This is a genomic window from Verrucosispora sp. WMMD703 (assembly GCF_049178935.1).
In the GTDB taxonomy this organism is placed as follows: Bacteria; Actinomycetota; Actinomycetes; order Mycobacteriales; family Micromonosporaceae; genus Micromonospora; species Micromonospora sediminimaris.
The window spans coordinates 1,704,408-1,761,432 of the sequence record NZ_JBMHMM010000004.1 but is presented as its reverse complement, the minus strand read 5'-3'; the positions used below and the strand labels follow the sequence as shown (position 1 = coordinate 1,761,432).

Sequence of the window (57,025 nt, the reverse complement as noted above, 5' to 3'; positions counted from 1 at the left end):
CGCCCGTTGCGGCCTTCCTGGGCCGGCCGGTCGCCGACGTACCGGCCGCGGCCCCACGGACCGGGTTCCACGTCCGGGTCCGGCCAAGGCAGCGCGGTGGGTCGGTCCGGGCGATCCCAGTCACGGGCGTCGGCGCCGCCGTAGGGGTCGAGGTGGGACATCACGCACCAGGGGGAAGCGGTACGAGATCCACCACTTGACGCACAGCCACTACCATCCCCTACCCGCGCGAGGCGCTCCGTCTGATGTGCCGGCCTGTCGGCTGGCCGATCCCCACCGTTCACCGTCGGGTCACCGGGAATCGTGCCGAGCCTACTGCACCCGTCCGCCCGGCAGGACGTACCGGTATCCGCTCCCACCTCCTTGATCATGAAGTTGTCACCACGCCACGCCGGTGGCGGGGACGACAACTTCATGATCAAGCGGGTGGTGACCTCGGCGTCAGACTTCCAGGAGTTCGGACTCCTTGTGCTTGACCAACTCGTCGACGTGCGACACGTAGCGCTGGGTCAGGTCGTCCAGTTCCTTCTCCGCGCGACGGCCCTCGTCCTCGCCGACCTCGCCGTCCTTGACGAGCCGGTCCAGCTCTTCCTTGCCCTTGCGGCGGATGTTGCGGATGGCGACCTTCGCCTCCTCACCCTTGTGGCGGGCCACCTTGATCATGTCGCGACGGCGTTCCTCGGTCATCTGCGGGAGCAGGATGCGCAGTTGGTTGCCCTCGTTGTTCGGGTTGACCCCGAGGTCCGAGTCGCGGATCGCCTTCTCCATCGCGTTGATCTGCGAGTTGTCGTACGGCTTGATGATGGCCATGCGCGGCTCGGGCACGGCCACCGACGCCATCTGCGTCAGCGGGGTCGGGCTGCCGTAGTAGTCGATGATGACCTTGGAGAACATGGCTGGAGTCGCGCGACCGGTGCGGATGGCGCCGAACTCCTCCTTGGCGTGCTCGACCGCACGCTCCATCTTCTCCTCGGCCTCGAGGAGGGTGTCGTCGATCACCGGTCTCCTCGCCTCCTTCTTGTGCTCGTCGTGGGCTTGTCGGGTCACCGGGACCGCCGAGATCGCCGTCGGCGGTCGGCTCAGGTGGTGATCAGCGTGCCGATCTTGTCGCCACCCACGGCCCGGACGATCGTGTCGTCGCCCTGCGCGCCGAAGACCAGCATCGGCAGGCCGTTCTCCATGCAGAGGCTGAAGGCGGCCGCGTCGGCGACCCGGAGGTTGCGACGCAGCACCTCGGAGAAGGTGATCGAGTCGAACTTGCTGGCGGTCGGATCGATCCGGGGATCGGCCGTGTAGACGCCGTCCACGCCGTTCTTGCTCATCAGCACGACGTCCGCGTGGATCTCCAGCGCGCGCTGGGCAGCCACCGTGTCGGTGGAGAAGTACGGCATGCCCGCGCCGGCGCCGAAGATGACCACGCGGCCCTTCTCCAGGTGCCGGATCGCCCGCAGCGGGATGTACGGCTCGGCCACCTGGGCCATCGTGATGGCGCTCTGCACCCGGGTCTCGATGCCCTCCTTCTCCAGGAAGTCCTGGAGGGCCAGGCAGTTCATCACCGTGCCGAGCATGCCCATGTAGTCCGCCCGGGCGCGGTCCATGCCCCGCTTCTGCAACTCCGCGCCACGGAAGAAATTGCCGCCGCCGACCACCACGGAGACCTGCACACCCCGGCGTACCACGGTGGCGATCTGCCGGGCGATGGCCTGCACCACGTCCGGGTCGACGCCGATGGCGCCACCACCGAACACCTCGCCGGACAGCTTCAACACCACCCGCCGGGCCCGGCCGGGCGGTGGTGCCGTCGGATCGTCCGCCGCCAACGTCCGGTCACTCACAACCTGCGTCATCCGCCCGTCCTTCCCCCACTGGCGCGCTCGGGTGCGCGTACCTGCCGCTGCCGACCTTATGGGACGAGGAGGCCGCGGTGTGTGTCGCGTACACCGGCGGCCTCCTCGTCTCGTCGTTGCTCCCAGCCCACGGGCGCGGTGCGCCCCGAGCCGGCTCAGGCCTGGCCGACCTCGAACCGCACGAAGCCGGTGACCTCGATGCCGGCCTCAGCCAGCACCTGCTTCACCGTCTTCTTGTTGTCGGTCACCGAGGACTGCTCCAGCAGGACGAAGTCCTTGAAGAAGGAGTTGACCCGGCCCTCGACGATCTTCGGCAGCGCGGCCTCGGGCTTGTTCTCCTCGCGGGCGGTCTGCTCGGCGATACGCCGCTCGGACTCGACGACCTCGGCCGGCACCTCGTCGCGGGTGAGGTACTGCGGCCGCATCGCGGCGATCTGCATCGCCGCGCCACGCGCGTCGGCATCGCCCGCCTCGTCGGCCTTGCCGGTGTACTGCACCAGCACGCCCACCGCCGGCGGCAGGTCCTGCGCCTTACGGTGCAGGTAGACCGCGACCGTGCCATCGAGCTTGGCGAAGCGGTTGAGCACCAGCTTCTCGCCGATCTTGGCGGACTGCTCCTGGACCAGGTCGGCGACGGTACGGCCGTCGATCTCGCTGGCGAGCAGCTGCTCGGCGTTGCTGACACCGGCGCGCTCGCCGTGCTCGACCAGCTGCTGCGCCAGCGCGATGAAGCTGTCGTTCTTGGCGACGAAGTCGGTCTCGCAGTTGAGTTCGAGCAGCGCCTTGCCGGAGTGCGCGACCAGACCGTTCGCGGCGGTCCGGCCGGCCCGCTTGCCGACGTCCTTGGCGCCCTTGACGCGCAGGATCTCGACGGCCTTGTCGAAGTCGCCCTCGGCCTCGGTCAGGGCCTTCTTGCTGTCCATCATGCCGGCGCCGGTCAGGTCGCGGAGCTTCTTGACGTCCGCGGCGGTGATCTGGGACATGGCTCTCTCTTCGGTGTTGAGACTGCGTGGAATGGTCTGAGGTGACGATTACCCGGTTCCGAGAGGTTCGTGCCCGGCCTACCCGCCGCCGGTCACCGTCGGTGGAACGGACGGTGACCGAACGGCGGTACGGTCACTGGCCGGAGACGGCGGCCGGCTGCTCGGCCGCGGGCTGCTCGGCGGCGGGCTGCTCGGCGGCCGGCTGCTGCTCGTCGGCCTTCTTCGGCTCCTCGAGCAGCTCGCGCTCCCACTCGGCGAGCGGCTCGTCGGTGGCGACACCCGCCTCCGGCTTCTCGTCGCCGCCCCGGCGACGACCGGAGCGGGCGATCAGGCCATCGGCCACGGCGGCGGCGACGACCTTGGTCAGCAGCTCGGCCGAGCGGATCGCGTCGTCGTTACCCGGGATCGGGAAGTCGACCTCGTCCGGGTCGCAGTTGGTGTCGAGCACGGCGATCACCGGGATGCCCAGCTTGCGGGCCTCGTCGACGGCGATGTGCTCCTTCTTGGTGTCGACCACCCAGACCGCGGCCGGGAGCTTCTGCATGTCCCGCAGACCGCCCAGGGTGCGGGTCAGCTTGATCTTCTCGCGGGAGAGCTGCAGGGTCTCCTTCTTGGTGTAGCCGGCGGCGGTGCCGCTGAGGTCGCCGAGGGCCTCCAGCTCCTTCATCCGCTGCAGCCGCTTGTACACCGTCTGGAAGTTGGTCAGCATCCCGCCGAGCCAGCGGTGGTTGACGTACGGCTGGCCGACGCGGGTCGCCTGCTCGGCGATCGCCTCCTGCGCCTGCTTCTTCGTGCCGACGAAGAGGATGCTGCCGCCCTCGGCCACCGTGTTGCGCACGAAGTCGTACGCCTTCTCGATGTAGTCGAGGGTCTGGCGCAGGTCGATGATGTAGATGCCGTTACGCTCGGTGAAGATGAAGCGCTTCATCTTCGGGTTCCAGCGCCGGGTCTGGTGCCCGAAGTGAACACCACTTTCCAGCAGCTGACGCATGGTCACGACGGCCATGATTCGTACTCCTAGCGGTCCCTGGTTGTCTCGCCCGGCCGGCGGCCGGGCGTCCTGGTGCCCGGTCGTCGACCATGGTGGGCCCGACCGGGTCGGGACCAGGGAGGCCGCCGCCGCACGACGATTCGTGAGGAGGGCACGCGAGGTCGACCGCACGAGGCGGTCGCCGGTTGACCAGTGTACGCGCCCTCCCGACCGTGCCACGCCCGGGTGCGGCGAGACTCCGCTCAACCGGCGGCGATCGCGGCAACCAGGAAGAGCGCCAGCCCGACCGTCAGGTACGCGGTCGGCGGTCGCAGCCATCCGCGCGCGCCGTCACTCAGCGACAACCCGGTCGTCCGTAGCCCATACAGACCGGCCGCGAAGATCGGCAGCCCGCAGACCAGGAAGGTGCCCGCCAACACGTCCCCGGCAGCAACCGGGTCGGCGGTCGCGCCGTGCAGCAGTACCCGCAGCGCAGGCAGCTCGAAGATCACGACCAGCACGGCGAAGAGCACCGCGAGCACCGGACGCCGCGTCCGGTATACGCCGTCCCCGGCCGGCACCCCTGGCTGGACGCCGCCCGTCGGGTGGCCGGGGGCCGGGTGGCCCGTCATCGGGTGACCGGGGGCCGGGTGACCGGTCGTCTGGTGACCGGTCACGGCGTCGGCGGAGCCGGGCGGGGCCTCACCCACCGGCGGTTCCGTCCGGGGTGCCACCGACGGCACCGGCCCGGTCGGCTGCTCCAACGGGTTGGTCACCTCGGACCCGCGTTTGGCCTCGACGATCGGGTATCCGGCCAGCGCGGCGCGGGTCGGATCGGTCGACACCGGCGCCCCGCCGCTGGTGGGGCCCACCTCGCGGGCCGCGCGCCAGCCGGAGCGATCGACCGGCAACTCGCCGGAGACGTCCGGTTCGGCCGGTTCCGCCCGGCGGGAACGCGACGCCCGGTAGCGCTCGGTCTCCGCCGCGACATCCCCGAGCGGATCTGTCAGGGCACCGCGTCGCGGAGAGCCGTACCGGTCGTCATCGTCGCCGCGCTGCTCGGGTACCGCACGCGGCTCGTCGCCGGGGTAGTACCCCTCTCCCACCGGACGCCACTGCGGGTCGGCGTAGCCACCCTCACGATCGCCCGGATACCAGCGCGACTCCTGGTCGTCGAAACTGCGTCGTCCGTCCACGCCCGGCACCGTATGCGACCGGCGGTTCGCGCGCCATTCGACCCCGCACCTGACCAGCGAAAAAGGCCGCTATAGCACATCTAGGACATGATCGTCCGTTCGTCCACAACACCCTCGGCTGTCCACAGGCCAGCAGGGCGGGGTCGCCGCGAGCCCCGTACGGGAGCAGGGTCCGCTCATGACCAAGCGGAACCAGGCGATCGGCGAGTACGGGGAACGCTGCGCCGTGCGTCACCTGATCGAAGCGGGACTGCGCCCGGTTGCCCGCAACTGGCGCTGCCGCGCCGGAGAGATCGACATCATCGCCTGGGATGGGCCGGTGCTCGCCTTCTGCGAGGTGAAGACCCGGCGCACCGCGACCTTCGGCAGCCCCGCCGAGGCGGTGGTGCCCCGCAAGGCCCGCCGGCTACGGGGGCTCGCCGCCGCCTGGCTCGCCGCCACCGGCACCACCGCCGACGAGGTCCGTTTCGACGTCATCTCGGTGCTGCTGCCCCGCATCGGCCGGGCACACGTCGAGCACGTCAAGGACGCCTTCCAATGAGCGAGCGAGTCAGTCAGCGCAGTGTGTTGGTGGCTCATCGGGACGCCGAGCGAAGCGAGGTGGCCCCATGAGTGAGCGCAGCGAGCGAATCATTCGGCTCAGCGTGTTGAGACCTCATCGGGACGCCGAGCGAAGCGAGGTGGTCCGGTGAGCTACGCCCGGGTGCTCTGCGTCGGTCTGGTCGGGGTGACCGGGCAGTTGGTGGAGGTGGAGGTGGATCTCGCCGCCGGCCTGCCGGGGGTGGTGATCTCCGGGCTACCCGACACCGCCCTGCACGAGGCGCGCGACCGGGTTCGGGCCGCTGTGGTCAACTCCGGCCAGCGGTGGCCGAACCGCCGGATCACTCTCAACCTGCTGCCGGCCACCCTGCCCAAATTCGGTTCGGCGTTCGACCTGGCGATCGCGGTGGCGCTGCTCGGTGGCTCCGGCGAGCTTCCCCTGTTGCCGCTGGACGGCGTGGCGGTCCTCGGTGAGTTGGGCTTGGACGGCACGGTGCGGCCGGTCCGGGGCGTACTGCCGATGGTCGCCGCGGCGGCGAAGGCCGGCGTACAACGGGTGATCGTCCCGGCTGGCAACACCGCCGAGGCGGCGGTCGTCCCCGGGCTGCTGGTACGCGGCGTGGACACCCTGCACCGGCTGGTCGCCTTCGTCCGCGACGGCACGCCGCTGATCGAGCCGCCGGTCGACGCTCCGCCGCCGTCCGCACCCGGTCCCGACCTGGCCGAGGTCGCCGGGCAGGGTCTGGGCCGCCGCGCTCTGGAGGTCGCCGCCGCAGGTGGCCACCACCTGGCACTGATCGGGCCTCCGGGAGCGGGCAAGACGATGCTCGCCGAGCGGCTGCCGTCGATCCTGCCGGAACTGGACGACGAGGCCGCGCTGGAGGTCACCGCTGTGCATTCGATCGCCGGTCTGTTGCCGGCAGGTGGCAGGTTGATCCGGCGCCCACCGTTCCAGGCACCTCATCACACCGCGACCGTCCCCTCGATCGTCGGGGGCGGGTCAGGGCTCGCCCGGCCCGGTGCGATCTCGCTCGCCCACCGCGGGGTGCTGCTCATGGACGAGGCGCCCGAGTTCAGCAAGGCGGCGCTGGAGGCGCTACGTCAGCCGTTGGAGCACGGCCGGGTGCTGCTGGCCCGCAGCCGGGGCAGCGCCGAATACCCGGCCCGCGCCCAACTGGTCATCGCGGCCAACCCCTGCCCGTGTGCGAACCCGGCCGGCGACGACCGATGCGAATGTCCCCCGCTGGCCCGCCGTCGTTACCTCGGCCGGCTCTCCGGTCCGCTGCTCGACCGGATCGATCTCCAGGTGCGGCTACCACCGATGCGCGCCGCCGAGCTGATGGAGACGACCAGTCACGAGTCATCAGCGGTGGTCGCCCGGCGGGTGGCTGCGGCACGGGCGGCGGCGGCCGAGCGCTGGGCACCGCTGGGTCGACGGCTCAATGCCGAGATACCCGGTCCGGAGCTGCGTCGAGCGCCGTGGCGACTGCCCGGTCGGGTCACCGTCGAGCTGCGGTCCCGGCTCGACTCCGGGTCGCTCTCCGCCCGCGGCTTCGACCGGGTCGTCCGACTCGCCTGGACGATCGCCGACCTGGACGGGCGGGCACGGCCGGACGCGGGGGACGTCGGTGAGGCCATCGCACTCAGGACGGGAGAGGGCATATGAGCACCCAGGAGGAGTTGGCCCTGGCGCGGGTGGCGTTGACCTGGCTGGCCGAGCCGGGTACACGATCGGTGCACGGGCTGGTCGACGAGTTCGGGCCGGTGGGCGCGCTGGATCTGCTGCTGGACGGCGGTGCGCCGCAGCAGGCGCTACGCGAGTCCGTGGCGGCGCGCAGCCGTGCAGGTGATGCCAGGGTGGTCGCCGCCGAGGCGTTGCACCGCGCCGACCGGCTCGGTGTCCGGGTCGTCATCCCCGGCGACGACGAGTGGCCCGGGACGGTGGAGCAGCTGCGCACGCTTTGCCTGACCGACGCCCGTCGCCGGGTGGACGTCGAGACCGCGCCGCCGCTCTGCTTCTGGGTACGCGGCTCGTGGCCGCTGGCCGAGGCGCTGGACCGGTCCGTGGCGGTGGTGGGTTCCCGAGCCGCCACGGCGTACGGCACCCACATCGCCACGGATCTGGGCTACGGCCTGGCCGACCGGGACTGGACCGTCGTTTCCGGCGGCGCGTTCGGCATCGACGCCGCCGCGCACCGTGGGGCGCTGCACGCCGGCGGTCTCACCGTCGCGGTGCTCGCCTGCGGTGTGGACCGCGCCTATCCGATGGGCAACGCAGCGCTGTTCGACCGGATCGCCGATACCGGCCTGCTGGTCAGCGAGTGGCCGCCGGGTGCGGAGCCGCTGCGCCCCCGCTTCCTCATCCGCAACCGGGTGATCGCGGCGGGCACCCGGGGCACCGTGCTGGTCGAGGCGGCGGCCCGCAGTGGCGCGACGCAGACCACCCGGCGGGCCATCGCCCTGGGGCGGCGGGCGATGGTGGTGCCGGGCCCGGTCACCTCGGCGATGTCGGTGGGCGCTCACGAGGTGCTTCGGGAGCATCCGGAGGCACGGCTGGTGACCGGCCTCGCCCACGTGCTGGAGGAGGTGGGTCGGATCGGCGAGCTGGCCCCGGTGCCGCGTGGGCCCGAACGCCCCACCGATCTGCTCGACGACGACGCCCGGTCGATCGTGGAGGCGATGCCACGACGCGGCCGTATCGGTGTGGACGCTCTCGCCGCGCGGGCTGGCCTTGCGGTCCGCACGGTGTTGCGCAAACTGCCGCTGTTGGAGGAGCTGGCCCTGGTGGTGCGCCGGGAAGACGGCTACGCCATGGTCACGCCCAGCCGGCGGTCCACCCGGCCCGGACCGGCCGCGTCATCGGGCGGTCCGATGGGCGGTGACGCCCCACTTCCTGCCTGATCACGTCCGGTCGAGCGCGCCGTCTGTTCGCCGTCGGGGCGTCCCGATCGTAGGGTGGTTCCCGTGGGCAGCATCGGCGGGCAGGGGCGGGCCGCCAGCAGCACCCGGGCGATGCACGACGCGCTGCCGGCACCGCTGCGGGACGCGGTGGACGAGTTCGCTGGGCATCTGGCGTCGGTTCGCAACCGCTCGGCACACACCGTGCGGGCGTACGTCGCCGACCTGGTGTCGCTGTTGGATCATGCTGGGCGGATGGGCTGCACCGAGGTGGCCGAGCTGAGCCTCGACGCGGTACGCAGCTGGCTGGCCCGGCAACGCACGACCGGTGCCGCCCGTACCTCGCTGGCTCGCAGGGCCGCTGCGGCCCGGACCTTCAGCGCCTGGGCTCACCGGCAAGGGCTGCTGGCCACCGACGTCGCCGCCACGCTGGCCAGTCCTCGACCGCGCCAGGCGCTACCCACGGTGCTTCGTCCCGAGCAGGCGGCCCTGCTCGTCGAGAAACCCGCCCGCCAGCCGGCCACACCGCCACCCGGCGGGCCGACATCCGACGGCCCGACACCCGGTGGGCCCGCTCCGGGCACCGGTCCGGCGACCGCCGAAGGCTCACCCGTGACAGGTGCGTCCGACACCACCGGGGCGGCGGTACGACTGCGCGACCGGATGCTGCTCGAACTGCTCTACGGCACCGGGGTACGGGTCAGCGAGGTGTGCGGGATCGACACGGCCGACGTCGACCAGCATCGGCGGGTCGTCCGGGTACACGGTAAGGGCGGCCGGGAGCGGACGGTGCCGTACGGGCTGCCGGCGCAAAGCGCCCTCGACGACTGGCTCCGGTACGGGCGGCCGGCGCTGGCGGTCCCCGATTCCCGTGATGCGCTGTTGCTCGGTGCCCGCGGTGGCCGACTGCATCCGACCACGGCCCGCCGGATCGTCGCCGGCTACGCCGAGGCGGCGGGCCTGCCCCGGACCAGCCCGCACGCGCTGCGCCACTCCGCCGCCACCCACCTGCTCGAAGGCGGGGCGGACCTCCGGGCGGTACAGGAACTGCTGGGACATTCCTCGCTGGCCAGTACCCAGATCTACACCCATGTCTCGGTGGAACGACTCCGGGCCGCCTACCGTCAGGCCCACCCGCGCGCCTGACACCCGCCGCGCACGAAGGACCGCCCGAGCGAGGCGACCCACGTGAGGGCACCAGGCGACTATGATCATCGGGTGAGCGTCCCGCCGCCGCCCGAGCCGATCACGGGCGCCCGTCTGCTCTTCTCGCTCGACCCGGCGGTCAGTCATCTCAACCACGGCTCGTTCGGGGCTGTCCCGATCGTGGCGCAGCGGGCCCAGCAACGGCTGCGTGACGAGATGGAGGCCGACCCGCTGCGCTTCTTCACGCAGGGCCTGGTCGACCGGATCGCGCACACTCGCCGGCATCTGGCCGGGTTCCTCGGCGCCGACCCCGACGGCACCGCCCTGACCACGAACGCCACCACCGGTGCCGCCGTGGTGCTTCAGTCCCTCGGCCTGCGGCCCGGTGACGAGGTGCTCACCACCGACCACGGCTACGGTGCCGTCGACCACTCCATCCGCCGGGAGTGCCGTCGCACCGGGGCGACGCACCGGGTCCTGCGGGTGCCGCTGACCGCCACCGACGAAGAGGTGGTGCAGATCGTGCGGGACGGGTTGCGTCCGGGCCGCACCCGCCTGCTTGTGGTCGACCAGCTCACCTCGGCCACGGCCCGGCTGTTCCCGGTCGCCGCGATCGTCGGGGTCGCCGGGGAGCAGGGCGTGCCGGTGCTTGTCGACGCCGCGCACGCTCCGGGCATGCTGCCGGCATCGGTGAGCAGCATCGGCGCCGACTTCTGGGTGGGCAACCTGCACAAGTGGGGGTACGCCCCACGCGGCACCGCCGTACTCGTGGTGGCAGCCCGTTGGCGGGACCGGATCGAACCGCTGGTGGTCTCCTGGGAGCAGGACTCGGGGTTCCCGGCCCGCCTGGAGTGGCAGGCCACCTCGGACTACACGTCCTGGTTGAGCGCACCGGCGGGCCTCTACACGCTGCGCAGTCTCGGCGTCGACCGGGTACGCGCGCACAACGCCGGACTGGCCGCGTACGGGCAACGGGTGGTGGGGGATGCGCTCGGCGTGCCACCGGCCGACCTGCCCGACCCCGGCGGACCGACGGTGGCCATGCGGCTCATTCCGTTGCCGGCGGGCCTCGCCACGACTCTGGACGCTGCCCGGGCGTTGCAGACCCGGATCGCCGAGCGGCTCGCCACCCAGGTCGCGGTCACGACCTGGAACGGCCGCGGCTGGCTGCGGCTGTGCGGCCAGGTCTACAACGCCCCCGAGGAGTACGAGCGACTGGCGGTCGGGTTGCCCGGTCTGCTCGCCCAGCGGTGAGCGGACGCACCCGGGCGACGACGGGGTCACCGACGGGCAGCAGTCGGACTCGACCGAGGCCGAGCAGAGCCAGCGGGTCGAGGTAGTCGTCTCCCTGGCGCAGTCCCCAGTGCAGGCACGCGGCGGCGGGACAACCGGCGTGGCCGGGCAGCAGCGTGCCCAAAGGCGCCCCGGTCGGCACGACCGTGCCCACCGGGACGGCGGGTTGGACCGGTTCGTAGGTGGTCCGTAGACCGTCGGCGTGGCCGACGGTGACCACCGGTCGGTTGACGACCATGCCGGCGAACAGGATCGTGCCGGCACCGGCCGCCCGGATCGTGGCGGCGGCCGGGGCGAGCAGGTCGACTCCCCGATGACCTGCCAGCCACGGCCGCGGCGGCGGGTCGAACCGGCGAACCGGCCGTGGTACGCCGTCGACCGGCCACCGGAACGGCCTGGTGTCGGGGATGCCCGGTGCGGCAGCCGCCCGGGGCACGGCAGGCGAGAACGATCTCTCGCTCGGCACGGCCGCGCCGCCCGCCGATCCGGATGGTGTCAGCAGCAGAAGCGTCGTGAGGCCACCAAGTATCGGCATCCGTGGTCGCATACCGTCGAGCCTGGCGGGGCCCTTCGACCTTCGCCGCCCCGGACGGTCCACTTGTGGATGACCAGACGACCTGTGGACAGTCCACGCACGAGCTGATGATCTGCTATGAGCGGCTGTCGGACACTGACCACCGGTGGGTGCACAGTGGACGGGGGCACGGGACGATCGCGGCGGGTGGGGGTCCGCCGTCACCGCCCCTCAGGGGGTACGCGGGCTCAGCCGCCGAAGCCGGAGTCGGCGGGCAGGGAGATGTCCGGCTTCTCCAACTCCTCGACGTTCACGTCCTTGAACGTCATCACCCGAACATTCTTCACGAATCGCGCAGGGCGGTACATGTCCCAGACCCAGGCGTCGTGCATCTCGACCTCGAAGTAGACCTCGCCGTCGGAGTTGCGGACGTGCAGGTCCACCTGGTTGGCAAGGTAGAACCGGCGCTCCGTCTCCACCACGTAGGAGAACTGACGGACGATGTCGCGGTACTCCCGGTAGAGCTGGAGCTCCATCTCGGTCTCGTACTTCTCGAGATCTTCCGCGCTCATCGCACTCCGCCTTCCATGACCACATCTTCCCCCACCGGCGCCGGACGCCGAGGCTGCTCGCCCAACGCCACGCCGACGGTACCCCCTGCCGCGCCCGAGTGCTCCATCGGCTCTTCCCGGCTTGCGCCCAACGGTCGCCGGGAGCGGGGTGGCCGGTCGCCGAGCCCGGAGACGGCGGCCACGTTCACGTACGAGAAACGGTGCTCCGGGCACGGCCCGCGCTCGCGCAGCGCGGCGGTGTGCTCGGCGGTGATGTACCCCTTGTGCTCGGCGAACCCGTAGCCGGGATGCTCGGCGTCCAGATCGACCATGATCCTGTCCCGGGTGACCTTCGCCAGCACGCTCGCCGCCGCCACGCACGCGGCCACCCGGTCGCCCTTCCACACCGCGAGCCCGGGCACGCCCAAGCCGTCGACGCCGAACCCGTCGGTCAGCACGTACTCCGGCCGGACCGCCAGCGAGGCCAACGACCGGCGCATCGCGGCCAGATTGCACACGTGCAGCCCCCGGGCGTCGACCTCGTCGGCCGGGATGACCACCACCGCGTACGCCAGGGCGCGCTCGACGACCTCGTCATGGATCCGTTCCCGGCTGGCCGGGGTCAGCAGCTTGGAATCGGCCAGCCCGTCGATCTCGCCACGCCGACCCTCCGGCAACACCACGGCGGCGGCGACCAGCGGCCCCGCGCAGGCACCGCGGCCGGCCTCGTCGGCACCGGCGACGTACCGGAAGCCGCGCCGTTGCAGGGCCCGCTCCAACGCGTAGAGCCCGGCCTCCCGGCGTACCACGGTGCGTGGTGGAGTCAGCATGCTTGTCCCTCGATGCCAGCCGTCGTGCCGGCCAGCGCGCGGCCGAGCACCTCTGCAAGGTCAAGTGGGTAGCAGCGCTCCGCGGTGCAACGCAACTCCTCCGCCGACCACCACCGGTGACCGACGACGCTGCCCCGCTCCACCTCGCTGAACCCCGCCGTGTCGACCTCGTGCGCCGTCACCCGCACCAGGAAGAACTGCTGCTCCTGCCGGTACCAGACGCCACCGAAGGAGAACTCGGTGACGTCGGCGTGCACCGGCTGGCCGACGTCGGTCACGGTCAGCCGCAGCCCGGTCTCCTCGGCCAACTCGCGGACCGCGCCCTCGGCGTACGTCTCCCCCGGATCCAGTCCCCCACCGGGGGTGAACCACCACCGGCCGTGTTCCGGGCGGGCGGGATCGAAACCTCGGAACAGCAGCAACCGACCGTCCGCGTCGACAAGCAGGACGCGAGCGGCACACCTCGGGGTGTAGACGGTCACCGCACCAGACTGCCAGACTCCTGCGACGCCGCCCACGCCCCGGCGCAACCGGCGCTGCCCGTCGTCGACGGCGCAGCGGGCCGGCCCTGGTCAGGACTCCGGAATGGCGTCGAACTCGTCCGGCACGGTCAGGATCCGGGCCCGGTCGAACGGCCAGAAGATGGTGAACGCCCGTCCCACCACGTCGTCCTCGGGGATGGTCGCCGACTGGATGTTCTGCCCCGACTGCTGGTAGTGCTCCAGCGAGTCCCCGGAGGCGGACCGGTGGTCGCCCATGACCCAGAGCCGGCCGTCGGGCACCTGCACGTCGAACTCCTGGTCCGCCGGCTTGTCCCGCTGACCGTCGACCGAGAAGATGTACGGCTCGTCCAGCGGTGTGCCGTTGATCAGCAGGCGGTCCTGGTCGTCGCAACAGACCACCCGGTCGCCGCCGACGCCGATCACCCGCTTGATGAAGTCCTCTCCCGCCGGATTGCCACTCCATTCCAGCGGCGCCTTGAAGACGATCACCTCGCCGCGATGCGGCGAACGGGTGTGGTAGACGAGCTTGTTGACCAGCACCCGATCGTCGATCTGGAGAGTGTTCTCCATGGACGGCGACGGGATGAAGAAGGTCTGCAGTACGAAGGCGCGTACCAGTACCGCGACCAGGATCGCCACCCCGAGGAGGATGGGCAGTTCCTTCCAGAAGGAGTGGCGCGGCTTGTCGGTCTGCTCGTCAATCACGGAAGGAGCCTACGTTGCCCGATCGAGCGCCACCGTCCGGAACGCGCGAGAACGGATAGTGTGGCCGCAATCGGGAGGAGCAGGACGACACCTCCGTCGGGGTCGGGGCGTACCGGGGCCGCACCACCCGCCGTGGGGGGTGGGGCGACGGTGGCGAAGGTTTCGGGGATCGGCAGCGAATTCCACCGGTCGGACGGCCAGACCACCGCGAACGCCCGTCCGACCACGTTGTCGATCGGTACGGTGCCCTGACACCGGGCGTCCAGCGAGACCTGCCGGTGGTCGCCGAGGACGAACATGTGACCGGGCGGGACGACGATCTCCTCGAACCGCCGGGAGCGGCACTCCTGTGGATTCGGCGGGACATCCAGTGGCGAGTCCCGCAGCACGTACGCCGACTCGTCCAGCGGAGTGCCGTTGACCAGCACCCGCCCCTGGTCGTCACAGCAGCTCACCCGGTCCCCGGGCAGCGCGATCACGCGCTTGATGAAGTCCTTCTCGCCCGGACGGCCGACGCCGATCAGATCACCGATGGTGCGGCCGAGCTTGTCGGCGAAGGTGGTGGGCGGCTGCGCGTCCACCTGCGGAACCCACTGGTCGGTGCCCCGGAAGACCACCACCTCGCCCCGCTGCGGGTTCCGGACGTTGTAGACGACCTTGTTGACCACCACCCGGTCACCGACGAGCAGGGTGTCTTCCATCGACCCGGAGGGGATGAAGAACGCCTGGAGGAGGAAGGTACGGATCAGCACCGCCAGGCAGAAGGCGACGATGAGCAGCAGCGGCAACTCCTGCCAGAGCGGCATCTGCCGTTTACTGCGTCGGGTGCGCCGACGCCACGGATCGGCCGCACCGCTGTCGTCAAGCGCCTGTACCACGCTCACTCCCCGGTCCGCAGAAACAACTACCGCCCGGGAACCTCGTCGAGGCTCCCCGGGCGGTAGTGGAGGTCACCCGCCACACAGGAGGCGGGTCACCGCCGCGCTGCGCCCGTACGACCAGGGTAGTGCGACCTGGGCGGTACAGCATATGCGCAGCTCGGGCGGCGTGGCGTAGCGCGACGTCAGCTCGGCTGCTTCTCGCGCAGCTCCTTGATCTTGGCCTTCTTGCCCCGCAGCTCACGCAGGTAGTAGAGCTTGGCCCGGCGGACGTCACCGCGAACCACGACCTCGATCCGGTCGATCGCCGGGCTGTTGATCGGGTACGTCCGCTCGACGCCGACGCCGAAGCTGAGCTTGCGGACGGTGAAGGTCTCGCGCAGCCCAGCGCCCTGGCGACGGATGACGACGCCCTGGAAGATCTGGACCCGGGACCGGGCTCCCTCAACCACCCGGGCGTGCACCTTGACGGTGTCACCGGCACGGAAGTCGGGCAGGTCGGTGCGCTTCGACTGGGCGTCAAGGGCGTCCAGGATGTTCATCGCTGCGTCCTCGTGAGGCTCACGGCGCACCGTCACTCGGCGCGCGGATGGGTGATACTGATCCCCGGGTGGTGGTCGGTGCGGACCGACCCCGGTCGGAGATCCTCGCAGCCGCCCACGGGCGCAGACGACTGCGGCAACCCCCCTACTTTGCCACATCCGGTCCGGGCACCTGAAATCCGGCCCGGTCCAACGCCGCGACGTCCCGTTTGTCCAGGCTCTGCGGATCCAGCCCGGTGAGCATGTCCGGCCGGCGGCGGCCGGTGCGGGCCAGCGCCTCGTCGCGACGCCAACGGGCGATCCGGCCGTGGTCGCCGGAGCGGAGCACCTCCGGCACCGGCAGTCCGCGCCAGGTCGCCGGCTTCGTGTACATCGGCGCCTCCAGCAGCCCGTGCGCGTGGGACTCCTCGGCCAGCGAACCGGCGTTGCCGAGCACCCCCGGCAGCAGCCGGGTCACCGCCTCCAGGATCACCAGCACCGCCACCTCGCCGCCGAAGAGCACGTAGTCACCGAGGCTCACCTCGGTGACCGGCATCCGCGTCGCCGCGTGGTCGAGGACCCGCTGGTCGATGCCCTCGTACCGGCCGCAGGCGAACAGCAGGTGCGGCTCGTCGGCCAGCTCGTGGGCCATCGCCTGGGTGAAGGGCACGCCGGCCGGCGACGGCACCAACAGCCGCGGCGGGGTCAGCTCCGCTGGTGCCAGGGCGTCCAACGCCTCGCCCCACGGCTCCGGCCGCATCACCATGCCGGGCCCGCCGCCGTACGGGGTGTCGTCGACGGTGCGATGCACGTCGTGGGTCCAACCCCGCAGGTCGTGTACGGCCAGCCGCAGGGTGCCGTTGGCCCGCGCCTTGCCGATCAGCGACAGGTCCAGCGGGGCGAAGTACTCCGGGAAGATCGACACGATGTCGACGCGCATCAGGGGCTCCGCCAGCTAGAGATCGAGCAGGCCGCCGGGTGGGTCCACCACGACCCGGCCACCGGCGAGATCGACCTCGGAGACGATCGCCTTGACGAACGGGATCAACGCCGTGTGCCCCTCGGGCCGCCGCAGCACCAGCAGATCGGAGGCGGGGGCGTGGTCGATCCGGGCCACCTCACCCAGTCGCTCGCCGGTCGGCGTGACCACCGCCAGCCCGACCAACTGATGATCGTGGAACTCCTCCGGATCCTCCGGCGGGGCGACGTCGGCGCTGTCCACCGCGAGCAGGGTGCCCCGCAGCGCCTCGGCGACGTCGCGGTCCAGCACCCCTTCGAAGGCGACCAGCAGCCGCTCCTGATGCCGACGCGCGGACTCGACTGTCAACGTGTCGGGCGTCCGGAACAGCACACCGGGAGCGTCCGGTGCGGGTTGGGCGGCTTTCACCCCCGGCACGGTGCTCAACACCATGCCGGGGGCGAAACGCGTCTCGGGCTCGTCGGTACGCACCTCCACGGTGACCTCACCGCGGATCCCGTGCGGCTTACCGATCCTGCCGACGATGAGCAGCATCAGTACGAGTCGACGATGTCGACGCGTACGCCGCGCCCACCGATGGAGCCGATCACCTGGCGCAGCGCCTTGGCGGTCCGGCCGGACCGCCCGATCACGGTGCCCAGGTCCTCGGGATGCACCCGGACCTCCAGCCGCTTCCCTCGACGGGAATCGACCATCCGGACGCGGACGTCGTCGGGGTGGTCGACGATGCCCTTGACCAGGTGCTCCAACGCCGGCCGCAGCGCCATGTCAGGCCTGCTCGCCGGAGTCCGCGGCGGGCTGCTCCTCGGCCTTCGGGGCCTCCTCGGCCTTCGGCGCCTCGGCGGCCTTGGCGGCCTTCTTCGCGGGCTTGGCGGGGGTGTCGGCCACGCCTGCGGCAGCCTTCGCCTCGGCCTCGTAGGCCGCCTTGCGGTCGGCCCGCTCGGCAGCGACCTTCAGCGGCGGCGGGGCGGGCAGGCCCTTGAACTTCTGCCAGTCACCGGTCAGCTCCAGCAGCCGCTGCACCGCCTCGCTGGGCTGGGCGCCGACGGAGAGCCAGTACTGGACCCGCTCCGACTTGACCTCGATGACCGAAGGGTCTTCCTTCGGCTGGTAGATGCCGACGAACTCGATCGCCCGGCCGTCGCGCTTGGTGCGTGAGTCGGCGATGACGATGCGGTACTGCGGGTTGCGGATCTTGCCCATCCGCAGGAGCCGGATCTTTACGGCCACGGTTGTTTCGCTCCTGTTGCGATCTCACCGACCCGGTACGGGTGGTGTGCACGGGTGAGCGCCAACCGGCACAGTGGGGTTGGGCCGGAGACTGCTCGGGTGGACTGACGACGTGCCCGGGTTAGAGGGCGCCGGACACGCGCCGGATACCAGCCAGCCATTCTGCCAGATCCCCACCGGAACGCTCACACCGCACCTGCCAGGGTCACCCGAGGCGGGGCTCACGTGACGAAGAACACATGAATCTGGTCAGCGCGCCGGCGGGCGATTCCAGCCTTCGGGCAGGCGATCGGGGGCCGTCCAGTGCGCCGGCGGGGTGAAGTCGCACCAGGTGCCGTCGAACGGGAAGACGCCCGCCTCGGCCAGCGCGATCACCCGTTTACCCTCGGCCCGCACCGCCGCCTCGTCGGTCACCCAGTAGTGCTCGGGGAAGGCCAGCCGCTCGACGAACTCGTCCTCGTCCTTCCACTCCCAGCTGCGGTCGGGACGGACCCACACGTCGAGGTCCTGGTCGACGATGTCCACACCGGCCAGCCCGCCGTCGTCCCAACGGACGCCCGATTCCTCCAGGTTGACGTACCAGCCGGCGAAGCGGCCCCGCACGTCGCGGAACCACCAGACGGAGTGGGCCGCACCGGTCGGCAGGAACTTCAACAAGGGTGGACCGTTCCAGCGGCCCTGCGCCAGCCGGTAGGTCGGGGTCAACCACTCCCGGAAGGGCACCGCCCGCATGCCCAGCCCGGCCTCGTTGACCTCGCCGGCCACCGGCGTGCCCTCGGCCACCCAGAGCAGCAGCCCCCGCTCGTCGTCACTGACCACCCGCGCCGGCCGGACCCAGCCGATCCGCCCCCGCCGCACGTTGCGGTGCACGACCAACCGCCCCGGCTCCAACCTCACGCCCCCGACCCTACCTTCGCCCTCCCGCCCCCTCCCCACCCCAAACCGTTGATCATGAGTTTGGCGGCAGCTCGCCAACCTCACGATCAACCGAAGCGGGCCGGAGGCGGGGCGGGGCCGCGGGGGCCGGGGGTGGGGTCAGTAGGCGCGGGCGAGGATGGTGATGAGGTCGGGCTCGTCCTCGGTGTCGGGAACGGTGCCGTCGGCACGGACCAGGCAGCGGACGGTGACGCCCTGGGCGTTGGCCTTCGCCTCGCCGTCGACGCCGACCGCCGACCACGGGACACGGGCCCAACCGGTGGTTGCCGCCTCCAGCGCCTCGTCCAGCGTCGCCACATCGACCGTGCGCGACTCACGGAAGGCGAGCGCCTGGTCGTGCAGCGCCCGCTGGTCGGCGTCGAGTGCGGCGAGCACCGCACCGACCACGTCCGCCACCGGCGTGGGTGCCTTCGAGCCGTCGGTACGGCGGACCACCACAGCGTTGCCGGCGGCCAGGTCGCGGGGACCGACCTCGACGCGTACCGGATAGCCGCGCAGCTCGGCGTCGACGGCCCGGCGGCCGAACGGGGTGTCGGTGCGGTCGTCGAGCGCGACCCGGACACCGGCGTCCCGCAGCGCGTCGCGCAGCTTGGCCGCCGCCTCGGTGACTCCGTCACCGTCCTTGACCACCATGACGTACGCCTGGGTCGGCGCCAGCCGCGGCGGCACCCGCAGCCCGTTGTCGTCGCCGTGGCACATGATCAGGCCGCCGAGCATCCGGGTCGAGGTGCCCCAGGAGGTCGTCCAGGCGTGTTCCCGGCCACCTTCGGCCGAGGAGTAGCTGATGTCGAAGGCCTTGGCGAAGTTCTGACCCAGCTCGTGACTGGTGCCGAGTTGGAGCGCCTTGCCGTCGCCCATCATGCCTTCGCAGGTGTAGGTGGCGGTTGCCCCGGCGAAACGCTCGCGGGCGGTCTTGAGCCCGACCACCACGGGGATGCCGAGCACGCTCACCATCAGGTCCTCGTACGCCTCATGCAGGATCTTGCGGGCGTAGGCGCGCGCGTCCTCCCGGGTGGCGTGCGCGGTGTGCCCCTCCTGCCAGAGGAACTCGCTGGTCCGCAGGAACACCCGGGGACGCAGCTCCCAACGGACCACGTTGGCCCACTGGTTGAGCAGCAGCGGCAGGTCACGGTAGGAGTCGATCCACTTGGCCATGAACTCGCCGATGACCGTCTCGCTGGTGGGTCGTACCACGACCGGTTCGGCGAGCTGCTTGCCACCACCGTGGGTGACCACAGCCAGCTCCGGTGAGAAGCCCTCGACGTGCTCGGCCTCGCGCTTGAGGTAGCTCTCCGGGATGAACAGCGGGAAGTAGGCGTTCTCCGCGCCGGCCGCCTTGATCCGGTCGTCCATCTCGGCCTGCATCCGCTCCCAGATGGCATAGCCGGCCGGTCGGATCACCATGGTCCCTCGCACCGGCCCGTTGTCGGCCAGCTTCGCCTTGGCGATCAGATCCTGGTACCAGCGAGGAAAGTCCTCAGCCCGGGGAGTAAGCACGCGCGCCATGACCGCACATCCTATGCGCCCGCCCCCCGCCCCCCGCCACCCACGCCCAACCCACCCCCACCGCCGAGCCCACACCCCGCGTTGATCAAGAAGTTTGCGTCGGATTCGGCGCTGCGGTCGACGCAAACTTCTTGATCAACGCGGGGTGTGGGCCGGGGAGGCCCGGGGGCGGGTCAGGGGAGGGGGTGGCCGCGGAGGATGAGGCGGGTGGGGGTGTGGAGGGTGGTGAGGTCCTGGCGGGGGTCCCGGGGGTAGATGGCGAGGTCGGCCAGGCCGCCTTCGACGAGGCCGGGAAGTCCGAGCCAGGCGCGGGCCCCCCAGGAGGCGGCGGCGAGCACGTCCAGGGTGGACATTCCGGCCTGCTCGTGCAGCAGGAGCATCTCCTCGACGGCGAGGCCGTGGTCGATGCCGCCACCGGCGTCGGTGCCGACATAGATCGGCACACCCGCCTCGTACGCGGACCGCACCACCTGCGGGAAACGGTCGCGCAGGGCGAGCATGTGCTCGGCGTACCCGGGGAACTTCGCCCGGGCCTGGTCGGCGATGTGGCCGAAGGTACGAATGTTGATCATCGTGGGGATCAGCGCGGTGCCCTGCCGGGCCATCAGGTCGATCAGGTCGAGGCTGAGCCCGGTGCCGTGCTCGACCGAGTCCACCCCGGCCCGCACCATGATCTCCACCGCGGACTCGCTGAAGGTGTGCACGGCGGCGCGTACCCCGGCGGCGTGGGCGGCGGCCACCGCGGCGGTCATCGTGTCGGCGTCCCAGGCCGGCGCCAGGTCGCCGACGCCCCGGTCGATCCAGTCGCCGACCAGCTTCACCCAGCCGTTGCCGGCGGCGGCCTGCTCCGCCACGGTCGCGGCCACCTCGGCGGCACCGACCTCCACGCCGATGTCGCGCAGGTACCGCTTGGGCGGTGCCACGTGCCGGCCGGCCCGGACCAGCCGGGGCAGGTCGGGTTCGTCGTCCAGTTCCGGGTACGGGAAGGGCGATCCCGCGTCCCGGAGGGCGAGGACGCCGGCGTCCCGGTCGATCCGCGCCAGCGCACGCGCCTGGTCCAGCGAGGTGATCGGTGCCCCGCCCCGGGCGATGCCGATGTGGCAGTGCGCGTCCACCAGACCGGGCAGGATGAAGCCGCGGTCGGCGACCGTCTCCGCGCCGGGCACCGGGTCGAAGGTGACCCGGTCGCCGACCAGCCACAGGTCGCGTACCTCGTCGTCGGGCAGGAGCACACCGCGCACATGCAGAGCCATGCGCACAGTCCTACCCGATCACTGCCCGTCGCGCGCCATAAGCCCGGCTCGCCGCACGGTGAGCGCGGGCAGGTCGACCGACACCTTCCAGGGCCGCTCGGTGACGAAGAGATCCTCGGTGTGGGCGGCGACCTCGTAGTCACCGGACGGACTCAGGGTGTATTCCGTAAGCGTCATCTTCTCGTGCAGCGGGTCGACCACCCAGTACGACCGGACCCCCGCGTGGGCGTAGACCTTGGCCTTGTCGTACAGGTCACGGAAGGTAGAGGTGGGCGGGATGACCTCGACGGCGAGCAGCGCGTCCTCGACCGGGACGGGCGATCGGTTGGCGTGCTCCCGGCGGATGGCGACCACGTCGGGTCGGGGTTCGTTGCGCCTGTCGATCCGCATCGACAGGTCGATGCTGACCAGGTAGTCGGGTGGGCAGTTGCCCTCGAGCGCGAGCAACAGCTCGACACAGAGGTCCTGATGCAGGGCGGTCGGCGATGGCACGATCAACCTTCCGTTGACCAGTTCGTACGGAAGGTCCTGCGGCAGCTCGCCGAGGTCGTCGACCGTCCACTCCGAGCGCTCGGGTGGGATGGGCAGCATGGGGGCCACGGTCATGACTCCTCCTTCGAGGGGCGGCATCACCCTAAGCGCCGACAACACCACCCGCCGCCACCGACACGCTCAGCGGGGCGGCTTGCCGTCCTTGCCGAACTTGTTGAAGTCGATCTTCGGCAGCTTGAAGCCGGGCGGCAGGCCCTGACCGGCGGCCAGGTCGTCGGGGCTCATTCCCGGCGGCAACTGCGGCATCCCGCCCGGGAAGCCACCCTGCACGCCCCGGGTGCCGGCGCCGCTGCGTGGCCGGTTGCCGCCCTTGGTGCCCTTGCGCTTGTTCTTCGGCGACTTGGTCGCCTTGCGCCGCCCGGCCCCGGGCAGGCCCATCATGCCGCCCATCTGCTTCATCATCTTCTGCGCGTCGGTGAAGCGGTTGAGCAGCTGGTTCACGTCCATCACGGTGACGCCGGAGCCGTTGGCGATCCGGGCCCGCCGGGAGCCATTGATGATCTTCGGGTTGGTGCGCTCGGCCGGGGTCATCGACCGGATGATCGCGGTGATCCGGTCGAAGTGCTTGTCGTCCAGCTCGGCGAGCTGGTCCTTGACCTGCCCCATGCCCGGCATCATGGCCAGCACGTTGGCGATCGGCCCCATCCGGCGTACCGCGATGAGCTGGTCGAGGAAGTCCTCCAGGGTGAACTGCTCGCCGCCCATCAGCTTGGCGGTCATCTTCTCTTTCTGATCGGTGTCGAAGGCCGCCTCGGCCTGCTCGATCAGAGTGAGAACGTCGCCCATGCCGAGGATCCGGCTGGCCATCCGGTCGGGGTGGAAGACGTCGAAGTCCTCCAGTTTCTCGCCGGTGGAGGCGAACAGGATGGGTTGCCCGGTCACCTCACGGACCGACAGCGCGGCACCACCACGGGCGTCGCCGTCGAGCTTGGAGAGGACCACGCCGGTGATGCCGACGCCGTCGCGGAACGCCTCGGCCGTCCGCACCGCGTCCTGACCGACCATCGCGTCGATGACGAAGACGACCTCGTCGGGGTTGACCGCGTCGCGAATGTCGGCGGCCTGCTGCATCATCTCCGCGTCGATGCCGAGCCGGCCGGCGGTGTCGACGATGACGACGTCCCGGGCGGCCCGGCGGGCGTGCTCGATGGAGGCCTTGGCCACCTGCACCGGGTCACCGACGCCGTTGCCGGGCTCCGGGGCGTACACCTCGACACCGGCGCGGCCACCGAGCACCTGGAGCTGCCCGACGGCGTTGGGACGTTGCAGGTCGGCGGCGACCAGCAGCGGCTGATGCCCCTGGGCCTTGAGCCAGCGGGCCAGCTTGCCGGCGAGCGTGGTCTTACCGGAGCCCTGAAGACCGGCGAGCATGATCACGGTGGGCGGCTGCTTGGCGAACTGGAGCCGTCGCCCCTCGCCGCCCAGCACGGCGATCAGTTCCTCGTTGACGATCTTGATAATCTGCTGGGCCGGGTTGAGCGCCTGCGAGACCTCGGCGCTGCGCGCCCGCTCCTTGACGTTCGCGATGAAGCCCTTGACCACCGGCAGCGCGACGTCCGCCTCCAGCAGCGCGAGGCGGATCTCGCGCGCGGTGGCGTCGATGTCGGCGTCGGTGAGACGTCCCTTGCCGCGGAGCTTGGTGAAGATCCCGGAGAGGCGGTCACTCAAGGTGTCAAACACGCGAACATCCCGTTTGTCAGTGTTCCGATGAGCACGAGCGAGGCCGGGTGAGCTGTCCGACCACCGCTAGGGTAGCCCGCCACCCACACCCCCGCTCCCGCCCGCCCAGCCCCCGCGAGCGCCCGGGCGCCACGATCTGTGGCAGTTGCGGTATCCGACACGCCGGTCAGTTGACACCTTTACTGCCACAGATCCGGCGCGGGAGCCAGGCGGGCCGCTACACGGCGGCGAGGACGGCGGCCTCCAGGCGGGCCCGTTCCTCCTCGGAGGGCCAGCCACCGACCAGGTAGAAGGCGTCGACCACGTCGCCGCCGAGGGTGGCGATCCGGGCCGCCCGGACCTGAGCGCCGGCCGCGTCGAGCGCGCTGGTCACCCGGTAGAGCAGGCCAGCGGCGTCGGCGGCACGCAGTTCCAGCAGTACCGCGTCGGTGGCGGCGTCCCGGTGCCAGACCACCCGCGGTTGGGCCCCGGCCCCCCGTGCGGCCAGGGCCCGACCGCGTAGCCGCTGGGTCACCGACACGTCACCGCGCACCGCGCGGCGCAGGTCGGCGCTCAGCGCCACCGGATCCGGGGCCAGTCCGTAGCGTGGCTGCACCCGGCACTGCACCAGGGCCCGTCCGTCCACCGTCGAGGCGTCGGCGGCGAGCACTTCCAGCCGGTGCAGGGCCAGGCAACCGGCCACCGTCGCGAGCAGGCCCCGACGATCGGCCGCGGCCACCGCCACCCGGTCCCCAGTCAGGTGTACGACCGGCAGTGGCCCGGCCACCAGCGCCGGGTCCGGTGCCGGCGGGGCGGGTACGTCGCCCGTGTCGAGGGTGGTGCGGACCCGGGCGACCAGCTCGGCGATCAACCGGCCCTTCCAGTCCGACCAGGCGGCCGGGCCGGTGGCGGCGGCGTCGGCGCGCACCAGCGCGTACAGCAGGTCGAGGGTGGTGACATCGCCCACCGACTCGGCCACCCGGGCGATGGTGACCGGGTCGGACAGGTCCCGCCGGGTGGCCACCTCCGGCAGCACCAGGTGCAGCCGGACCAGCGTGCCGATCAGCGTCGCCTCGGTGGCCGGTAGGCCGATCCGGGTCGCGATCCCCTCGGCGATCGGCGCGCCCACCACGCTGTGGTCACCGGGGAGCCCCTTGCCGACGTCGTGCAGGAGCGCGCCGAGCAGCAGCAGGTCGGGGCGATCCACGTCGCGGGTGTGCCGACCGGCCTCGGCGGCCGTCTGCACCAGGTGCCGGTCCAAGGTGAACCGGTGCACCGGGTTGTGCTGGGGCAGGCTGCGCAGCCGGGTCCACTCCGGCAACCATCCGTCGATCAGCCCGTACCGGTCGCAGGTCTCCCAGGCCGGGATCATGCCGGCGCCGGCACCGAGCAGCGTGGTCAGGGCGGCGCGGGCCTCGGCCGGCCAGGGCGTCGGCAGCGGCGGGCAGTACGCGGCCAGCCACTCACAGGTGGCCCGGGCGATCGGCAGCCCGGTGGTCGCCGCGGCGGCGGCCATCCGCAGCGACAGGCTGGCGTCGGGGCGGGCGCCGATGGCGGTGCGGGCCAGCACCAGTTCGCCGTCGTGCTCGACCACGTCCCGGGCGACCGGGCGGCGCAGCGGCCTGCCGTCGGCGCCCCGACGGCGACCGGAACGCAACCGGTCGGCGGCGCGGAAGGCGTCGTCCAGGGCGTGGCTGATGGTCCGGGCGTCACCGGCGACCCGACGCAGCAGGGTGTCACCGTCGCCCTCCTCGGGACGCGGCGCGGGGCCCGACCGCTGGTCCGGTGACGCGCCGGCCGGCTGCGGCGGCACCCCGCCCGGCGGAACGCCCTCGGCTACGCCGGACGGTGTCCGACGCAGGCCGAGCAGGGCGGCCACCCCGTCGCGCTCCTGGGCGAGCAGCCGGTCGACGCGCCGGCCGAACTGCTGGTGCAACGCGTCCCGGGTGTCCAGCAGCCGCAGGTGCGCGGCGTGCACGGCGGGTCGTAGCGCGTCGGTGATCCCGGCGGTGGCGATGGCTCGCAGGATGCCGACGTCACGCAACCCTCCGGCCGCCTCCTTCAGGTCGCCCTCCAGCAGGTGGGCCAGTTCGCCGTGGGCCTGCCAGCGGGCGGCGGTGCTCTCCCGCAGGGGCGCGAGTTGGCGGACCGCGGTGCGCCGCCAGTGGTCGGTGGCGCTGCGCACCAGCGTGTCGGCGAGGTCCGAATCACCGGCGACGAGCCGGGCGTCGAGCAGCCCGAGGGCCACCTTGACGTCGTCCTGGGCGACCGACAGCGCCTCGGCGACGGTCCGGACCGAGTGGTCCAGCCGCAGCCCGGCGTCCCAGATCGGATACCAGAGCGCGGCAGCCAGTTCGTCGATGCCGGGCACCCCGGCGTGCACCAGCACCAGGTCGAGGTCGCCGTAGGGAGCGCACTGCCGCCGGCCAAGGCCGCCGACCGCGAGCAGCGCGACGCCCGGCCGGTCCGGCAGCAGCCGGGCCAGCCAGGCGTCGTACGCGTCGGCCCGGGCCCGACGCGCCGTCGCGCCGACCCCGGCCGGTACGCCGACGACCTCGTTGACCAGGAGGTCAGCGCTGCCGGGGGGTTCCGAGGCTGTCCTACTGGTCAACGAGGTCATCGATCATCGCCCTACAGTGCGTCCAGGCCGCGCTCGCCGGTGCGGACCCGGACGACCTCCTCGACGGCGGTCACCCAGACCTTGCCGTCACCGATCTTGCCCGTCCGGGCGGCCGACACGACGGCGTCGACGATCTTCTCGACGTCGATCTCGTCGGTGAGCACCTCCACCCGGATCTTGGGCAGGAACTCGACGGTGTACTCGGCGCCCCGGTAGACCTCGGTGTGGCCCTTCTGCCGCCCGTAGCCCTGGACCTCGCTCACCGTCAGACCGGCCACGCCCAGCGTGTGCAGGGCCTCCTTGACGGCGTCCAACTGGTGCGGCTTGATGACCGCGGTCACCAGCTTCATGTCCAACCCCTCCATTCCCGAAACGTTAGCCGGCGACCTTTTCGCTTACCGGTTCGGTGGGCTCGGTCTTCGACGACGCCGCCGAGGTGCCGATGCCCGCGGCGGCGAACGCGCCACCGCCACCACCCGTGGAGCTGAACTCGTACGCGCTCTCCGCGTGCTCGGCGTTGTCGATGCCCTCGACCTCGGCGTCGGCGCTGGCGCGGAAGCCGATGGTCTTGTCGATCACGAAGCCGATGAGGTACGCGACCACGAACGAGTACGCCAGCACGGCCACCGAACCGAGGGCCTGCTTGCCCAGCAGCGTGATGCCACCGCCGTAGAGCAGACCGTCGTTGCCCTCACCGGCCAGCACCTCCATCGCCAGGAAGCCGATGAGCAGCGAACCGATGATGCCGCCGACCATGTGCACGGCGACCACGTCGAGCGAGTCGTCGTACTTGAGGCGGTACTTGAGGCCGACGGCCAGCGCGCAGACGACACCGGCGATGACGCCTAGCGCGATGGCGCCGAGCGGCTCCAGGAAGGCGCAGGCCGGGGTGATGGCGACCAGGCCGGCGATGGCGCCGGACGCCGCACCGAGGGTGGTCGGCTTGCCGTCGCGGAGCTTCTCCACCAGCAGCCAGCCCATCACCGCGGCGGCGGTGGCGACCTGAGTGTTGATGAAGGCGACCGCGGCGGTGCCGTTGGCGGCCAGCGCCGACCCGGCGTTGAAGCCGAACCAGCCGAACCACAGCAGGCCGGCACCGAGCAGCACCATCGGCAGGTTGTGCGGCTTGAAACTGTCCTTCGGCCAGCCCACCCGGCGACCGAGCACCAGCGCCAGGGCGAGCGCCGCGGCACCGGCGTTGATGTGCACCGCGGTGCCACCGGCGAAGTCGAGCACACCCAGCTCGAAGATCCAGCCACCGCCCCACACCCAGTGCGCCACCGGGAAGTAGACCAGGGTGGCCCACAGGCCGGCGAAGAGCAGCCACGGGCCGAACCTGGCCCGGTCGGCGATCGCGCCGCTGATCAGCGCGACGGTGATCACGGCGAACATCAACTGGAAACCGGCGAACAGCAGGTCGGGGATGCCACCCTCGGTCCCGCTCTCCAGCATGCCGCGCAGACCGGCGGCGGAAAGATCACCAGTGATCCCGCCGACGTCCTCACCGAACGCGATGCTGTAGCCGTAGAACACCCACAGCAGGCTGACCAGGCCGATCGCCCCGAAGCTCATCATCATCATGTTGAGCACGGACTTGGACCGGGTCATGCCCCCGTAGAACAGCGCCAGGCCGGGCGTCATGAGCAACACCAGCGCGGCTGAAGTCAAAATCCAGGCGGTGGCACCAGAATCTAGCTCCGGCACGCTGCCTCCTCTCGGGTTGTTTTCTCCCTCCCTCCCGGCACCGCGCAGCATCGCCCGTACGCCGGTTGCGCGGAAGCCTGGTAGTCCGCTGTTTCACCAAGGGTCCCCGGCTGGTTTCCGAACCGTGACGGCTTGTTTCGGACGTGTGAAGAAAGACGCACACCTCAGCGCTTCGACGGGGGTGGATCGGCCATTTGGTGCCGGTCTATCCCCCCGACGGCCCAGAGACCGCCGGGAGACCCCGCAGATCTCAGCGCAGGGCGTGCTCGAGGGCGTGTCGCTCGTAGTCGAGCAACCGCAGATCCCGCATCGGCCGGCGCAGGTGGCCCTTGTGCACGATCCGGACGAAGGCCGGCTCCCCCGCCGCGGCCATCCGACGGATGCCCTCGACGTGGTCGACGATCCGCTTGCGGATGGTCCGGATCAGCCGGTGCCGGTCGCGCGGAATCAGCCCGTACGCGTCGGCGAAGAGCCGCAGCCGACGCGGCCGGTCCGGGCGCTTCCAGCCGAGGGTGATGGAGTCCCGGTCGGAGAAGATCGGCACCCAGGTCCACGCGGCGTACGCCACGTCGTAGATCCGGGCACCGGGCGAGGCGAGATCGAAGTCGATCAGCCCGAGGGTGCCGTCCGGCCGCCAGATCACGTTGTGCGGTGCCGCGTCGTGGTGGCAGATGACCTCGGTGTCCGGCGGCGGTGGGCCGAACGAGCGCCACACCGCCTGCGGCGGCGGCACGAAACCGTACTGGGCGTCGTGGAACATCCGCAGCATGGTGGCGACGGTGACCAGCGCCTCGTCGGTGACCCAGTGCGGGGCCAGCGGGTACTCCCCGCACTCCCCCTCCAGGTACGACAGCACCTCCCGGTTGCGCTCGTCCATGCCGAGGGCACGAGGGGCACCGGTGAATCCGACGTACTCCAGGTGACGCAGCAGGGCGTGCACCGACGGGGTCCACGGCCCGGCGTTGCGCCGCACCGTGTCACCGACCCGCACCACGGTGCTCACGTTCCCGCCGTGCAGCGGGATCTCCTGCGAGGTCACGTACGGTCTCCCGAGGCGCTGCGACGGGTGGCTCGGGTCGCGCCAGCCCGCGTACGCGCGATCGTCTCTGGTCACCCGAGGTTACGCGGTCTGACCGGAGGACTCGGTACCCAGCAACGCGTCGACGAACTGCGCCGGGTCGAAGGGCGCCAGGTCGTCCGGGCCCTCGCCGAGGCCGACCAGCTTCACCGGGATGCCGAGCTTGCGCTGCACGGCGATGACGATGCCGCCCTTGGCGGTGCCGTCGAGCTTGGTCAGCACCACCCCGGTGACGTTCACCACCTCGGTGAAGACCCGCGCCTGCTCCAGCCCGTTCTGACCGGTGGTGGCGTCGAGCACCAGCAGTGTCTCGTCGATCGGGCCGTGCTTCTCCACCACCCGCTTGACCTTGCCCAGCTCGTCCATCAGGCCGATCTTGTTCTGCAACCGGCCGGCGGTGTCGACGAGGACCGTGTCCACGCCCGTCTCGATGCCGCGCTTGACGGCGTCGAAGGCGACGCTGGCCGGGTCGGCGCCCTCGGGGCCACGGACGGTCTCGGCCCCGACCCGCCCGGCCCAGGTCTGCAACTGGTCGGCGGCGGCGGCCCGGAAGGTGTCGGCGGCGCCGAGCAGCACGCTGCGACCGTCGGCGATGAGCACCCGGGCGATCTTGCCGCAGGTGGTGGTCTTGCCCGCGCCGTTGACCCCGACCACGAGCAGCACCGCCGGCACGCCCTCCTTCGGAGCGGTGTGCAGCGACCGGTCCAGCCCCGGGTCGAGCGCGTTGACCAGCTCGGCCGCGAGCAGGGACCGCAGCTCGGCCACCGACCGGGTACCCAGCACCCGGGTACGCTCCCGCAGCCGGTCGACGATCTCCCGGGTGGCGTCGACGCCCACGTCGGCGGTGATCAGGCTGTCCTCGATCTCCTCCCAGACGTCCTCGTCGAGCCGGTCCCGGCTGAGCAGGCCGAGCAGACCCTTGCCGAACACGTTCTGCGATCGCGACAGCCGGGAGCGCAGCCGCACCAGCCGGCCGGCGGTCGGCTCGGGCACCTCGACGGTCGGTGCCGGCGCCTCGACCGGCGGCTCGACCAGGACACCGGTGGACAGATCGGCCTCCGGTGCCTGCACCGGCGGGCCGGCGAGATCCTCCTCCGCCCGGGTGTCGACCTCCGTACGCGGCAACGGCGGCTGCGGCCGTCGACGCAGCCGCGGCACGACCAGCCCGATGCCGCCGAGGATCAGCAGACCGAGCAGGGCGAGAGCGATGAGGAGGTAATCCGTCATGCCGGAATCCTGTCAGATGCCGGCGATCACGTCTCAGCCACCGCTCCCGCCGGGCGCGGCGGTTCCCAGCCGCCCGACCGCTCGCGGCGTCCGCCCAGGAAGCGGCGGTAGTCTCGGCCACAGTTGGCAGTGGTGCGCCGCCGGCCGGGTAGTAAAGGATGAAGTTCTCTCGTCTGGAGGTCCCGTATGCCCGCCGAGCTGCTCATCGGCCCCCTGCTGCGCCGGGTCGTCGGCACTCGGGCCACGGTCTGGGTGGAGACCACGACACCGACTGTGGTCACCGTCCGCACGGCGGGCGGCGCCACCGGCACCGCCCCCACCTTCAGCGCGTACGACCACCACTACGCCCTGGTGGTGGTCGATGGGCTCAACCCGGACAGCACGACCCCGTACGAGGTGCTGATCGACGACGAGGTGGTCTGGCCGCAGCCGGAGAGTCGTTTCCCGCCCAGCGTCATCCGTACCCGGGCCACCGACGACCGGGACCAGCCGGTCCGGCTGCTCTTCGGCTCCTGTCGGGAGACCACCCAGCACGCGACCACCCGCAAGTTGCCACCGGACGCGCTCGACGCGTACGCCCGGCGGGTGATGGCCGACCCGGACCCGGCGGCCCTGCCCGACCTGCTGCTGCTGCTCGGCGACCAGGTCTACGCCGACGAGACCTCGCCGACGGTGAAGCGCCTGCTGCGCCGCCGCCGGCGACGTCCGGAGGGTGCCCCGAAGGACCAGGTGGTCAGCTTCGACGAGTACACCAAGCTCTACCTGGAGTCGTGGCGCGACCCGGAGATCCGCTGGCTCCTCTCCACCCTGCCGACCGTGATGATCTTCGACGACCACGAGATCATCGACGACTGGAACACCTCGGCCTCCTGGCGCGCCGAGATGCGCGAACAGCCGTGGTGGGCCGAGCGGATCACCAGCGGGCTGGCCTCCTACTGGGTGTACCAGCACCTGGGCAACCTCTCCCCGGACGAGATCGCCGCGGACCCGGTCTTCGCCAAGGTGAGCGCGGCGGAGGACGCCACCGGGGTGCTGCGCGAGTTCGGCGCGCGGGTGGACACCGAGGCCGACCTGGCCCACGACACCGAGCGCTGGCGGGCGGTGCAGTACCAGTGGAGCTACGCGCTCGACCTGGGACGCACCCGGCTGGTGATGCTCGACAACCGGTGCAGCCGGGTGCTGCAACCCGGTCGGCGGGCGATGCTGCCGCCCGGGGAGTGGTCGTGGTTTCTCGACCGCGCCCACGGTGGCTACGACCACCTCGTGGTCGGCTCCTCACTGCCCTGGCTGCTGCCGCCCGGCATCCACCACGTCGAGACGTGGAACGAGAAGCTGGCGGACTCGCCCCGGCCATGGGTCGCCGGCCTGGGCGAACGGCTGCGCCGCGCGCTGGATCTGGAGCACTGGGCAGCGTTCCGTCGCTCGTTCGACGCGCTGGCGGAGCTGTTCGCCCGGATCGGCGCCGGCGCACCCGGTACACCCGACGACCGCAAGGGCGCCGGGCCGGCGTACCCGCCACCGGCGTCGATAAGCGTGCTCTCCGGCGATGTGCACCACTCGTACGTGGCGAGAGTCAGGTTCGCCGACCCTGGTGTACGCACACCGGTGCATCAGCTCACCTGCTCACCGATCCACAACCAGGTGCCGGCCGGGATGCGCCCGCTGATGCGGCTCGGGTGGGCGCGGGGCCCGGCCGGGGCGGCCCGTGCCCTGGCCCGCACGGCCGGGGTTCGCCGCGCGCTGGTCAAGTGGCGCAAGCTGGCGGGGCCCTACTTCGGCAACGCGGTGGCGACACTCACCCACGCCGGACGCGGGGCCGAGGTGGTCATCGAGGGCACCACCGGTGACGGTCACCTGCGGGAGGTCGCCCGGCACCGGCTCGCCGACGGCCGCTGAAATTTGTCGTCGGTCGTCAGACGTTCGGGCCACAATCCCCGGATGACATGGACAGCACCGGCGGTCGACCGGACCCCTGAGCCCTACGTCGGCGACGAGCGCACCATGCTGGAGGGCTGGCTGGATTATCACCGGCAAACCCTGCTGCTCAAGTGCGCGGGCCTCACCGCCGAGCAGCTGCGCACCGCCAGCGTCGAGCCGTCCGGCCTCACCCTGCTCGGGCTGGTCCGGCATCTGGCCGAGGTGGAGGCGTGGTGGTTCCGGGAGAACTTCGCCGGTGAGCCGGTGGACTACCCCTACTACACGCCCGACGATCCGGACGCCGATCACGACGTCAGCGCCGCCGACGCCGAGGCGGACTTCGCCACCTTCCACCGGGAGGTGGCGCTGGCCCGCGCCGCCGTCGTCGGTCGGTCGCTCGACGAGACGTTCACCGAGGTGGGCCCGAAACGACGCACGTTCAACCTGCGCTGGGTCTACGTCCACATGATCGAGGAGTACGCCCGACACAACGGGCACGCCGACCTGATCCGGGAACGCATCGACGGCGTCGTCGGCGACTGACGGAGAGCGTGACTGGTCGGCGCCGGCTCAGCCGGCCAGGACGGCGCGCAGGTAGCGCAGGTCGGCCGGCCCGTTCCAGCGGTACGCCGACAGCCCGGCGGCCCGGGCCCCGCTGATCGCCCGGTCCTCGTCGTCGACGAAGAGCACCCGGGCCGGCGGCGTGTCCAGCGCCGCACAGGCGGCCTGGAAGTACTCGGGCGCCGGTTTGTGCACCCCGATGACCGAGGAGTTGACCACCACGTCCAACTCGTCGGTGAGGCCCAACGCAGCCAGGTCGGCGTCGAGCAGATCGGTGGCGTTGGTGCCGAGCCCGACCCGGATGCCAGCGGCCCTCGCCTCGCGAACGAACGTGAGCACCTCCGGGTCGACCTCACCGCGATAGCGCTGCCACTGCGCCACCGCCGCACGCGCCCGCCCGGCGTCACCCACGGACGGCGTGAGCGCGTCGGCCACGCTTGTCATCCAGTCGGCGTGGCTGACCTGGCCGGTGAGCACCGGTTGCAGCCGCCCCCACTGCATGGCGATCTCGCCGAGCACACCGGCGGAGAGGCCGTACTCCCGCTCCACGCCGGCGGCGACCGCCGGATCCCAGCGCCGCAGCACACCGTCGAAATCCACCAGGAGCGCCGTCGCGCGTTCCCGAGCCACTACCCGTTCTCCTCGCCGCGGCCCTGCCGCTCGTCATCCCCGTCGGCCCGGTTGAGCCGTTGACTGATCACCTGGGTCACCCCGCCGCGCATGGTCACACCGTAGAGCGCGTCAGCGATCTCCATCGTCCGCTTCTGGTGCGTGATGACGATCAGCTGGCTCTTCTCCCGCAGTTGCGCCAGCAGGGTGATCAGCCGGCCCAGGTTCACGTCGTCGAGGGCTGCCTCCACCTCGTCCATGATGTAGAACGGGCTCGGCCGGGCGCGGAAGATCGCCACCAGCATCGCCACCGCGGTCAGCGACCGCTCACCGCCGGAGAGCAACGACAGCCGTTTGATCTTCTTGCCCGGCGGGCGGGCCTCGACCTCGACGCCGGTGGTCAGCAGATCGTCCGGGTCGGTGAGGATCAGCCGGCCCTCACCACCGGGGAACAGCACGGTGAAGACCTGCTCGAACTCTCGGGCGGTGTCGGCGAAGGCGCTGGCGAAGACCTCCAGAATCCGCTCGTCGACATCCTTGACCACGGTGAGCAGGTCCCGCCGGGTCGCCTTGAGATCCTCCAACTGCTCGGAGAGGAATTTGTACCGCTCCTCCAGCGCCGCGAACTCCTCCAGGGCGAGCGGGTTGACCTTGCCCAGCAGGGCGAGTTCCCGTTCGGCCTTGGCGGCCCGCTTCTCCTGCACCGGGCGTTCGTAGCGGACCGGCTCGGGCACCGGCAGACCGTCCCGTTCGGCGGCGGCCACCTCCGCTTCGGTGGGCGGCACCAGCTGACTCGGGCCGTACTCGGCGACCAGGGTTTCGACGGTCAGGCCGAAGTCCTCGGCAGCCTTGGCCTCCAACTGCTCGATGCGCAACCGCTGCTCGGCGCGGGCGACCTCGTCCCGGTGCACCTGACTGGTGAGCCGTTCCAGTTCCGCACCGAACCGTTTCGCGGCGGCCCGCACCTCCTGCAGCTCCGCCTCGCGGGTGGCCCGTTCCCGCGCCACCGCGTCGCGGTGTTCCTCGGCCCGGGCGATGCTGCTGGTCAGCTGGGTCAACGCCGTCCGCGCGCCACCGGCCACCGCGCGGGCGATGGCGGCGCCCCGGGTGCGCGCCGCGCGCCGGGCCGCCGCCCGTTCCCGGGCCGCCCGCTCGGCACCGGCCTGCCGACGCAGCGAGTCGGCCCGCCCGGCGATCGAGGCGACCCGCTCCTCGGCGGTACGCACCGCGAGCCGGACCTCCATCTCGTTCTGCCGGGCCTGCGGCACCATGGCGGCGAACTGGTCGCGTTCCTCGGTGGAGGGTTCCGCGTCGATCGGGGTGGCCTCGGCCAACCGCAGCCGCTCCTCCAGCTCGGCCAGGGTGGTCAGGTCCCGTTCCCGGGCCGCCTCGGCACGGGACCGGGACTCGCCGAGGCGGTCGGTCTCCGCCTTTGCCGACCGAGCGGCGGCACCCAACTCGGCGAGCCGGCGTGCCGCGGCGTTGCGGTGGCTCTCCGCCTCCCGCTTGGCCGCTGCGGCGTGCTGCACCGCCTCCTTGACCTTGGCCACCTCGGCACGCGCCTCGACCAGCTGCTCCCGCAGGTCGGCGCTGGTCCGCTCGGCGGCCAACCGATTGGCCCGGGCTTCCTCGACGGCCGCCTGCACCTCGATGTAACTCGGTGCCTTGGCCGACCCGCCGGCCGCCGCGTACGCGCCCACCACGTCACCCTCCCGGGTGACCGCCCGCAGCTCAGGATGTGCGCTGACCACCTCGGCGGCGGCGGACAGGTCCGCCACCAGCACCACGTCCCGCAGCGCCCGGTACACCGCGGGCCGGATCTGGGCGTCGCAGTCGACCAGGTCGGGTGCCCACTGGGCGCCGTCGGGCAGTTTCGGACGCAATGCGTCGGCCGAGCCGGTCATTCCCGGCCCGGCGGGGCTGCCGACGAGCAGTCCGGCCCGCCCGGCGTCCGAGATCTTCAGCAGCCGCATCGCCTCGACGGCCTCGTCCACGCCGGTCACCGCGACCGCGTCGGCCAGCCCGCCGAGCGCCGCGGCGAGCGCCGCCTCGTGGCCCGGAGCCACCGTGAGCAGGCCGGCGAGGCCGCCCAGCAGGCCGGGTACCTGGTCGGCGCGGGCCAGCAGGGCCCCAGCGCCGTCCTTGCGACGCAGGCCCAGAGCGAGCGCCTCCTCCCGGGCCTTCCAGGTGGCGGCGTCCTTCTCCGCCGCCCGTTCCGCGTCCGACAGGGACCGGACCGTGGCCTGTGCCTGTTCCTGGGTGGCGACGGCCTCGGCGTGCCGGGCGTCCAGGTCGGCGTTGTCACGGTCCGCCTCGGTGGACTGCTCGGCGACCGCGTCCAGCTCCGCCTGGGCCCGCTCGGCGCGCGCCATCGCGTCGGTGTGCGCGGCGGCGAGCCGCTCGATCTCCTCCCCGGCGCTTGTGGTCCGCGCCCGGGCGGAGTTCACCTGCCCGGTCAGCCGGGCCAGGCCCTCCCGCCGGTCGGCGATCGCCTTCGCGGCGGCGACCAGTTCCCGCTCGGCGGCGGCGAGCTGACGCTCCAGCTCCTGGCGGTGCTCGACCGCCTCGGCGAGCCGGACCTGGTCGTCGGTGAGCGCCGCGCGCAGTTCCTCCTCCTGTTCGCGGACCCGTTCGGCCTCGGCCTCCAGTTGTTCCGGGTCGCGGCCCGGGCGCTCGTCGTCCGGCGTGGCGGTCAGGTGCCGCAGCCGTTCGACGGCGAGCTGCTCGATCGAGCGGAACCGCTCCTGCAACGCCGAGAGCTTGTACCAGGTGTCCTGAGCGGCGGCCAGCAGCGGGGCATCGGAGGCCAGCGCCTCCTCCAACTCGCCGAGGCGGGACTGCACCTCGGCGTGCTCCGCCTCGACCTGCTCGCGGCGCTGCCGAAGCGCGGTCTCGTCCGCGATCTCCTTGTCCAGGGTGGTCCGCAGGGTGGCGAGGTCGTCGGCGAGCAGCCGCAGTCGGGCGTCGCGCAGGTTGGCCTGGATCACCGCGGCCCGGCGGGCCACCTCGGCCTGCCGTCCGAGGGGTTTGAGCTGTCGGCGCAGCTCGACGGTGAGGTCGGTGAGCCGGTTGAGGTTGGTCTGCATCGCGTCGAGCTTGCGCAGCGCCTTTTCCTTGCGCTTGCGGTGCTTGAGGACGCCGGCCGCCTCCTCGATGAACGCCCGCCGGTCTTCCGGCTTGGCGTGCAGCATCCCGTCGAGCCGCCCCTGCCCGACGATGATGTGCATCTCCCGGCCGATGCCGGAGTCCGACAGCAGTTCCTGAATGTCGAGCAGTCGACACGAGTCGCCGTTGATCTCGTATTCGCTCTCGCCGGAGCGGAACATCCGGCGGGTGATGGAGACCTCGGTGTACTCGATCGGCAGCGCACCGTCGGTGTTGTCGATGGTGAGGGTCACCTCGGCTCGGCCCAGCGGGGCGCGCCCGGCGGTGCCGGCGAAGATGACGTCTTCCATCTTTCCGCCGCGCAACGCCTTGGCGCCCTGCTCGCCGAGCACCCAGGCGATGGCGTCGACGACGTTTGACTTGCCGGAGCCGTTCGGGCCCACCACGCAGGTGATCCCCGGCTCCAGCTTGAGCGTCGTCGCGGAGGCGAAAGACTTGAAGCCCTTCACCGTCAGGCTCTTGAGATGCACCTTCTCGACTCTCGTCCGGTGGCCGCCGTACCGTCGCCCGGCTGCGCGGACCCTGGTAAACCCGCAGACTAACCCGGGACCGGGTGGCGCACCCGACGCGACCCACCTGCCGGCCGCCGGACACCGACCGGACCACACCGTCACACCGAACGGCCGATGCGATCGGCTACGCACAGAGCTGCGCGCCGGCACATCGTGTCGGCGCGCTCGGTGCGGTGGTGCTATTCAGTTGTGGCGACCGGTTGGGTTCAGTCGCTCGTGCGGCGACCGGTGGGTCCAGTCGCTCGTGCGGACCAGGTAGGTCAGGTCAGCGCGGGCTCGGCCAGACGAAGCAGATCGTCTGCCTCCGCCGCAGCCGCCGCGAGCCGATCGTTCTCGGCACGCAGTCGCGTGACCTCGAACTCCAGTGACTGAACCCTGGCACGCAGTCGGGTGACCTCGTCGAGCAGGCGCCGGTCGGGCGCCGCACCTACGTGGCCGTAGAGGGCCTTCGCCATTTTTACTCCTTGATGTGCGCTGCCGGAGAGGCCGGCCAACGCGCGCCCCTGTGAACGCGACTACCATTCCCACAATTTCTGGGCATGGCCGGGCGCGACTGGCGACATCACCATATTGAGCCGACAGCCCCTGCTTCGTCAAGTTCACGCAGGCCGTAGATCATCTCGGCGTCGGCCACACCCGTCTCGGGGGACTGCCACGAGGCGCGGACACGCTCTGTCCGGACGCCCCGACTCTACGCTCCGGAATCACTGAATACCTCACCCGGACGTACAGGCTCCTCTTAACTCTTCCTTAGCCAGATTGCTGCTGCTCAGACACAACACGTAGCGTCACCCCGGCCCGTAACTGACCCGTGGAGGCGACAGGCGTGCACGGCTGGAATGATCCGATCGACCCGGAGCACACCCCGCGGCGAGCGGAACCACCGACCGACGACCCGGCCTGGTTGACCGACCGGCCGGCGCCACGGTCGTCCTACCTGTTCGGCGACGACCCGGAGGACCCGTCCGACGGGTGGTACCGCGACCAGCCGACCGAGCAGTGGCGGTCCGACGCCACGCAGTCCTACCAGGCGGCGGAGACATACCAGCCGGCGGAGCAGCCGTACCCGGCGACGGGGCAGCACTGGTACGACACCTCGGGCTCGTTCCACCACGACACCTCGGGCTCGTTCCACCACGACACCTCGGGCTCGTTCCACCCGGAGACCGGCTCGTTCCACCAGGGGCCCGGGCGGCACCACCGCGACGACGACCGCACCGCCGTCCATGCCGCCGATTGGCCCACGCACCACGCGTCGCCGCAGGACAGCTCGTACGCCTACGATGATCGGCTCGATCGGTACACCGATCAGGCAGTCGGGTACTCCGACCGGAGCAGTGCGTACGCCGAGCCGGTCGTCGTTCCTCACTACGGGCCGCAGACCGGGCACCGGGAGGTGGCCGGGGTCGACGAGTCGGCGCTCGAACCGACCGCCCCGGCCCGTCGGTCCCGCCGGCTGCCGCGCCCCCTGGTGATGGGCGGCGCCGCCGCAGCCGCCACCCTCGTGGTGAGCATCGGCGTCGCGGCCCTCGCGCTGCCCGGTGACGACACCCCCACCAACTCCACGGCCGGCGAGGCACCGGTCGCCAGCGCGCCCGCCGTGCCGGAAGAGGATCAGGAACTGGCGCTGGATCTGCCCGAGAGCCAGAGCCCGAGCGCCACTCCCAGCCCGAGCGTCTCCCCCAGCGCCGCGACGGCGTCGCCGTCACCGAGTCGGACGACCCGGCCCAAGCCCGCGCCCTCGCGCAGCACGGCCCCCTCCCGGCTCAGCGCCGAACGCCAGGGCAGCCCGAGCCGGGCGGCCTCCGCCGCTCCGTCCTCCTCCGGCGACGTCGCCTCGGAGGCGGCCGAGGTGGTCGCGCTTGTCAACGCCGAGCGGGCGAAGGCCGGCTGCGGCGCCCTGAGCATCGACGACAAGCTGATGACCGCGGCCCAGCGGCACAGCCAGGACCAGGCCGACCACAAGAACATGTCGCACACCGGCAGTGACGGTAGCGATCCCGGCGACCGGATCGATCGGGTCGACTACGCCTGGCGCACGTACGGCGAAAACGTCGCCTGGAACCAGCGGACTCCGGCGGCCGTCATGGACGCCTGGATGAACAGCGACGGACACCGTGCCAACATCCTCAACTGCGCCTTCACCGAGATCGGCGTCGGTGTGGCGAGCAGCAACGGCCCGTACTGGACGCAGGTGTTCGCCGCACCACGCTGAGCGCGAGTCCTTGTCGGGTCTGCGCTCGTTTGACCGGGTGGGTACGCCGAGACCCGGCGTACCGGCTCGGGCGGCCCGACGCCGCCCCCGCGACCTGCGGAGCTGGCGATGCGGTACGGCCTGGGCGGGCGACCGGCGCGGTGGATGCACCGCCGGGCGCTGCCGGCCGGTCTGACGTTCACGCTGCTGGTCACGGCTGCCGCCTGCCGGCCTGACCTCACCCCGCCCGGGGCGCCGACAAGTTGGCCGACCAGTTCGGCGCGGCACTGGCAGTGGCAGTGGCAGTTGGACGGCGTGCTCGATCCGGACGTCGAGGCGGACGTCTTCGTCCTCGACCCGGTCGGCACCACCGCCGCACAGACCGCCGAGCTGCGCTCCCGGGACCGTCGGCTGGTCTGCCAGGTGCACATCGGGTCGGTGCGTCCGACCGACCCCGACGCCAGCCGCTACCCGGCACGGGTACGCGGCGCGACGATCGCGCGCAGCGGGCGCGTCTGGTTGGACGTACGCCGGTGGGACGTCCTGCGGCCGGTGCTGGCCGACCGGTTCCGGCTCTGCCGTGGGAAGGGTTTCGGCGCGGTGGTGTTCGCCGACGCCGACGGCTACGACCACCGGTCCGGCTTCGCGCTGGAATTCGACGACCAGTTGACGTTCAACCGCCGGGTCGCCACGCTGGCCCGTTCGCTCGACCTCTCCCCCGGCCTGCTCGGCGACCTGGCGCAGGTCGCCGCGCTCGCACCGGACTTCGACTTCGCCGTCAACGAGGAGTGCGTACGGCTTGGCCGGTGCGACAAGCTGTTGCCCTTCGTCGACGCCGGCAAGCCGGTGTTCCACGTCGAGTACACCGGCGACACCACCGACTTCTGCGTGACGAGCGTCGGCTACGGCTTCGCCTCGATCCGCAAGAACCGCACCCTGGACGCCTGGCGCCTGCCCTGCCCGTCACCCTGACGCGATCGCGGAGGCATCCGGCCGGGGTGGTGGTGTCAGGGGCGGGGCTTGATTCGGGGGCGCGGCTGGCAGCGAGGGCAGCTGTAGGACGACCGGTTCATGAACGCCTCGCGGCGAATCGGTGCGCCACAGCGACGGCAGGGCTGCCCCTCCCGTCCGTACGCGTTCAACGACCTGTCGAAGTAGCCGCTCTCGCCGTTGACGTTGACGTAGAGGGCGTCGAAGCTGGTGCCACCCGCGGTGATCGCCTCGTCGAGGACGTCCCGTACGTGCGCGAGCAGCCGCTGGGCGGCCGGGCCGGTAAGCGCGTCGGTGGACCGGGTGCCGTGCAGCCCGGCCCGCCACAGCGCCTCGTCGGCGTAGATGTTGCCCACGCCGGAGATCAGGCTCTGGTCGAGCAGCGCCCGCTTCACCTCGGTACGCCGCCGACGCAGCGCGGCCACGAACTCCGCGTCGGAGAACTCCGGGTCCAGTGGGTCGCGGGCGATGTGGGCGATTTCCGCCGGCAGTGTGCCACCACCCTCGCTGACCGAGAGCCCGCCGAACGTGCGCTGGTCGACGAAGCGCAGCTCGGGCCCGCCGTCGTCGAAGCGGAACCGGACCCGCAGATGCGTCTCGTCCGGCGCGTCCGTCGGTTGCAGCAGCAGTTGCCCGGACATCCCGAGGTGTCCGACGACGGCGTCCCCGCTGTCCAGCGGCAGCCAGAGATACTTTCCGCGTCGTCGGACGTCGAGCACCTTCCGGCCGGCCAGTACGTCCGCGAAGTGCGCTCCGCCGGGCGCATGGCGACGAACCGCCCGGGGGTGGCGCACCTCCACGGCGTGGATCCGGCGGCCGATGACCCAGCGGGACAGGCCCTGCCGGACGGTCTCCACCTCCGGCAGCTCAGGCATGGTGCGCCTGGGCTCCGACCTCGCCCACCACGTTCCGCTGGCCGTCCATCGCCACGTTCACCTGCTCGTTTGCCGCCCCGTCGGCGGTCGTACCGGTCCGGCCATCGGCGGTCGCCCCATCCTGGCCGTCGGCGGTCGCCTCCGCCTGCTCGGTGAGGGTCCGCCACGCCGACTCCGCAGCCCGCTGCTCGGCCTCCTTCTTGCTCCGCCCGTCAGCGCCGCCGTACCGGTTGCCGGCGACCACCACCCAGGCGGTGAAGGTTTTCAGGTGGTCGGGCCCGGTGCCCTCGATCCGGTATTCCGGAACGCCGAGGCCGAGCGCGGCGGTCAGTTCCTGAAGGCTGGTCTTCCAGTCGAGCGCGGCGCCCCGGCCGGCGGACTCGGCCATCAGCGGGTCGAACAGCCGGTGGATGACGATGGCGGCGGTGTCCAGGCCGTACTGGAGGTAGATCGCGCCGAGCAGCGCTTCGAGGGTGTCGGCGAGGATGCTGGCCTTGTCCCGACCCCCGGTGGTCTCCTCGCCCTTGCCGAGCAGCAGGTAGGGGCCGAGCCCGTCCGGGCCCAGGCCGCGTGCCACGTCGGCTAGCGCACGCATGTTGACCACGCTGGCCCGCAGCTTCGCCAGCTGGCCCTCGGGCAGGTCGGGGTGGTTCTGGAAGAGCGCGGTGGTGATCACCACACCCAGCACCGAGTCGCCGAGGAACTCCAGCCGCTCATTGGTGGGCAGCCCGCCGTTCTCGTACGCGTACGAACGGTGGGTGAGCGCGCGTTCCAGCAACTCCGGATCCAGTGAGACGCCGAAGGCGGCCTCCAGGTGGCCGATTGCCGGCCGCCGACGCTTGTCGTTGCTCATGATGTGCGTACCTCGGTGTCGGTCGTGCGATCGGTGCGGTTCTCGGCGAGCAGCGCGGCGACCCGCTCGGTGGCGTCACGCCGCCAGAGACGGGCGGCCAGGGCGATGCCGGAGGCGATGTCATCGGCGCGGGCGGCGCCATGGCAGACGACGACGGTGCCGGCCACGCCGAGCAGCGCGGCCGCCCGGGGCGCGCCGCCACCGGGCGGGGTCCCGCCGGCCATCGCGTACGCGCCTTCGACGGCTTTGAGCAGCACGTTACCGGTGAAACCGTCGGTGACCACCACATCGGCCCGCGTGCCGAGGCAGACGTCGTACCCCTCGACGAGCCCGACGTAGCGGGCCTCGCCGGGCAGTGCCGCCGCGCTGAGCACGGGGTCGGTGAGCCGCCGGGCACGGTCACCCTTGCCGGCTTCGGTGCCCACGGAGAGCAGCCCCACCCGGGGCGCGGCGACGCCGTGGGCGACTGCGGCGTAGGCGGCACCGAGCGCGGCGTGCCGGGCGAGAGTCGCCGGGTTCGGTTCCAGTGAGCCGCCGACGTCGAGCAGGACGACGGTGCCGGAGACGGCGGGCAGCGCGGCAGCGAGGGCCGGGCGCCGCACATCGGGCCAGCGTCCGAGGCCGAGGGCGGCGGCGGTGACGGTTGCGCCGGTGGAGCCGGCGGAGACCACCGCGTCGGCGTACCCGGCACGAACCGCCGCCACGGCCGCTCGGACGGTGGTCTCGGCGCGTGCCGCGCTGGGGTCGTCGGCCATCTCGACGACGGAGTGTGTCGGGCGGACCGTGATCCGGTCCCGTTGTGCCGGGTCCAGGGCGTCGATCAGCGCGCCGGCGGCCCTGGTCGGCCCGACGAGAAGCAGGTGCAGGTCCGGGTCGTCGCACACCGCCCGCAGAGCGCCGTCCACCACGACGGCGGGAGCCTCGTCCCCGCCGAGGAGGTCAACGGCGATCCGTGCGATGCCCGACTCCGTCTCGACGCCGACCGGCCTGGACCGGCCGGCGTCGGCCGGAGTTGCGGGCGATCGCCGGGGGGTGTGCGTCACCCGACCTGTGGTCGGAGACGTCACGCGCCGTCCGGGTCAGACCTCAAGGACCTGGCGGCCGTTGTAGGTGCCGCAGACCGAGCAGGCGGCGTGCGGCAGCTTCGCGGACTTGCACTGCGGGCAGGCGACGGTCGCGACCGCCGCGGCCTTCCAGTTCGCCCGGCGGGACCGGGTGTTGCTGCGCGACATCTTGCGCTTGGGGACGGCCACGGTTCTTACTCCTCTGTACGGGTCAGTTGCGACAGGCCCGCCCAACGCGGGTCAATCTGCTGGTGGCTGTGATCGGCCGGCAGATCGTCCCAGTGCACCCCGCATTCGGGGCACAGACCTGGGCAGTCCTGGCGGCAGAGCGGATTGTTCGGCAGCGCGAGCACCACCGCGTCCCGCAACGCCGGTTCCAGGTCGATCAGGTCTCCCTGCATTCGACCCACTTCGTCCTCTTCGGTGGTGGCGTCCGTGGTGCTGTTCTCGTACGCGTACAGCTCCTGGATCGTCACCGTCACCGAGTCGTTGATCTCGCGCAGGCAGCGACTGCACTCGCCCTGGATCGGACCGCTGACGGTCCCCGAGACGAGCACACCCTCGGACACCGACTCCATCCGCAGATCGAGGTCGAGGCCCGCGCCCTCCGGCACGCCGATCAACTCCACGCCGAGGTCCGACGGTGCCGGGACCACCCGTTCGACGGTACGCAGAGCACCAGGCCGACGCGGCAGCTCCCTCGTGTCGAGGACCAGCGGCGACCTGGGGTCGAGTGAAGTGGGTGAGTTCTTGGGCATAGTCAGACTCCGGCCGGTGAGAGGCCGACAAACGAGGTTACCTGGACGGACGCTCCAGCGTCGAATCGGGGGTGACCGGCCGTCCCGGCACCGGGAGCAGCGGATGATCCCGGCACTGGCGGACAGTCCGGCCGGCAGCGGACGATCCGTTCGACGACCCCGTGTGGTGGTCAGAAGGGCAGCGGACGCTCCGCCTCGTCGCCGGCGAAGGTGCCGATCTCCCGCAGCGCATGCATCTTGTCCCGGCCGCGCTCTATCGAGGCCAGCGCCCGGGTGAGGAACTGCTCGAAGTTGGCCAAGGCGGTGTCGACGTAGTCGTCGACCTCCTCGCGCAGCCGCTGCGCCTCCGCCCGTGCTTCGGCGATGATCCGGGCACCCTCGTGCTCGGCGGAGACGGTGATCTCGTTCACCGAGACCAGGCGGGCGTGTTCCGCCTCACCCTCGCTGATGATGCGGTCGGCCTCCCGCTTGCCGGCCTCCATGATCTTGTCACGCTCCTCCAGCAGGGCGGCGGCGCGGCGCAGGTCGGCAGGGAGTTCGGCGCGCAGTTCGTCGAGGGCCGCGACCATCTCACCCCGGTCGACCATGCAGTTGTTGCGCGACATCGGCACGGAGCGCGCCTGCTCCACGATGGTGATCAGTTCGTCGATGCGGTCGAGCGGGTCCACCGGTACCTCACTCCTGTCGTTCGTCGGGCCGACCTACATCATGCGGGCTGCGGCCGGTTTCCCGCTTCACCCATGATGTCGTCCCGCACCAACCCCGCACCGCCCTCTCCCCGGGCGTGTCGCCCCACCCCGCCTCGCGATCTTGCACTTTCCGTCCCCGCAAACCACATCGAAAGCGACAGAAGGGCGACCGGAACTGCAAGATCGCGTATGCGAGGGCGGCTCGTGGTCAGGCTGGTGGGGGGACCAGGCGGGCTTTGAGGGCGTCGCGGACCACGTCCGGGACGTGGGGCGTGACGTCGCCGCCCCACTTGGCCACGTCCTTGACCAGGCTGGACGAGAGGAAGGAGTAGAGCGGGTTGGTCGGCATGAACAGCGTCTCGACCCCGGCCAGGCCGATGTTCATCTGGGCCATCTGCAACTCGTAGTCGAAGTCGCTGACCGCCCGCAGACCCTTGATGAGCACGGTCGCCCGCTGCGCCCGGCAGAAGTCCACCAGCAGGCCCCGGAAGGATTCCACCCGCACATTGCCGTAGGAGGCGGTCACCTCCCGGAGCATGTCGATGCGCTCCTCCACGGTGAACAGGCCACTCTTCGACTGGTTTACCAGTACGCCGACGATCACCTCGTCGAACAGCCGGCTGGCCCGGCCGACGATGTCGAGGTGACCGTTGGTGACCGGGTCGAACGATCCGGGACACACCGCACGTCTCATGATCGGCGACCGTACCAAAGGGTGGTCTCGCCGTACCGGCGACTGCGCTGGCCAGTGATGCCTTCCACCCACTCGACCGGTCCGGCGCGGCTGGACCGCTCCACCACCACCAATGCCTCCGGCGTCAGCCAACCTCCGTCCACCAGAGCGGCGAGCATCGCGCGCACGCCGTCGTCCGGCAGGGCGTACGGCGGATCGGCGAAGACGACGTCGTACGGGTCACCCTCCGCACCGGCGGCCAGCACGGTGGCGACCTTGCCGGTGACCAGTCGGGCCGACGTGCCGACCCGCAGCGCCGCCAGGTTCTCCCGGATCACCCTGGCCGCACGCGGGTCGGACTCGACCAGCAGCGCGTGCGCGGCGCCCCGGGACAGCGCCTCCAGGCCGACGGCGCCCGAGCCGGCGTAGAGGTCGGCGAAGCGGGCACCGTCGAGGTCCATCTCGGCCTCGACCGCACTGAACAACGCCTCACGTACCCGGTCGGAGGTGGGTCGGGTGCCGGCACCGGGCGGGGCGGCGATCCGACGACCGCCGAGGCTGCCCGCGACGATGCGGGTCATCGCTCGCTCCTGCTCACCTTCGTGACGCTACGCGAGACGAGAATCGGAGCGGGCGGCCCCCGTATGATCACCGTGGGTAGATCAATGATCTCACATTCATAACATCTCACTTAAGCTTCCCTGAGGGCTGTTTCGTTTCTCACGATCTCGCTAGGGTCTGCCCGGTGCCGGCGTCATGGCCGCCGGTCATCGGCACGGGAGGCACCCTCTCAGGCGCGGCACCTGCCGCCAGCGCCGTCCGTCCCGCCCGCGCCGACCCTGACGCTCTTCACCCCGGGAGTACGCGTGATCCGACCCAAGCTGTCGCTCCGGCGGCCGCTGGCTGTCCTGGCAGCCGCCCTCATCGGCCTGACCGGAGCAGCGGCGGTGGCCACCCCCGCCAGCGCCCACCACACCACCATCACCGCCACCGTCGTCTGCGACCAGCTCAGTGGTGAGCGGGTGATCACGTGGACGGTGGCCAACAGCGAGCGCAGGACTGCCGCCACGGTCAAGAAGGTGACCGCCGAGCCGTCGACTCCGGTCCAGGTTCTCGTGCCGGGCGCCGACCCCGTCGACCTGCAGGGCGTGGCGATCCCCCGGGGCGGCTCGGTCCAGGCCGTTCAGCGTGTTCCGGGCGCCACCGAGAGCGCCAAGCTCATCGTCGAGGGCCGCTGGGACAACCGTCGGGAGAGGACCAACGAGGGCACCATCAACCTCGCCGCCGACGGTGCGTGCACCCCGGCGCCGAAGTGCGTCGACGCCAGCGAGGCGAAGTACAGCCACACCTTCGACGGCCCGAAGGGCACCGCGACGGTCAAGCTGGAGGGTGACCTGCCGCTGTGCGGCGAGGAGAAGCAGTACTTCACCCTGGTGTCGTACTTCGCCCCGCGCCCCCAGTTCGCCACCCCGCAGTACGTCTACGGCGAGCCGGACAGCGACTTCCTCGGCGCCGGCCAGAACGAGATCGAGCTGAACGTCGGTGTCCCGGACTGCCACACCCAGGTCGACCTGATCTGGGGCGGCGTCGACGAGGTCATCGACCCGCTGGTCGAGGACGGCCCGCGCTACGGCTCGAAGAAGCTGGGCGACAAGGGTGCTCCCGGCAACCGCTCGTCGGGCCCGCAGGGCTGGTACAACGGCGGCAGCAAGAACTGCACCACCCCGGCGTCCACCTTCGCCTCCGCCTGCGACGGCAGCGTCACCGTCTCGCTGAGCAACGACGGTTCGATCTCCAAGTACCCGGTCGAGTTCGAGGTCCGGGCCGAGAACGGCTGGACCAAGACCGTCACGGTCGCGCCGGGCAAGGCCGACAACGAGACCGTGGTGCCCGCCGAGAACGCCGGCAAGATCGAGGTGCTGGTCGACGGCGAGGTCATCGAGAACGGCACGTACTCCTGGGAGCGTCCCGAGGACTGCCCGCTGCCGACGGTGACCACCGACGCGGACTGCGAGACCTTCGGGCTGACCGCGTCGAACCCGGAGGGTGGCATGCCGGTCAAGGTCGAGTTCACCTACGGCGACAAGACCGAGACCCGCACCGTCGCGCCGGGTTCGTCGGAGAAGGTCACCTTCCCGGCCGGTGACGAGGAGGCGGCGCTGGTCGTCCTGCCGGAGCTGGGCCTGGAGCTTGAGGTCGTCTACGCCCCCGAGGGCTGCGGCGGCGGTGGCGGCGGCGACGAGGAGCCGGGCCTGCCGGTGACCGGCGCTGCGGCCGGCGGCATCGCCGCAGGCGCGATCGCCCTGCTGGCGCTGGGCGCGGTCCTGTTCGTGATGGCACGGCGGCGGCGGATCCACTTCACCGCCTGAGCCGAGTTGAGCGTGCCCGCCCCGGTCACCCCGTTCCACGGGTGACCGGGGCGGTTCGCTGTCCCGGGCAGGTTCGCGGCGGTCGGCGCGCGGGGATCGGCGGGGCCAGCGGCTCGGTCAGCCCTTTTCGAGGTACTCGGCGCGGTCGGCGTCGACAAGCGCGGCCACCGAGGCGGCGAGCGCCGGATGCCGGGTCAGCTCCGGATCCTCCTCGACCAACGCGATGGCCTCCGCCCGCGCGTCCCGGATCAGGTCCGCGTCGCGCAGCAACGACAGCAGGCGCAGGTGCGAACGACGGCCGGACTGGGTGGCACCCAGGACGTCCCCCTCCCGCCGCTGTTCCAGGTCCAGCTCGGCGAGCTTGAAACCGTCCGTGGTGGAGGCGACCGCGTCCAGCCGCTCCCGTGCCCCGCTGCCCTCGGCCGCCTCGCTCACCAGCAGACAGAGCCCGGGCGCGCTGCCCCGGCCCACCCGGCCACGCAACTGGTGCAGTTGCGAGACGCCGAACCGGTCCGCGTCCAGCACCACCATCATCGTCGCGTTGGGTACGTCCACCCCCACCTCGACCACCGTGGTGGCCACCAGCACGTCCAGCTCACCGGCGGCGAAGGACCGCATCACCGCGTCCTTCTCGTCGGCCGGCAGCCGGCCGTGCAGGACCCCGATCCGCAGACCGTGCAACGGCCCGTCGGCCAGCAACGGCGCGACCTCGGTCACCGCCAGCGGTGGCCGCCGTTCCGAGTCGTCGACCGTCGGCGGCTCCTCCTCGGCCCCGGACGTCGAATCTCCGATCCGGGGGCAGACCACGTACGCCTGGTGGCCGGCGGCCACCTCCTCACGCAGCCGACGCCAGGCCCGGTCGAGAAAGGCCGGCTTCTCCGCAGCCGGTACGACGTGCGAGGCGATAGGTGAACGACCGCGCGGCAGTTGGGACAGGGTGGAGATCTCCAGGTCGCCGTAGACCGTCATGGCCACCGTACGAGGGATCGGGGTGGCGGTCATCACCAGTACGTGCGGCGGCTGATCCGCCTTGGCCCGCAACGCGTCCCGCTGCTCGACGCCGAACCGGTGCTGCTCGTCGACCACGACCAGACCGAGATCGGCGAAGTCGACCCCCTCGTAGAGCAGGGCGTGGGTGCCGAGCACGATGCCGGCTGCGCCGCTGGCGACCTCGGCCAGCGCCCGACGCCGGGCCGCCGCGCCCAGCGAGCCGGTGACCAGTTCCACCCGGGTGGCGTGCTCGGCGGCACCCAGCTCGCCGGCCTGGGCGAGCGGGCCGAGCAGGTCGAGCATGCCCCGGTGATGCTGGGCGGCGAGCACCTCGGTCGGGGCCAGCAGCGCGGCCTGCCCGCCCGCGTCGACCACCTGGAGCATCGCCCGCAGCGCCACCACTGTCTTGCCGGAGCCGACCTCGCCCTGCAACAGGCGGTGCATCGGATGACCGGTGGCGAGGTCGGCGGCGATCTCCACGCCGACGTCACGTTGGCCGGCGGTCAGCTCGTACGGCAGCCGGGCGTCGAACGCGTCGAGCAGACCGCCCGACCGCCCGGGCCGGGGACGCGCGGGGGACGCGGCGGCGTCCCGCTTGCGCCGGACCAGGGTCACCTGCACGGCGAACGCCTCGTCCCACTTCAGCCGCCGACGGGCCCGGTACAGCTCCTCCCGGCTGGACGGCCGATGGATCTCCCGGAGGGCGGTGCCCAGACCGACCAGGTTCCGGCTGGCCCGTACCGTCGCCGGCAACGGATCGTCCGGCGGGGCCACCGTGTCCAGCACCACCCGTACGCAGCGGGCGATCACCCAGGTGGGCACCGCCGCAGCGGCCGGGTAGACCGGAATGAGCGCACCGGCGAACTCCTCGATCTGCTCGCTGGCCGCCGCCTCGGTGTCGGTCTGCTCCCCCAGCAGGACGTACTCCGGCCCGTTGAGCTGCCGCCGGCCGCGGAACTCGGTGACCTTTCCGGCGAACAGTCCCCACCGGCCGGGCCGCAGTTCGCGTTCGCGCCACGCCTGGTTGCCGAAGAAGGTGAGGGTGAGGCTGCCGCCGGAGCCGTCGCCGACGGTCACCTCCAGCAGATTGCCCCGCCGCTGCCGCATCGGGCGTACGGCGGTGCGCTGCACCTGGGCCAGCACGGTGACCTGCTCGCCGACGTCCAACGCGCGGATGTCGGTGTGCTCGCCACGCTCGTCGTAGCGGCGGGGGAAGTGGTAGATGAGATCACCCGCGGTGTGCAGGTCGAGATGGCCGGCCAGCGCCTTGGCGGTCTTCTCCCCGACCAGCTTCTTCAGCGGCGTGTCCAGGTCGGACGGATCGGCGGTCATTCGACACCGACCAGCAGGGGATGGTGTGGTTGCCCGCCCGGATACACCTGCACCTCCACGAACGGCCAGCGCGCCGTGAGGTGCGCGCGCACCGCCTCGACCAGCCCGTCGGGCGCGTCGGCCCCGACGAGCAGGGTGACCAGCTCGCCGCCACCGCCGAGCATCCGGTCGACAAGCGCGACGGAGGTGTCCACCAGGTCGGCGCCGATCAGATTCACCTCGCCCTCGACCAGGGCGAGCACGTCACCGGCGCGGCACGGGCCGGCGACGGTGAGCGCCTCGCGGCCGGCCCGGCACACCTCGGCGTACCGGCAGGCGCCGGCGGCCTCGGCCATCGCGATCACGTCGTCGGCGAAGCGGCGCTGCGGATCGCGCACGGCGAGCGCCGCCAGCGCCTGCACCGGTGACCGGGTCGGCACCACCGCCACCTCCACCCCCAGCCGGTGCGCCTCCTCGGTGACCTGGTTGGCCACCGCCTGCGCGTCCGGGTCGTTGGGCAGCACCACCACCCGGGCCGCGCCGGTGGCGCGTACCGCGTCGAGCAGTTCACCGGTCGAAGGGTTGCCGGGCACCACCACCGCGCCCTCGGCGGCGAGCAGCTCGGCGATCCCGGCGCCGGCGGCCACCACCACGGCGGCCCGCCCGTCGGGCAACCGGGACGGTACGGGCTCCGGATGGTCGACGAAGCGGGTCACCGCGATCTGGTGCGGGCGGCCGGCCACCACACCCGCCTCGATCGCCGCGCCGACGTCGTTGACGTGCACGTGGACCTGCCAGGTGCCCTGGTCGCCGACGACCACCAGGGAGTCGCCGATGGTGAGCAGGGTCTCCCGCATCCGCTCCACCGCGGCGGGCTCGGCGTCGAGCAGGAACTGCACCTCGTAGGCGTACTCGGCCGAGCCGGTCTCCCGGGCGACGGTGACCGGCGGGCGCACCAGCGGAGGACTGGGCGCCGGCCGCACCGGGTTCTCCCCCGTGACCACCTCGACGAGGGCGTCGAGCAGCAGGCACAGCCCCTGCCCACCGGCGTCGACCACCCCCGCCCGGGCCAGCGCCGGCAACTGCTCGGGGGTGCGGGCCAGCGCGCCGGCCGCCGCGTTTGCCGCGGCCCGGGCCACCACGCGCAGCTCGTCGCTGCCAGCCTGCTCGGCCGCGTCGGCGGCGGCCGAGACGACGGAGAGCAGAGTGCCCTCGACCGGGCGGGACACCGCCGTGTACGCCGCGTCGGTGGCCTCCCGCAGAGCTGCGGCCAGCTCCCGGCCCCGCACCTGCGGGACGGCGGCCAGGGTGTCGGCGAGACCCCGCAGGATCTGCGACAGGATCACCCCGGAGTTGCCCCGCGCGCCGAGCAGGGCACCCCGGGCCATCAGGCGCAACGCGTGCCCGTGGGCGGTCGACATGCCGTCGGCGTGGGTGTCGAGATCCATCGCCAGCGCCTGCTGCGCGGAGGTGAGGGTGAGCACCAGGTTGGTGCCGGTGTCACCGTCGGGCACCGGGTAGACGTTCAGCTCGTCGATCTCACCCTGGTGCCGCTTGAGCGCGGCCAGGCCGCTGGCGCACCAGCGGCGCACGGCGGCGGCGTCGAGGGTGTCCAGCACGGTGGCAGCCTACTGGCGTACGCTGACACTCGCCCGACACCGGGCGGGTCCGGCCCAGATCAGGGTTTCGCGGGCGCGCTGCCGTCCGCATCGCCTGCTGCGCCGTCGCGGTGGCCGAGCCCGGTTGGGCAGGCGACTTCCGCATCGGGTACCCTGGCCAGGTTGCCCGGGCTGCGCCTGGTGCCGACCTCATGAACGTTTCAATCCCAGGAGTATCCCGTGGCTAGCGTGTGTGACGTCTGTGGCAAGGGGCCGGGCTTCGGCCACAACGTGTCCCACTCGCACCGGCGGACCAACCGCCGCTGGAACCCGAACATCCAGTCGGTGCGCACCCCGGCCGGTGGCGGCACGACCAAGAAGTTGAAGGTCTGCACGTCCTGCATCAAGGCCGGCAAGGTCGCCCGCGCCTGACGCGGTAGCACCGGGACATCACGACTGTCAGCACCGGCGGGCCTCAGCGGGCCCGCCGGTTTTGTCGTGTCCGCAGGCCGGTGTCGGGTGCGCGGCGAGCGGGATGCTCAGAGCATGCGACCGAACGACAGGCAGCCGGGCTCGTCGGCGTAGAAGCCGAAGTTGGGGATCCGCTCGTAGCCGGCCGCCTTGTACAACGCGATCGCCTCGGGCTGCCGGTCACCGCACTCCAGGATGATCCGTCGGCGCCCGTGCTCACGGGCCGAGCGTTCGATTGCCGCCAGCACAGTGCGGGCCACGCCCCGCCCCCGGGCCTGCGGCGCGGTGTACATCCGCTTCACCTCGGCGGTCTCCTCGCCGTGGCTGCGCCAGCCGCCGCAGCCCACCGGCTGCCCGTCGATCCGGGCGACCAGGAACGCCCCGGCCGGCGGCACGAACTCGCGCGCGTCGACCGGGGTCTCGTCGCCGCTGCCGCCGTACCGGGCGCTCAGGTCAGCCAGCGTCGCGGTGATCAACCGCTGGGCTTCCGGCGAGTCGAACGGCACCGTGTGGATCTCGATCTCGTGCACCCGTGCAGGGTACGACGCGGCCGGCCGCGCCCTGCGGGGTGGCCTGCGGTCAGCGAAAATGGTCCCATCCGGCCGGCCCGTCGAACGGTAGGCCGTCCACCGTCACACCGGAGCCCACGGCTACCCGGCCGATCGCCCGCCAGCCCGGGGGCAGGGCCGTCGCCGGGGGAAAGGTCGCGGCGAGCGCATGGTCGTCGCCACCGGCCAACAGCCAGGCGTACGGGTCGACGCCGAGCGCCTGCGCGGCGTCACGCATCTGCGGCGGCACCTCGAAGGCGTCCCGGGCGATGTCGATGGCCACCCCGCTGGCCTTCGCCACGTGCCCGAGGTCGGCGAGCAGCCCGTCCGAGACGTCGATCATGGCGGTGGCGCCGAGCCGGGCGGCCTGCGGCCCGGCCGGGTAGGGCACCTCCGGTCGCCGGTACGCCTCGACCAGCAGCCGGGGCGTCCGGAAGCCACGGGAGAGCACGGTGAACCCGGCCGCCGCGTACCCGGTGCGACCGGCCAGGGCGAGCAGGTCACCGGGGCGGGCACCGGTCCGGGTCACCGGTGACCGACCGCCCAGGCTGCCGAGCGCGGTGACCGCGATGGTCAGCGTGGGGCTGGCCGACATGTCCCCGCCCACCACACTGGCCCCGACACCGGCCGCCTCGGCACCGAGCCCGTCGGCAAGTTGCTCCAGCCAGCCGGTGTCGACGTCCTCCGGTACGCAGAGCGCCACCAGCAGGGCGGTCGGCTCCGCGCCCATGGCCGCCACGTCGGCGAGGTTCGCCGCCGCCGCCCGGCGGCCGATGTCGTGCGGGCCGGCCCAGTCCCGGCGGAAGTGCCGCCCCTCGACCAGCACGTCGGTGGTGGCGACCACCCGGGCGTCCGGCGCGGCGACCACCGCGGCGTCGTCACCGGGGCCGAGCAGCACCGTCGGGCCGTACGACAGCCGGGCCGTGACCCGGTCGATAAGCCCGAACTCGCCGACACCCGCGACACTCACGACGACACCGCACTGAACCTGATGGTTCGCTCGCTGCGCATGCTCACGACGGCACTCCGCTGCGCTGCGTGCCACCGTGACACACCACCGCACTGAACCTGATGGTTCGCTCGCTGCGCTCGCTCACGACGGCACTCCGCTGCGCTGCGTGCCACCGTGAGACACCACCGCACTGAACCTGATGGTTCGCTCGCTGCGCTCGCTCACTGCTTCTCCTTGGCCACCGATCGGGGTCTGCCCTGGTCCGTAAGGTACTTTCTCCCTTCGGGCCGCCTGGCAGGCGGCGACGGAGGGAGGTCGAGTCGTGGTACAGGCGTACATCCTCATCCAGACAGAGGTCGGCCGGGCACGTGACGTGGCCGGTCTCATCGCTGATCTCGCCGGCGTGGTCCGCGTCGACGCGGTCACCGGGCCGTACGACGTGGTCGTGCTCACCGAGGCGAACACCGTCGACGAGCTCGGAAAACTAATTGTCAGCAAGGTGCAGATGGTGCCCGGCATCACCCGCACCCTCACGTGTTCGGTGGTGCGCCTGTAAGTGGACGAGCACGCTGAATCCCCCGTCGCCCAGGCTGACCGCCCGGGCGCTGAGGCACCCGACCGCACCAACCGCAGCGCGGCGCTGATCGCCACGGCGGTGGCGGTGCCGGTGGCCCTGCTGGTGGGTGCGCTCGCGCTGGGCAACCTCTCGCCGGAGGAGCCGGCCGCCGCGCCGCAGCCGTCGGCGACCACGCCCGCTCCGGTCTCCACGGCGCCGGTCGAGATGGCCGCCCCTCAGCTTGGCGAGCGCCCGACCGTCGTCTGCCGCGCCCTGCTGTCCCAGCTGCCCGACTCGATCCGCGACCTGCCGCAGCGGCCGGTTAGCGCCGGGCCGGAGCAGAACGCCGCGTACGGCGACCCGGCGCTCACCGTGGCCTGCGGTGGCGATGAGCCGGCGGTGAAGCCCGACGACCACCTCTACCTGGTCAACTCGGTCTGCTGGTACGCGGTGGAGGGGCCCGACGTGACGGAGCTGACCACCGTCGACCGGGAGACCGCGGTGACCCTGCGGGTGCCGCACTTCTACGGCGAGGCGTTGCAGTGGGCCTCCCCGGTCTCCGCCACGATCGTCGAGTCGATCCGGTCGTCCGGCACGGCACCGTCCGGCTGCACCTCCTGACGCAGCGGATCAGAGCCGGGGTGGAGGCTCAGTGCTGCCCCGGCCCCCTGGTCAACGCGGTGCGGATGAGCCGGTCGACAAGCTTCGGGTACTCCAGGCCGGCCGCCGCCCACATCCGGGGGAACATCGACGTCGGCGTGAAGCCGGGCATCGTGTTGATCTCGTTGAGGTAGACGTCGAGGTCGGGCGTGACGAAGAAGTCGACCCGGGCCAGGCCGGCGCAGTCGAGCGCGGTGAAGGCGCGTACGGCGTAGTCGCGCACCTGCCGGGTGACCCGCTCCGGCAGGTCGGCCGGGATGTCGTACTCGCAGGCGGACTCCGCGTCGATGTACTTGGCCTCGAAGTCGTAGAAGTCGTAGTCGCCGACCACCCGGACCTCGGCCAGCACGGACGCCTCCGGCGCGCCGCCGGCCTCGCCCTCCAGCACGCCGCACTCGATCTCCCGGCCGACGATGGTGCCCTCGACCAGGACCTTGCTGTCGATCTCCCGGGCGGTGGCGAGGGCCGTGTCCAGGTCGGCCCAGTCGTTGACCTTGGTGATGCCGAAGGACGAGCCGGCCCGGGAGGGCTTGACGAAGACCGGCAGGCCCAGCCGCTGCTTGTCCGCCTCGCTAAGCGTGGTTCCGCTGCGCAGCACCGCGTACGGACCGACCGGAATGCCCTCGGCGGCGCAGAGCTTCTTGGTGAACTCCTTGTCCATCGCGGCGGCCGAGGCGAAGACCTTCGCCCCGACGTACGGGATGCCGGCCATCTCCAGCATGCCCTGGATGGTGCCGTCCTCACCGTAGGCGCCGTGCAGCACGGGGAAGACCACGTCCACGTCGGCGAGCGCCCGGGGCCCTTCGGTCGGGTCGAGCACGAGCAGCCCGCCGCCGGTGGGGTCGGTGCGCAGCACGATGTCCGTGCCGGACTCCGCAGTGATCTCCGGCAGCCGACGGGCGTTGATCGCCAACTGACCGGGGTCGCCGTTGGTGAGCACCCACTGGCCGGCCCGGGTGATACCGACCGGCACCACCTCGAACTCGTCCGGATCCAGCGCGCCGAGCACGCTGCCGGCGCTGACGCACGAGATGCCGTGTTCCGGGCTGCGGCCGCCGAAGACGATCGCCACGCGGGTCTTGCCTGGGGTGGTCACTGTGATCACCTTTCCGGGACGCACTGCTGGCGCTCTCCCGGATGACCTTACTGTGCGTGGCGGATGGGGGTAGCCGATACCCTGCGGGAACGCGAAACGGCCGCAAGCGGTCAACAAGCCATATACGGAACGTGATCGGGCGACCGAGGTCAGCCGGCCAGCTCACGCTCGCCGTACGCGTGCCGGCGGCCGATGGCGAGCACCTTGACCCGCTGCCGGCCGGCCCGCACCATGCCGAGTGCCATGAAGGCGCCGGCGATCCGATCGGCGGCCTCGCGACTGTTCGCGCCGACCACCTGGCGGCGACGCTCCGGGGCCAGCCGCTCGTTACGACCATCCACCTCGTACGGGCGGACGTCGGTCAGCACCACCAGGAAACGTGTCATCGCCGGCCGTCCCGGCGCTCGCCGAAAACCCGCTGACCAGTCTGCACGTCGATTCCCTTCCGGTAGCCGACCTCCTGGCGTGGCACGCGGCGGTCGGGTACGGGGGAAAACCCGACCGCCGCGCGCCTCATCCCCTCCGGTCGCTCACCACCACCGTCGCCACGACAACCGGCGGTGAGGACGCGCTAACAGATTGACAGCTCCATGGGCATGAATGCAACTCTCACTGGCGTTCTCTCATGTACAGCTTCCCAAATACGTGCGACCATCTATACATGGCTCCGAAGACCGCACGTGCCCGTCGATTGGGCATCGCCCTGCGCCACCATCGGGAGGCCGCCGGCCTCACCCTGGAGACCGCGGCCGACGAGATCAACAGCACCCGCAGCACGCTCTCCCGCTACGAGAACGCGCAGACCCTGGTCAACCCGGCCACCGTGCGCGCGCTGCTCACCCTCTACGGAGTCGGCGCGGACGAGGTCGCGGCCGCCGTCCAACTCGCCAAGGACGCGCGCAAGCCCGGCTGGTGGGTGTCCTATTCGTACCTGCTCGACCGGCGCACCATCGACTTCATCGCGCTGGAGGCCGAGGCCGTCGCCATCGCGAATTTCGAGCCGTCGGTGGTGCCCGGGCTGTTGCAGACCGCCGACTATATCCGCGGCGTGATGCGGGGCGGGCCACACACCCTCAGCGACAACGACGTCGAGGAGCGGGTGCGCATGCGGCTGGACCGGCAACAGCGGATCTTCGAGGAGGACCCGCCGATCTTCGACGCGATTCTCGACGAGGCCGCGCTGCTTCGTCCGGTGGGTGACGACTCCGCGCAACAGGGTCAGCTGAGCCACCTGCTCAAGATGAGCGAGCTACCGAACATCACCGTCCAGGTGATCCCGCTGGTCGCCGGCTACCACCGGGGCACCCGGGGCTCCCTGCACATCCTCGAATTCGCCGACCCGGAGGACCCGATCATCGCCTCCGTGGAGACGGTCGCCGGGCAGATGATCCTCGACCGTCCCGGCGACCTGCGTACCTGCACCAAGATCATGGAGCACCTGCGCACCGTCGCGCTCAGCCCGACGGACAGCCGCGAGGCAATCTTCAAACTCCTG

Annotated in this window: 56 protein-coding genes and 2 pseudogenes (2 of these 58 only partly in view); 14 read left to right on the top strand and 44 right to left on the bottom strand. The window is 71.6% G+C overall.

Annotated elements, in window-relative coordinates; all coding sequences use genetic code 11:
* From ACN26Z_RS08770 to ACN26Z_RS08745, 6 genes and pseudogenes are all read right to left on the bottom strand, one after another.
* A protein-coding gene (locus ACN26Z_RS08770; RefSeq protein WP_282239679.1) for a phosphatidate cytidylyltransferase crosses the window boundary here: on the bottom strand, positions 1-161 show its 5' portion. The gene continues 1,126 nt to the left of window position 1, outside the view; the window shows 161 of its 1,287 coding nt (coding positions 1-161); it begins with the start codon at positions 159-161; the stop codon falls past the left edge of the window.
* A 280-nt stretch (positions 162-441) separates the two neighbouring features.
* The gene (gene frr / locus ACN26Z_RS08765; RefSeq protein ID WP_093402027.1) at positions 442-999 is read right to left on the bottom strand and encodes a ribosome recycling factor; all 558 of its coding nucleotides are present in this window, start codon (positions 997-999) and stop codon (positions 442-444) included.
* 80 nt (positions 1,000-1,079) lie between these two features.
* On the bottom strand, positions 1,080-1,847 hold the full coding sequence (gene pyrH, locus ACN26Z_RS08760; RefSeq protein ID WP_093401681.1) for a UMP kinase: 768 nt from the start codon (positions 1,845-1,847) through the stop codon (positions 1,080-1,082).
* A gap of 155 nt (positions 1,848-2,002) precedes the next feature.
* Positions 2,003-2,830 (bottom strand): translation elongation factor Ts, encoded by an 828-nt coding sequence (gene tsf, locus ACN26Z_RS08755; protein WP_282239680.1) that lies wholly within the window; start codon positions 2,828-2,830, stop codon positions 2,003-2,005.
* 133 nt (positions 2,831-2,963) lie between these two features.
* A complete protein-coding gene (rpsB, locus tag ACN26Z_RS08750; RefSeq protein WP_281566455.1) occupies positions 2,964-3,836 on the bottom strand; it encodes a 30S ribosomal protein S2 in 873 nt (290 codons plus the stop codon).
* A gap of 227 nt (positions 3,837-4,063) precedes the next feature.
* Positions 4,064-5,033 (bottom strand): annotated as a pseudogene (locus ACN26Z_RS08745) (hypothetical protein).
* A gap of 141 nt (positions 5,034-5,174) precedes the next feature.
* Between ACN26Z_RS08745 and ACN26Z_RS08740 the strand changes: the two are divergent.
* The 5 genes from ACN26Z_RS08740 (at position 5,175) to ACN26Z_RS08720 (ending at position 10,834) form a co-directional block, all read left to right on the top strand.
* Positions 5,175-5,537: a YraN family protein gene (locus ACN26Z_RS08740; RefSeq protein ID WP_093401684.1), complete on the top strand. Its 363-nt coding sequence runs from the start codon at positions 5,175-5,177 to the stop codon at positions 5,535-5,537.
* Positions 5,538-5,684: 147 nt separating this feature from the next.
* On the top strand, positions 5,685-7,202 hold the full coding sequence (locus ACN26Z_RS08735; RefSeq protein WP_093401685.1) for a YifB family Mg chelatase-like AAA ATPase: 1,518 nt from the start codon (positions 5,685-5,687) through the stop codon (positions 7,200-7,202).
* Positions 7,199-8,437: a DNA-processing protein DprA gene (locus tag ACN26Z_RS08730; protein WP_421460599.1), complete on the top strand. Its 1,239-nt coding sequence runs from the start codon at positions 7,199-7,201 to the stop codon at positions 8,435-8,437. The genes ACN26Z_RS08735 and ACN26Z_RS08730 overlap by 4 nt, the downstream gene beginning before the upstream one ends.
* A 111-nt stretch (positions 8,438-8,548) precedes the next feature.
* Positions 8,549-9,580: a tyrosine recombinase XerC gene (locus ACN26Z_RS08725; RefSeq protein WP_421464581.1), complete on the top strand. Its 1,032-nt coding sequence runs from the start codon at positions 8,549-8,551 to the stop codon at positions 9,578-9,580.
* A 72-nt stretch (positions 9,581-9,652) separates the two neighbouring features.
* Entirely contained in the window at positions 9,653-10,834 is a 1,182-nt protein-coding gene (locus ACN26Z_RS08720; RefSeq protein WP_282239684.1) for an aminotransferase class V-fold PLP-dependent enzyme, read from the top strand.
* Here ACN26Z_RS08720 and ACN26Z_RS08715 read toward each other — a convergent pair.
* From ACN26Z_RS08715 to ftsY, 21 genes and pseudogenes are all read right to left on the bottom strand, one after another.
* The gene (locus ACN26Z_RS08715) at positions 10,722-11,420 is read right to left on the bottom strand and encodes a peptidoglycan DD-metalloendopeptidase family protein (RefSeq protein WP_282239685.1); all 699 of its coding nucleotides are present in this window, start codon (positions 11,418-11,420) and stop codon (positions 10,722-10,724) included. The genes ACN26Z_RS08720 and ACN26Z_RS08715 overlap by 113 nt on opposite strands.
* 215 nt (positions 11,421-11,635) lie before the next feature.
* Complete coding sequence (locus ACN26Z_RS08710; protein ID WP_007075222.1) at positions 11,636-11,959, bottom strand: DUF2469 domain-containing protein; 324 nt, start codon at positions 11,957-11,959, stop codon at positions 11,636-11,638.
* Positions 11,956-12,768, bottom strand: a complete 813-nt coding sequence (locus tag ACN26Z_RS08705) for a ribonuclease HII (protein WP_282239686.1) — start codon at positions 12,766-12,768, stop codon at positions 11,956-11,958. The genes ACN26Z_RS08710 and ACN26Z_RS08705 overlap by 4 nt, the downstream gene beginning before the upstream one ends.
* Entirely contained in the window at positions 12,762-13,250 is a 489-nt protein-coding gene (locus ACN26Z_RS08700) for an NUDIX hydrolase (protein ID WP_093402029.1), read from the bottom strand. The genes ACN26Z_RS08705 and ACN26Z_RS08700 overlap by 7 nt, the downstream gene beginning before the upstream one ends.
* Positions 13,251-13,340: 90 nt before the next feature.
* Positions 13,341-13,976, bottom strand: a complete 636-nt coding sequence (lepB, locus tag ACN26Z_RS08695; RefSeq protein ID WP_282239688.1) for a signal peptidase I — start codon at positions 13,974-13,976, stop codon at positions 13,341-13,343.
* Between the two features lie 9 nt (positions 13,977-13,985).
* Positions 13,986-14,854 (bottom strand): annotated as a pseudogene (lepB, locus tag ACN26Z_RS08690) (signal peptidase I).
* Between the two features lie 185 nt (positions 14,855-15,039).
* Entirely contained in the window at positions 15,040-15,396 is a 357-nt protein-coding gene (gene rplS / locus ACN26Z_RS08685) for a 50S ribosomal protein L19 (protein ID WP_093401691.1), read from the bottom strand.
* A gap of 145 nt (positions 15,397-15,541) precedes the next feature.
* Positions 15,542-16,315, bottom strand: a complete 774-nt coding sequence (gene trmD / locus ACN26Z_RS08680) for a tRNA (guanosine(37)-N1)-methyltransferase TrmD (RefSeq protein ID WP_282239690.1) — start codon at positions 16,313-16,315, stop codon at positions 15,542-15,544.
* Positions 16,316-16,330: 15 nt separating this feature from the next.
* Entirely contained in the window at positions 16,331-16,885 is a 555-nt protein-coding gene (gene rimM / locus ACN26Z_RS08675) for a ribosome maturation factor RimM (RefSeq protein ID WP_282240586.1), read from the bottom strand.
* 2 nt (positions 16,886-16,887) lie between these two features.
* Entirely contained in the window at positions 16,888-17,121 is a 234-nt protein-coding gene (locus ACN26Z_RS08670) for an RNA-binding protein (protein ID WP_013732101.1), read from the bottom strand.
* Position 17,122: 1 nt separating this feature from the next.
* Complete coding sequence (gene rpsP, locus ACN26Z_RS08665; RefSeq protein WP_093401694.1) at positions 17,123-17,584, bottom strand: 30S ribosomal protein S16; 462 nt, start codon at positions 17,582-17,584, stop codon at positions 17,123-17,125.
* Positions 17,585-17,833: 249 nt separating this feature from the next.
* Positions 17,834-18,481, bottom strand: a complete 648-nt coding sequence (locus ACN26Z_RS08660) for a DUF402 domain-containing protein (RefSeq protein WP_093401695.1) — start codon at positions 18,479-18,481, stop codon at positions 17,834-17,836.
* 138 nt (positions 18,482-18,619) lie between these two features.
* Positions 18,620-20,026, bottom strand: coding sequence for a proline--tRNA ligase (gene proS / locus ACN26Z_RS08655; protein WP_396887028.1), 1,407 nt, complete (start codon positions 20,024-20,026; stop codon positions 18,620-18,622).
* Positions 20,027-20,199: 173 nt separating this feature from the next.
* The gene (locus ACN26Z_RS08650; RefSeq protein ID WP_282239692.1) at positions 20,200-21,279 is read right to left on the bottom strand and encodes an amidohydrolase family protein; all 1,080 of its coding nucleotides are present in this window, start codon (positions 21,277-21,279) and stop codon (positions 20,200-20,202) included.
* A gap of 18 nt (positions 21,280-21,297) precedes the next feature.
* A complete protein-coding gene (locus ACN26Z_RS08645) occupies positions 21,298-21,885 on the bottom strand; it encodes a Uma2 family endonuclease (protein ID WP_421460595.1) in 588 nt (195 codons plus the stop codon).
* A 66-nt stretch (positions 21,886-21,951) separates the two neighbouring features.
* Positions 21,952-23,511: a signal recognition particle protein gene (gene ffh, locus ACN26Z_RS08640; protein WP_282239694.1), complete on the bottom strand. Its 1,560-nt coding sequence runs from the start codon at positions 23,509-23,511 to the stop codon at positions 21,952-21,954.
* Positions 23,512-23,728: 217 nt separating this feature from the next.
* Entirely contained in the window at positions 23,729-26,110 is a 2,382-nt protein-coding gene (locus ACN26Z_RS08635) for a [protein-PII] uridylyltransferase (protein WP_421460594.1), read from the bottom strand.
* 11 nt (positions 26,111-26,121) lie between these two features.
* Positions 26,122-26,460 carry a P-II family nitrogen regulator gene (locus ACN26Z_RS08630; protein ID WP_166458079.1) on the bottom strand — a complete coding sequence of 113 codons (339 nt, stop codon included), beginning with the start codon at positions 26,458-26,460 and terminating at the stop codon, positions 26,122-26,124.
* Positions 26,461-26,485: 25 nt separating this feature from the next.
* Entirely contained in the window at positions 26,486-27,751 is a 1,266-nt protein-coding gene (locus ACN26Z_RS08625) for an ammonium transporter (protein ID WP_232511052.1), read from the bottom strand.
* A 313-nt stretch (positions 27,752-28,064) separates the two neighbouring features.
* Complete coding sequence (locus tag ACN26Z_RS08620; RefSeq protein WP_170863284.1) at positions 28,065-28,928, bottom strand: aminoglycoside phosphotransferase family protein; 864 nt, start codon at positions 28,926-28,928, stop codon at positions 28,065-28,067.
* Positions 28,929-28,934: 6 nt separating this feature from the next.
* Positions 28,935-30,119, bottom strand: coding sequence for a signal recognition particle-docking protein FtsY (gene ftsY, locus ACN26Z_RS08615; RefSeq protein ID WP_093401704.1), 1,185 nt, complete (start codon positions 30,117-30,119; stop codon positions 28,935-28,937).
* Positions 30,120-30,305: 186 nt separating this feature from the next.
* Here ftsY and ACN26Z_RS08610 point away from each other — a divergent pair, with 186 nt between their 5' ends.
* Both ACN26Z_RS08610 and ACN26Z_RS08605 read left to right on the top strand, forming a co-directional pair.
* Entirely contained in the window at positions 30,306-32,015 is a 1,710-nt protein-coding gene (locus tag ACN26Z_RS08610; RefSeq protein ID WP_282239696.1) for an alkaline phosphatase D family protein, read from the top strand.
* A 42-nt stretch (positions 32,016-32,057) separates the two neighbouring features.
* Entirely contained in the window at positions 32,058-32,579 is a 522-nt protein-coding gene (locus tag ACN26Z_RS08605) for a DinB family protein (protein WP_421460592.1), read from the top strand.
* 27 nt (positions 32,580-32,606) lie between these two features.
* Here the strand turns inward: ACN26Z_RS08605 and ACN26Z_RS08600 are convergent, their stop codons facing one another.
* The 3 genes from ACN26Z_RS08600 to ACN26Z_RS08590 form a co-directional block, all read right to left on the bottom strand.
* Positions 32,607-33,227, bottom strand: a complete 621-nt coding sequence (locus tag ACN26Z_RS08600; RefSeq protein ID WP_282239698.1) for an HAD family hydrolase — start codon at positions 33,225-33,227, stop codon at positions 32,607-32,609.
* Positions 33,227-36,841, bottom strand: a complete 3,615-nt coding sequence (gene smc / locus ACN26Z_RS08595; RefSeq protein ID WP_282239699.1) for a chromosome segregation protein SMC — start codon at positions 36,839-36,841, stop codon at positions 33,227-33,229. Before smc ends, ACN26Z_RS08600 begins: the two co-directional genes overlap by 1 nt.
* 302 nt (positions 36,842-37,143) lie before the next feature.
* Positions 37,144-37,338: a hypothetical protein gene (locus ACN26Z_RS08590; protein ID WP_093401709.1), complete on the bottom strand. Its 195-nt coding sequence runs from the start codon at positions 37,336-37,338 to the stop codon at positions 37,144-37,146.
* A 371-nt stretch (positions 37,339-37,709) separates the two neighbouring features.
* Here ACN26Z_RS08590 and ACN26Z_RS08585 point away from each other — a divergent pair, with 371 nt between their 5' ends.
* Complete coding sequence (locus ACN26Z_RS08585; protein WP_421460591.1) at positions 37,710-39,098, top strand: CAP domain-containing protein; 1,389 nt, start codon at positions 37,710-37,712, stop codon at positions 39,096-39,098.
* A gap of 108 nt (positions 39,099-39,206) precedes the next feature.
* Positions 39,207-40,049 (top strand): endo alpha-1,4 polygalactosaminidase, encoded by an 843-nt coding sequence (locus tag ACN26Z_RS08580; protein ID WP_421460590.1) that lies wholly within the window; start codon positions 39,207-39,209, stop codon positions 40,047-40,049.
* Between the two features lie 35 nt (positions 40,050-40,084).
* Here ACN26Z_RS08580 and mutM read toward each other — a convergent pair whose 3' ends face one another.
* The 8 genes from mutM to rsmD all read right to left on the bottom strand — a co-directional run bounded on the left by mutM (position 40,085) and on the right by rsmD (position 45,560).
* Entirely contained in the window at positions 40,085-40,942 is an 858-nt protein-coding gene (gene mutM, locus ACN26Z_RS08575; RefSeq protein WP_282239702.1) for a bifunctional DNA-formamidopyrimidine glycosylase/DNA-(apurinic or apyrimidinic site) lyase, read from the bottom strand.
* Entirely contained in the window at positions 40,935-41,795 is an 861-nt protein-coding gene (gene rnc, locus ACN26Z_RS08570) for a ribonuclease III (protein ID WP_421460589.1), read from the bottom strand. Before rnc ends, mutM begins: the two co-directional genes overlap by 8 nt.
* A complete protein-coding gene (locus ACN26Z_RS08565; RefSeq protein WP_232511053.1) occupies positions 41,792-42,754 on the bottom strand; it encodes a phosphate acyltransferase PlsX in 963 nt (320 codons plus the stop codon). The genes rnc and ACN26Z_RS08565 overlap by 4 nt, the downstream gene beginning before the upstream one ends.
* A gap of 120 nt (positions 42,755-42,874) precedes the next feature.
* A complete protein-coding gene (rpmF, locus tag ACN26Z_RS08560; protein ID WP_091435485.1) occupies positions 42,875-43,048 on the bottom strand; it encodes a 50S ribosomal protein L32 in 174 nt (57 codons plus the stop codon).
* Between the two features lie 5 nt (positions 43,049-43,053).
* The gene (locus ACN26Z_RS08555) at positions 43,054-43,617 is read right to left on the bottom strand and encodes a YceD family protein (RefSeq protein ID WP_093401714.1); all 564 of its coding nucleotides are present in this window, start codon (positions 43,615-43,617) and stop codon (positions 43,054-43,056) included.
* Between the two features lie 170 nt (positions 43,618-43,787).
* Positions 43,788-44,285 carry a hypothetical protein gene (locus ACN26Z_RS08550; RefSeq protein WP_093401715.1) on the bottom strand — a complete coding sequence of 166 codons (498 nt, stop codon included), beginning with the start codon at positions 44,283-44,285 and terminating at the stop codon, positions 43,788-43,790.
* Positions 44,286-44,514: 229 nt separating this feature from the next.
* The gene (coaD, locus tag ACN26Z_RS08545; protein WP_093401716.1) at positions 44,515-45,000 is read right to left on the bottom strand and encodes a pantetheine-phosphate adenylyltransferase; all 486 of its coding nucleotides are present in this window, start codon (positions 44,998-45,000) and stop codon (positions 44,515-44,517) included.
* Positions 44,997-45,560, bottom strand: coding sequence for a 16S rRNA (guanine(966)-N(2))-methyltransferase RsmD (gene rsmD / locus ACN26Z_RS08540; RefSeq protein WP_421460588.1), 564 nt, complete (start codon positions 45,558-45,560; stop codon positions 44,997-44,999). Before rsmD ends, coaD begins: the two co-directional genes overlap by 4 nt.
* Before the next feature lie 285 nt (positions 45,561-45,845).
* On the opposite strand from rsmD, the gene ACN26Z_RS08535 reads away from it, so the two are divergent.
* Positions 45,846-47,348 (top strand): cell wall anchor protein, encoded by a 1,503-nt coding sequence (locus tag ACN26Z_RS08535; RefSeq protein ID WP_421460587.1) that lies wholly within the window; start codon positions 45,846-45,848, stop codon positions 47,346-47,348.
* 117 nt (positions 47,349-47,465) lie between these two features.
* Here the strand turns inward: ACN26Z_RS08535 and recG are convergent, their stop codons facing one another.
* Entirely contained in the window at positions 47,466-49,670 is a 2,205-nt protein-coding gene (gene recG / locus ACN26Z_RS08530) for an ATP-dependent DNA helicase RecG (RefSeq protein WP_282239705.1), read from the bottom strand.
* A complete protein-coding gene (locus ACN26Z_RS08525; RefSeq protein ID WP_421460585.1) occupies positions 49,667-51,268 on the bottom strand; it encodes a DAK2 domain-containing protein in 1,602 nt (533 codons plus the stop codon). Before ACN26Z_RS08525 ends, recG begins: the two co-directional genes overlap by 4 nt.
* A 219-nt stretch (positions 51,269-51,487) precedes the next feature.
* Between ACN26Z_RS08525 and rpmB the strand changes: the two genes are divergently transcribed.
* The gene (gene rpmB / locus ACN26Z_RS08520; RefSeq protein ID WP_093401721.1) at positions 51,488-51,679 is read left to right on the top strand and encodes a 50S ribosomal protein L28; all 192 of its coding nucleotides are present in this window, start codon (positions 51,488-51,490) and stop codon (positions 51,677-51,679) included.
* A gap of 107 nt (positions 51,680-51,786) precedes the next feature.
* Here rpmB and ACN26Z_RS08515 read toward each other — a convergent pair whose 3' ends face one another.
* Both ACN26Z_RS08515 and ACN26Z_RS08510 read right to left on the bottom strand, forming a co-directional pair.
* On the bottom strand, positions 51,787-52,248 hold the full coding sequence (locus ACN26Z_RS08515; RefSeq protein ID WP_421460584.1) for a GNAT family N-acetyltransferase: 462 nt from the start codon (positions 52,246-52,248) through the stop codon (positions 51,787-51,789).
* Positions 52,249-52,297: 49 nt separating this feature from the next.
* Positions 52,298-53,236 carry a thiamine-phosphate kinase gene (locus tag ACN26Z_RS08510; protein ID WP_421460583.1) on the bottom strand — a complete coding sequence of 313 codons (939 nt, stop codon included), beginning with the start codon at positions 53,234-53,236 and terminating at the stop codon, positions 52,298-52,300.
* A gap of 304 nt (positions 53,237-53,540) precedes the next feature.
* On the opposite strand from ACN26Z_RS08510, the gene ACN26Z_RS08505 reads away from it, so the two are divergent.
* Together ACN26Z_RS08505 and ACN26Z_RS08500 are read left to right on the top strand one after the other, a co-directional pair.
* Positions 53,541-53,774, top strand: coding sequence for an Lrp/AsnC ligand binding domain-containing protein (locus ACN26Z_RS08505; protein ID WP_013284547.1), 234 nt, complete (start codon positions 53,541-53,543; stop codon positions 53,772-53,774).
* A complete protein-coding gene (locus ACN26Z_RS08500) occupies positions 53,775-54,395 on the top strand; it encodes a DUF3515 family protein (RefSeq protein ID WP_421460582.1) in 621 nt (206 codons plus the stop codon). It abuts the gene before it with no gap.
* A gap of 28 nt (positions 54,396-54,423) precedes the next feature.
* On the opposite strand, the gene ACN26Z_RS08495 is transcribed toward ACN26Z_RS08500, so the two are convergent.
* Positions 54,424-55,530, bottom strand: coding sequence for a D-alanine--D-alanine ligase family protein (locus ACN26Z_RS08495; RefSeq protein ID WP_421460581.1), 1,107 nt, complete (start codon positions 55,528-55,530; stop codon positions 54,424-54,426).
* A gap of 149 nt (positions 55,531-55,679) precedes the next feature.
* A complete protein-coding gene (locus ACN26Z_RS08490) occupies positions 55,680-55,916 on the bottom strand; it encodes a hypothetical protein (protein ID WP_093401727.1) in 237 nt (78 codons plus the stop codon).
* A 275-nt stretch (positions 55,917-56,191) separates the two neighbouring features.
* Between ACN26Z_RS08490 and ACN26Z_RS08485 the strand changes: the two genes are divergently transcribed.
* On the top strand, positions 56,192-57,025 hold the 5' portion of the coding sequence (locus ACN26Z_RS08485; protein ID WP_093401728.1) for a helix-turn-helix domain-containing protein. Its footprint extends 12 nt past the window's final position; 834 of the gene's 846 nt are visible here — the first part of the coding sequence; the start codon lies at positions 56,192-56,194; the stop codon falls past the right edge of the window.

Coding starts and splice junctions, on each gene's coding strand:
- ACN26Z_RS08740 (WP_093401684.1), top strand. CDS start 5,175: ATGACCAAGCGGAACCAGGCGATCGGCGAGTACGGGGAACGCTGCGCC.
- proS (WP_396887028.1), bottom strand. CDS start 20,026: ATGGCGCGCGTGCTTACTCCCCGGGCTGAGGACTTTCCTCGCTGGTAC.
- coaD (WP_093401716.1), bottom strand. CDS start 45,000: ATGAGACGTGCGGTGTGTCCCGGATCGTTCGACCCGGTCACCAACGGT.
- ACN26Z_RS08590 (WP_093401709.1), bottom strand. CDS start 37,338: ATGGCGAAGGCCCTCTACGGCCACGTAGGTGCGGCGCCCGACCGGCGC.
- ACN26Z_RS08725 (WP_421464581.1), top strand. CDS start 8,549: ATGCACGACGCGCTGCCGGCACCGCTGCGGGACGCGGTGGACGAGTTC.
- ACN26Z_RS08625 (WP_232511052.1), bottom strand. CDS start 27,751: ATGACGCCCGGCCTGGCGCTGTTCTACGGGGGCATGACCCGGTCCAAG.
- ACN26Z_RS08490 (WP_093401727.1), bottom strand. CDS start 55,916: ATGACACGTTTCCTGGTGGTGCTGACCGACGTCCGCCCGTACGAGGTG.
- ACN26Z_RS08580 (WP_421460590.1), top strand. CDS start 39,207: ATGCGGTACGGCCTGGGCGGGCGACCGGCGCGGTGGATGCACCGCCGG.
- rsmD (WP_421460588.1), bottom strand. CDS start 45,560: ATGACCCGCATCGTCGCGGGCAGCCTCGGCGGTCGTCGGATCGCCGCC.
- trmD (WP_282239690.1), bottom strand. CDS start 16,315: ATGCGCGTCGACATCGTGTCGATCTTCCCGGAGTACTTCGCCCCGCTG.
- ACN26Z_RS08650 (WP_282239692.1), bottom strand. CDS start 21,279: ATGGCTCTGCATGTGCGCGGTGTGCTCCTGCCCGACGACGAGGTACGC.
- recG (WP_282239705.1), bottom strand. CDS start 49,670: ATGACCGCCGATCCGTCCGACCTGGACACGCCGCTGAAGAAGCTGGTC.
- ACN26Z_RS08670 (WP_013732101.1), bottom strand. CDS start 17,121: ATGGCGCTGCGGCCGGCGTTGGAGCACCTGGTCAAGGGCATCGTCGAC.
- tsf (WP_282239680.1), bottom strand. CDS start 2,830: ATGTCCCAGATCACCGCCGCGGACGTCAAGAAGCTCCGCGACCTGACC.
- ACN26Z_RS08645 (WP_421460595.1), bottom strand. CDS start 21,885: ATGACCGTGGCCCCCATGCTGCCCATCCCACCCGAGCGCTCGGAGTGG.
- ACN26Z_RS08555 (WP_093401714.1), bottom strand. CDS start 43,617: ATGCCCAAGAACTCACCCACTTCACTCGACCCCAGGTCGCCGCTGGTC.
- ACN26Z_RS08705 (WP_282239686.1), bottom strand. CDS start 12,768: ATGCTGACTCCACCACGCACCGTGGTACGCCGGGAGGCCGGGCTCTAC.
- ftsY (WP_093401704.1), bottom strand. CDS start 30,119: ATGACGGATTACCTCCTCATCGCTCTCGCCCTGCTCGGTCTGCTGATC.
- ACN26Z_RS08730 (WP_421460599.1), top strand. CDS start 7,199: ATGAGCACCCAGGAGGAGTTGGCCCTGGCGCGGGTGGCGTTGACCTGG.
- ACN26Z_RS08635 (WP_421460594.1), bottom strand. CDS start 26,110: ATGACCTCGTTGACCAGTAGGACAGCCTCGGAACCCCCCGGCAGCGCT.
- mutM (WP_282239702.1), bottom strand. CDS start 40,942: ATGCCTGAGCTGCCGGAGGTGGAGACCGTCCGGCAGGGCCTGTCCCGC.
- rplS (WP_093401691.1), bottom strand. CDS start 15,396: ATGAACATCCTGGACGCCCTTGACGCCCAGTCGAAGCGCACCGACCTG.
- rpsB (WP_281566455.1), bottom strand. CDS start 3,836: ATGGCCGTCGTGACCATGCGTCAGCTGCTGGAAAGTGGTGTTCACTTC.
- ACN26Z_RS08605 (WP_421460592.1), top strand. CDS start 32,058: ATGACATGGACAGCACCGGCGGTCGACCGGACCCCTGAGCCCTACGTC.
- ACN26Z_RS08715 (WP_282239685.1), bottom strand. CDS start 11,420: ATGCGACCACGGATGCCGATACTTGGTGGCCTCACGACGCTTCTGCTG.
- ACN26Z_RS08710 (WP_007075222.1), bottom strand. CDS start 11,959: ATGAGCGCGGAAGATCTCGAGAAGTACGAGACCGAGATGGAGCTCCAG.
- ACN26Z_RS08630 (WP_166458079.1), bottom strand. CDS start 26,460: ATGAAGCTGGTGACCGCGGTCATCAAGCCGCACCAGTTGGACGCCGTC.
- ACN26Z_RS08610 (WP_282239696.1), top strand. CDS start 30,306: ATGCCCGCCGAGCTGCTCATCGGCCCCCTGCTGCGCCGGGTCGTCGGC.
- rnc (WP_421460589.1), bottom strand. CDS start 41,795: ATGAGCAACGACAAGCGTCGGCGGCCGGCAATCGGCCACCTGGAGGCC.
- pyrH (WP_093401681.1), bottom strand. CDS start 1,847: ATGACGCAGGTTGTGAGTGACCGGACGTTGGCGGCGGACGATCCGACG.